This window comes from Klebsiella terrigena, from assembly GCF_012029655.1.
GTDB lineage: Bacteria > Pseudomonadota > Gammaproteobacteria > Enterobacterales > Enterobacteriaceae > Klebsiella > Klebsiella terrigena.
In genome coordinates, this window is the sequence record NZ_CP050508.1 from 1,649,958 (window position 1) to 1,707,628 (window position 57,671).

46 protein-coding genes and 1 pseudogene (2 of these 47 cut by a window edge) are annotated in these 57,671 nt (G+C 56.5%); 26 read left to right on the forward strand and 21 right to left on the reverse strand.

Annotated features, from left to right (window positions below; all coding sequences use genetic code 11):
• The 7 genes from HCK03_RS07850 to HCK03_RS07880 form a co-directional block, all read right to left on the reverse strand.
• Positions 1-907, reverse strand: partial view of a microcin C ABC transporter permease YejB gene (locus HCK03_RS07850; RefSeq protein WP_167691364.1) — the 5' portion only. The gene continues 188 nt to the left of window position 1, outside the view; the window shows 907 of its 1,095 coding nt (coding positions 1-907); its start codon is at positions 905-907; the stop codon falls past the left edge of the window.
• Positions 908-916: 9 nt separating this feature from the next.
• A complete protein-coding gene (locus HCK03_RS07855; RefSeq protein WP_167692405.1) occupies positions 917-2,722 on the reverse strand; it encodes an extracellular solute-binding protein in 1,806 nt (601 codons plus the stop codon).
• 59 nt (positions 2,723-2,781) lie between these two features.
• The gene (locus HCK03_RS07860; protein ID WP_167691365.1) at positions 2,782-4,350 is read right to left on the reverse strand and encodes a cyclic di-GMP phosphodiesterase; all 1,569 of its coding nucleotides are present in this window, start codon (positions 4,348-4,350) and stop codon (positions 2,782-2,784) included.
• Between the two features lie 186 nt (positions 4,351-4,536).
• Positions 4,537-5,109 carry a bifunctional murein DD-endopeptidase/murein LD-carboxypeptidase gene (mepS, locus tag HCK03_RS07865; RefSeq protein WP_041146498.1) on the reverse strand — a complete coding sequence of 191 codons (573 nt, stop codon included), beginning with the start codon at positions 5,107-5,109 and terminating at the stop codon, positions 4,537-4,539.
• 424 nt (positions 5,110-5,533) lie between these two features.
• Positions 5,534-6,241, reverse strand: coding sequence for a phosphatase PAP2 family protein (locus HCK03_RS07870; RefSeq protein ID WP_135184213.1), 708 nt, complete (start codon positions 6,239-6,241; stop codon positions 5,534-5,536).
• Positions 6,242-6,283: 42 nt separating this feature from the next.
• Positions 6,284-7,261, reverse strand: a complete 978-nt coding sequence (locus HCK03_RS07875; protein ID WP_134527099.1) for a CobW family GTP-binding protein — start codon at positions 7,259-7,261, stop codon at positions 6,284-6,286.
• A gap of 122 nt (positions 7,262-7,383) precedes the next feature.
• Positions 7,384-8,850: a mannitol dehydrogenase family protein gene (locus tag HCK03_RS07880; RefSeq protein ID WP_167691366.1), complete on the reverse strand. Its 1,467-nt coding sequence runs from the start codon at positions 8,848-8,850 to the stop codon at positions 7,384-7,386.
• Between the two features lie 206 nt (positions 8,851-9,056).
• On the opposite strand from HCK03_RS07880, the gene uxuA reads away from it, so the two are divergent.
• Positions 9,057-10,247 (forward strand): mannonate dehydratase, encoded by a 1,191-nt coding sequence (gene uxuA / locus HCK03_RS07885; protein ID WP_041146494.1) that lies wholly within the window; start codon positions 9,057-9,059, stop codon positions 10,245-10,247.
• A gap of 91 nt (positions 10,248-10,338) precedes the next feature.
• Here the strand turns inward: uxuA and yeiP are convergent, their stop codons facing one another.
• Positions 10,339-10,911 carry an elongation factor P-like protein YeiP gene (gene yeiP / locus HCK03_RS07890; protein WP_041146493.1) on the reverse strand — a complete coding sequence of 191 codons (573 nt, stop codon included), beginning with the start codon at positions 10,909-10,911 and terminating at the stop codon, positions 10,339-10,341.
• 147 nt (positions 10,912-11,058) lie between these two features.
• Here yeiP and HCK03_RS07895 point away from each other — a divergent pair, with 147 nt between their 5' ends.
• A complete protein-coding gene (locus tag HCK03_RS07895) occupies positions 11,059-11,313 on the forward strand; it encodes a YkgJ family cysteine cluster protein (RefSeq protein WP_167691367.1) in 255 nt (84 codons plus the stop codon).
• 363 nt (positions 11,314-11,676) lie between these two features.
• Here the strand turns inward: HCK03_RS07895 and HCK03_RS07900 are convergent, their stop codons facing one another.
• Both HCK03_RS07900 and setB read right to left on the reverse strand, forming a co-directional pair.
• Positions 11,677-16,239: an NACHT domain-containing protein gene (locus tag HCK03_RS07900; protein WP_167691368.1), complete on the reverse strand. Its 4,563-nt coding sequence runs from the start codon at positions 16,237-16,239 to the stop codon at positions 11,677-11,679.
• Positions 16,240-16,498: 259 nt separating this feature from the next.
• On the reverse strand, positions 16,499-17,680 hold the full coding sequence (setB, locus tag HCK03_RS07905; RefSeq protein ID WP_041146491.1) for a sugar efflux transporter SetB: 1,182 nt from the start codon (positions 17,678-17,680) through the stop codon (positions 16,499-16,501).
• A gap of 332 nt (positions 17,681-18,012) precedes the next feature.
• On the opposite strand from setB, the gene fruB reads away from it, so the two are divergent.
• Genes fruB through fruA form a run of 3 tightly spaced genes read left to right on the forward strand, consistent with a single transcriptional unit; the run spans position 18,013 to position 21,790 of the window.
• Positions 18,013-19,143 (forward strand): fused PTS fructose transporter subunit IIA/HPr protein, encoded by a 1,131-nt coding sequence (gene fruB, locus HCK03_RS07910; protein ID WP_167691369.1) that lies wholly within the window; start codon positions 18,013-18,015, stop codon positions 19,141-19,143.
• Positions 19,144-20,082 (forward strand): 1-phosphofructokinase, encoded by a 939-nt coding sequence (gene fruK / locus HCK03_RS07915; protein WP_041146489.1) that lies wholly within the window; start codon positions 19,144-19,146, stop codon positions 20,080-20,082.
• 16 nt (positions 20,083-20,098) lie between these two features.
• On the forward strand, positions 20,099-21,790 hold the full coding sequence (gene fruA / locus HCK03_RS07920; RefSeq protein WP_041146488.1) for a PTS fructose transporter subunit IIBC: 1,692 nt from the start codon (positions 20,099-20,101) through the stop codon (positions 21,788-21,790).
• A 78-nt stretch (positions 21,791-21,868) separates the two neighbouring features.
• Here the strand turns inward: fruA and nfo are convergent, their stop codons facing one another.
• Positions 21,869-22,726 carry a deoxyribonuclease IV gene (gene nfo, locus HCK03_RS07925; protein ID WP_041146487.1) on the reverse strand — a complete coding sequence of 286 codons (858 nt, stop codon included), beginning with the start codon at positions 22,724-22,726 and terminating at the stop codon, positions 21,869-21,871.
• 93 nt (positions 22,727-22,819) lie between these two features.
• A complete protein-coding gene (locus tag HCK03_RS07930) occupies positions 22,820-23,869 on the reverse strand; it encodes a YeiH family protein (RefSeq protein ID WP_041146486.1) in 1,050 nt (349 codons plus the stop codon).
• A gap of 179 nt (positions 23,870-24,048) precedes the next feature.
• Here HCK03_RS07930 and yieE point away from each other — a divergent pair, with 179 nt between their 5' ends.
• Positions 24,049-24,915 (forward strand): DNA-binding transcriptional regulator YeiE, encoded by an 867-nt coding sequence (gene yieE / locus HCK03_RS07935; RefSeq protein ID WP_115192224.1) that lies wholly within the window; start codon positions 24,049-24,051, stop codon positions 24,913-24,915.
• Between the two features lie 189 nt (positions 24,916-25,104).
• Complete coding sequence (locus tag HCK03_RS07940; protein ID WP_041146484.1) at positions 25,105-26,574, forward strand: amino acid permease; 1,470 nt, start codon at positions 25,105-25,107, stop codon at positions 26,572-26,574.
• A gap of 71 nt (positions 26,575-26,645) precedes the next feature.
• Here HCK03_RS07940 and HCK03_RS07945 read toward each other — a convergent pair whose 3' ends face one another.
• Positions 26,646-26,834 (reverse strand): hypothetical protein, encoded by a 189-nt coding sequence (locus HCK03_RS07945; RefSeq protein ID WP_155397529.1) that lies wholly within the window; start codon positions 26,832-26,834, stop codon positions 26,646-26,648.
• A 39-nt stretch (positions 26,835-26,873) separates the two neighbouring features.
• Here HCK03_RS07945 and cirA point away from each other — a divergent pair, with 39 nt between their 5' ends.
• On the forward strand, positions 26,874-28,847 hold the full coding sequence (cirA, locus tag HCK03_RS07950; RefSeq protein ID WP_041146483.1) for a catecholate siderophore receptor CirA: 1,974 nt from the start codon (positions 26,874-26,876) through the stop codon (positions 28,845-28,847).
• An 86-nt stretch (positions 28,848-28,933) separates the two neighbouring features.
• Here cirA and fghA read toward each other — a convergent pair whose 3' ends face one another.
• Positions 28,934-29,773 (reverse strand): S-formylglutathione hydrolase, encoded by an 840-nt coding sequence (gene fghA, locus HCK03_RS07955; RefSeq protein WP_134527090.1) that lies wholly within the window; start codon positions 29,771-29,773, stop codon positions 28,934-28,936.
• Positions 29,774-30,218: 445 nt separating this feature from the next.
• On the opposite strand from fghA, the gene folE reads away from it, so the two are divergent.
• From folE to HCK03_RS07990, 7 genes are all read left to right on the forward strand, one after another.
• Positions 30,219-30,887 (forward strand): GTP cyclohydrolase I FolE, encoded by a 669-nt coding sequence (gene folE, locus HCK03_RS07960; protein WP_041146481.1) that lies wholly within the window; start codon positions 30,219-30,221, stop codon positions 30,885-30,887.
• Positions 30,888-30,903: 16 nt separating this feature from the next.
• Positions 30,904-32,061, forward strand: coding sequence for a DUF418 domain-containing protein YeiB (gene yeiB, locus HCK03_RS07965; RefSeq protein ID WP_041146480.1), 1,158 nt, complete (start codon positions 30,904-30,906; stop codon positions 32,059-32,061).
• 155 nt (positions 32,062-32,216) lie between these two features.
• Positions 32,217-33,239 (forward strand): HTH-type transcriptional regulator GalS, encoded by a 1,023-nt coding sequence (gene galS / locus HCK03_RS07970; protein WP_041147704.1) that lies wholly within the window; start codon positions 32,217-32,219, stop codon positions 33,237-33,239.
• A 294-nt stretch (positions 33,240-33,533) separates the two neighbouring features.
• Positions 33,534-34,532 carry a galactose/glucose ABC transporter substrate-binding protein MglB gene (mglB, locus tag HCK03_RS07975; protein ID WP_041146479.1) on the forward strand — a complete coding sequence of 333 codons (999 nt, stop codon included), beginning with the start codon at positions 33,534-33,536 and terminating at the stop codon, positions 34,530-34,532.
• Between the two features lie 248 nt (positions 34,533-34,780).
• Positions 34,781-36,301, forward strand: coding sequence for a galactose/methyl galactoside ABC transporter ATP-binding protein MglA (mglA, locus tag HCK03_RS07980; protein ID WP_041146478.1), 1,521 nt, complete (start codon positions 34,781-34,783; stop codon positions 36,299-36,301).
• A gap of 15 nt (positions 36,302-36,316) precedes the next feature.
• The gene (gene mglC / locus HCK03_RS07985; RefSeq protein WP_041146477.1) at positions 36,317-37,327 is read left to right on the forward strand and encodes a galactose/methyl galactoside ABC transporter permease MglC; all 1,011 of its coding nucleotides are present in this window, start codon (positions 36,317-36,319) and stop codon (positions 37,325-37,327) included.
• Positions 37,328-37,589: 262 nt separating this feature from the next.
• Positions 37,590-38,957, forward strand: coding sequence for a GGDEF domain-containing protein (locus tag HCK03_RS07990; protein ID WP_167691370.1), 1,368 nt, complete (start codon positions 37,590-37,592; stop codon positions 38,955-38,957).
• A 40-nt stretch (positions 38,958-38,997) separates the two neighbouring features.
• Here HCK03_RS07990 and sanA read toward each other — a convergent pair whose 3' ends face one another.
• From sanA to HCK03_RS08015, 5 genes are all read right to left on the reverse strand, one after another.
• A complete protein-coding gene (sanA, locus tag HCK03_RS07995) occupies positions 38,998-39,708 on the reverse strand; it encodes an outer membrane permeability protein SanA (protein WP_167691371.1) in 711 nt (236 codons plus the stop codon).
• 127 nt (positions 39,709-39,835) lie between these two features.
• Entirely contained in the window at positions 39,836-40,720 is an 885-nt protein-coding gene (gene cdd, locus HCK03_RS08000) for a cytidine deaminase (protein ID WP_041146474.1), read from the reverse strand.
• 128 nt (positions 40,721-40,848) lie between these two features.
• On the reverse strand, positions 40,849-41,544 hold the full coding sequence (locus HCK03_RS08005; protein WP_045855868.1) for a CidB/LrgB family autolysis modulator: 696 nt from the start codon (positions 41,542-41,544) through the stop codon (positions 40,849-40,851).
• Positions 41,534-41,938: a CidA/LrgA family protein gene (locus HCK03_RS08010; RefSeq protein WP_041146472.1), complete on the reverse strand. Its 405-nt coding sequence runs from the start codon at positions 41,936-41,938 to the stop codon at positions 41,534-41,536. Before HCK03_RS08010 ends, HCK03_RS08005 begins: the two co-directional genes overlap by 11 nt.
• Positions 41,939-42,063: 125 nt before the next feature.
• Positions 42,064-42,975: a LysR substrate-binding domain-containing protein gene (locus HCK03_RS08015; RefSeq protein ID WP_041146471.1), complete on the reverse strand. Its 912-nt coding sequence runs from the start codon at positions 42,973-42,975 to the stop codon at positions 42,064-42,066.
• Positions 42,976-43,101: 126 nt separating this feature from the next.
• Here HCK03_RS08015 and mhbT point away from each other — a divergent pair, with 126 nt between their 5' ends.
• The 10 genes and pseudogenes from mhbT (at position 43,102) to HCK03_RS08065 (ending at position 55,271) form a co-directional block, all read left to right on the forward strand.
• On the forward strand, positions 43,102-44,460 hold the full coding sequence (gene mhbT / locus HCK03_RS08020; protein ID WP_076945734.1) for a 3-hydroxybenzoate transporter MhbT: 1,359 nt from the start codon (positions 43,102-43,104) through the stop codon (positions 44,458-44,460).
• Between the two features lie 11 nt (positions 44,461-44,471).
• On the forward strand, positions 44,472-45,509 hold the full coding sequence (gtdA, locus tag HCK03_RS08025) for a gentisate 1,2-dioxygenase (protein WP_167691372.1): 1,038 nt from the start codon (positions 44,472-44,474) through the stop codon (positions 45,507-45,509).
• 16 nt (positions 45,510-45,525) lie between these two features.
• Entirely contained in the window at positions 45,526-46,224 is a 699-nt protein-coding gene (locus tag HCK03_RS08030; RefSeq protein ID WP_167691373.1) for a fumarylacetoacetate hydrolase family protein, read from the forward strand.
• 8 nt (positions 46,225-46,232) lie between these two features.
• Positions 46,233-46,877 (forward strand): maleylacetoacetate isomerase, encoded by a 645-nt coding sequence (maiA, locus tag HCK03_RS08035; protein ID WP_115192232.1) that lies wholly within the window; start codon positions 46,233-46,235, stop codon positions 46,875-46,877.
• A gap of 11 nt (positions 46,878-46,888) precedes the next feature.
• The gene (locus tag HCK03_RS08040; RefSeq protein ID WP_167691374.1) at positions 46,889-48,082 is read left to right on the forward strand and encodes a 3-hydroxybenzoate 6-monooxygenase; all 1,194 of its coding nucleotides are present in this window, start codon (positions 46,889-46,891) and stop codon (positions 48,080-48,082) included.
• A gap of 109 nt (positions 48,083-48,191) precedes the next feature.
• The gene (gene dusC / locus HCK03_RS08045; RefSeq protein WP_167691375.1) at positions 48,192-49,124 is read left to right on the forward strand and encodes a tRNA dihydrouridine(16) synthase DusC; all 933 of its coding nucleotides are present in this window, start codon (positions 48,192-48,194) and stop codon (positions 49,122-49,124) included.
• Positions 49,125-49,481: 357 nt separating this feature from the next.
• Positions 49,482-50,846: a carbohydrate porin gene (locus HCK03_RS08050; RefSeq protein ID WP_167691376.1), complete on the forward strand. Its 1,365-nt coding sequence runs from the start codon at positions 49,482-49,484 to the stop codon at positions 50,844-50,846.
• Between the two features lie 177 nt (positions 50,847-51,023).
• The gene (bglG, locus tag HCK03_RS08055) at positions 51,024-51,857 is read left to right on the forward strand and encodes a transcriptional antiterminator BglG (RefSeq protein WP_041146464.1); all 834 of its coding nucleotides are present in this window, start codon (positions 51,024-51,026) and stop codon (positions 51,855-51,857) included.
• A 32-nt stretch (positions 51,858-51,889) separates the two neighbouring features.
• Positions 51,890-53,861, forward strand: a pseudogene (bglF, locus tag HCK03_RS08060) (PTS beta-glucoside transporter subunit IIABC).
• A 15-nt stretch (positions 53,862-53,876) separates the two neighbouring features.
• Complete coding sequence (locus HCK03_RS08065) at positions 53,877-55,271, forward strand: glycoside hydrolase family 1 protein (protein WP_167691377.1); 1,395 nt, start codon at positions 53,877-53,879, stop codon at positions 55,269-55,271.
• Between the two features lie 38 nt (positions 55,272-55,309).
• On the opposite strand, the gene HCK03_RS08070 is transcribed toward HCK03_RS08065, so the two are convergent.
• Positions 55,310-56,044, reverse strand: a complete 735-nt coding sequence (locus tag HCK03_RS08070) for a class I SAM-dependent methyltransferase (RefSeq protein ID WP_076945725.1) — start codon at positions 56,042-56,044, stop codon at positions 55,310-55,312.
• A gap of 125 nt (positions 56,045-56,169) precedes the next feature.
• Here HCK03_RS08070 and mdtQ point away from each other — a divergent pair, with 125 nt between their 5' ends.
• Positions 56,170-57,609, forward strand: coding sequence for a multidrug resistance outer membrane protein MdtQ (gene mdtQ, locus HCK03_RS08075; protein ID WP_076945724.1), 1,440 nt, complete (start codon positions 56,170-56,172; stop codon positions 57,607-57,609).
• Positions 57,610-57,652: 43 nt separating this feature from the next.
• Here mdtQ and HCK03_RS08080 read toward each other — a convergent pair whose 3' ends face one another.
• Positions 57,653-57,671, reverse strand: partial view of a DedA family protein gene (locus HCK03_RS08080; RefSeq protein WP_041146459.1) — the 3' end only. It continues 551 nt past the right edge of the window; 19 of the gene's 570 nt are visible here — the last part of the coding sequence; its start codon lies off the right edge, out of view; its stop codon occupies positions 57,653-57,655.

The following is a 57,671-nucleotide window of genomic DNA, read 5'->3' on the forward strand; positions in this document are numbered from 1 at the left end:
GCGAACCGGTAAAGAACATGCTGATAAACATCGCCGGGAAACCGGCTATAACCAGCAGCATGGCGTTGCGGAACACGTGGCGCCACAAAATCTGCTTTTCACTTACCCCTTTGGCGCGGGCGGTGACCACGTACTGCTTGCGGATCTCATCCAGAAAGCTGTTTTTTGTCAGCATGGTGAGCGCCGCAAAGCCGCCGATCACCGTCGCCAGCACCGGCAGCGTAATGTGCCAGAGGTAGTCGAGGATCTTCTGATACCACGGCAGGCTGTCGAAATTAGCCGAGACCAGCCCGCGCAGCGGGAAGAGGTCAAAATAGCTGCCGCCGGCGAAAATAACGATCAGCAGAATCGCGAACAGGAATGCCGGGATCGCGTAGCCGATGATAATCAGCGTGCTGCTCCAGATATCAAAATGGCTGCCGTTGCTGACGGCTTTACGGATCCCCAGCGGGATCGACACCAGGTAGATAATCAGCGTACTCCACAGGCCGAGGCTAATGGAGACCGGCATACTGTTTTTGATCAGCTCTAGCACCGAGGCGCTGCGAAACAGGCTGTCGCCAAAATCAAAGCGCAGGTAGTCGCCGAGCATTTTCAGGTAGCGCTCGTGGATGGGCTTATCAAAGCCGTAGCGATGGGTTATCTCGGCGATGACCTCCGGGTCGAGGCCGCGCCCGCCGCGATAGTGGCCCTCGCCGACGTTGCTTACGCCGGTGCGCGCGTGGCTGGCGGCCATTCCGCTGTCGCCCGCGCCCGGCATCCCGCCATGATTGCCGAACTCAACGGCGGCAATGGCCTGATCGACCGGGCCGCCGGGGGCAATCTGGACGATAAAAAAGTTGATCGTAATGATCGCCCACAGGGTAGGGATAATCAGCAGCAGTCGGCGGATCAGGTATGCGCCCATCGTCGTTCCTCAGCGTCTGTCCGCAGGCAGTTTTGCCGCTTTGTTAACGTCATACCACCAGCTGTCAAAGCCGGAGGAGTATACCGGCCGCGTTGGCGGGAACGAGAACTTGTCCCAGCGGGCCGTTCTGTCCTGCGCCATATACCACATCGGCAGCATGTAGTAGTTCCAGGTGAGCACCCGGTCCAGCGCGCGGCCCAGGGGCAGCAGCTTCTGCTCGTTGCCCTGCCAGCGAATAATCTGCGCGATCAGGCTATCCACGACCGGGCTTTGGACCCCCGGCGCGTTGTAGCTGGAGTGAATATAGGCCGAGTCCCAGGAAACCTGCAGGTCGGTGGCGGGCCACGGCGTCGCCCGCCAGACCATCGGCATCATATCGTAATCCCGGCTGCGGCGGCGATTGCTGTACTGGGAATTATCAACCTGGCGAATATCCATGGTGATGCCGAGACGCCGCAGATTGTGCTGAAAGGGCAGCACCCAGCGATCGTTACCGCCGGCGGGGAGCAGTAGCTCAAAACGCAGCGGCTTGCCGGTTTTGCCGTTCACCCGGCGCTGGTTTTTCACCACCCATCCGGCCCGGTTGAGCAGGCTGTCCGCCTTCAGCAGATTTGCCCGATCGAAACCGCCGCCGTCGGATTGCGGCGGCTGATAGATCGCGGTGAAGACCTCGGGCGGCAAATCTTTTTTCATCGGCGTCAGCAGGGCAAGTTCATCGGCATCGGGCGCCGTGCGGGCCGCGTACTCGGTATTCTGGAAATAGCTGTTGGCGCGGCTGTAGGCGTTGTAAAACAGCGCCTTGTTCATCCATTCAAAATCGAAGGCGAGGGTAATGGCCTCGCGTACCTGACGATCGGCAAAAACCGGGCGCTGAATGTTGAAGGCCAGCCATTGGGTATCCTGCGCCGAGGTATTCTGATACTCATCCTTCACGATGTAGCCGCGCGTAAAGTTGCGCCCGACGTAGCGGGTGGCCCAGTTTTTGGCCATCGTCTCTTCCCGCCGGTCGACCGCCCCCGCCTTAAAGGCCTCAAAGGCGACGTTATCGTCGAGATAGTAGTCGTAGCGTAGCGTATCGAAGTTCCAGCGCCCGCGGTTGACTGCAAGATTGGCCGCCCAGTAGGTTTTAACGCGCGAGTAAACGATGTACTGACCCATCCGCCAGTCGGTAATGCGATAAGGGCCGCTGGCTAGCGGCGGCGTCGAGAGCGGGTCGCTGAGCTTGTGGTCTCGCCAGAACTTTTCCGGCATGACCGGCAGGGTGAACAGGCTGAGCATATTCTCTTTGCCCGCCTGGCCGAGCTCGATGCGCACGGTGAGCGGCGCGATGGCCTTAACGCGAGTGCCTTTGTAGAACAGACGAAACTGCGGGACGCCTTCGGTCATAAACTTCTGGAAGGTAAAGGCGACGTCGCTGGCGCGGATCGGCGTGCCGTCATGAAAGCGGGCCTGCGGATTGAGGGTAACCTCCACCCACGAAAAGTCATCGGCGTAGCGCGCCCCGTCGGCGATCAGCGGATAGTAGCTGCCCGCTTCGTCGTCGGAGGTGGTGAACAGCGTATCGTACAGGGCATCGGTACGCACGCCGGGGTTGCCGCGCAGCGCATAGCGGTTGAAGTTGTCGAAGGTGCCAATGGAGGCGAGCGTGATGCTGCCGCCTTTTGGCGCCGCCGGATTGGCATAGGCGAAATGACTAAAGCCGTCAGGGTATTTCGGCTCGCCAATAATGGCGAAGCTGTGGCTCTCTTTCACGGCCTGCGCCTGACCGTTAAGGCTCATAAAAATAATTAATATCAGGCAGATACGCGCAAACATGGCCAGGTTGTTATCCTCTGTCGGCGGGCCCAGAGCGGGCCCGTCCATAGATTAAATCATCAGCACTCGGCGGCGGCGAAGTATTTCGCCGGTTCGTCGTGCGCGGCAAGCAGCGTTTCCAGCGGCAGAGGCCGGCTTATCCAGTAGCCCTGCAGGTAGTGCACGCCGTGCTTGCGTAGCCACTCCGCCTGTTCAGGCGTTTCAACCCCTTCGGCAACGGTCAGGAGCTGCAGGCGGCGGCTCAGGGTCAGCACGGCATCAAGCACCGGCGAGGTGACGGTTTCGGTCCCGATAGCCTGCACGAAGCCGCGATCGATTTTCAAAAAGTCGAAGTTGTAGCGTTCAAGATAAATCAGCGCGCTGTGGCCGGTGCCAAAATCATCGATCGCAATTTCAAAGCCCTGCTCGTGCAGCCAGTCAAAGATAGCCAGGGATCGGTTCTTATCGATCATCGCGCGTTCGGTTATCTCCAGCACCACACTAAAGTGGTTGGCCGGCAGGGCGGCGGCAAACTGCCGTAAATCCGACTTAAAGCTGTCGGCGTGCAGGTGGGCCGGGGAGATATTCAGGCCGAGCTTGCTTCCCGCCGGGAGGATTTTTTGCAGCGTTGGCGCATCGCGCGCGATCAGCGCCAGCAGATGGTGGGTCAGCGGCACGATCATCTGCTGGGTTTCGGCCAGGTTGATAAAGACGTCCGGGGGAATCTCGCCGGCGACCGGATGGCGCCAGCGCATCAGTACCTCAACGCCGCTAATGTGCAGGGTATCGGCTTTGACGACCGGCTGATAGACGATGTAGAACTGATCGTTCTTTATTCCCATCAGGATCGCTTTTCGCGGATCGGACTTGATCGTTAGCACGTAATAGCCCAGCAGTCCCGCCAGCAGCCCGCATACCACGCCCAACAGCAGGGCGTACTGGGTGTTTTCAGCCAGCCAGCTGTTGGCGTAGAGGTAGACCTTGAGCGGCAGCCCCTTGATCTGCACTTCGCGAATCGGCTCGGAGAGCATCGCTTGCGGGCTAACCAGCCTGTTGCTGAAGGTTGAAATAGCGCTGTTGTTGACCACCAGCGCGATGCCGCTGAAGTCATTTTGCCGGGCAGAATAGAGAATATAGGGCGTCAGGTTGGTATTGATGGACACGAAGATACCGTCGTTACCGCCGTGCGGGCTGCGTACCCACATCGCCAGCGCCGAGCTTTTTGGCATCATCGGTGTACCCGGCAGAATGGTCATATCGACGGGTTTAGTGATATCGAGCTGCGGAATAAGCTGCTCCAGGGGCGTCTTCATGGGGCCGGTTGCCGAAGAGCAAAACGCCTGGCCATTTTTCACCAGCAGAAACGCCCGCACGTTTGGGCTGAATGCGGCATGGGCGGTCAGGCCCGATGCGACGTTCTCGCACTCCCGGTCGACCAGCGGCTGCAGCTCGGCGATGGTCTGATTAAGCTCGTGGAAGTACTCATTCAGGTAGACGTTGACGTTATTGATGATGGAGTCAAAGCGTTCAGAGCGGTTGTGGTAGATAACCATAAATTGAATGCTACCGGCCAGCAGGGCGACGATAACCCCAATCAGTGTGCTGGTCAGCCAGATTTTACGCCGGGGTGAGAAGTAGCGGGTAAGCATAGGCTATAGTCAGTCCGTGTTTATGAGGCGCGCCAATGGGGTGACAGAAAAACGATTTCACCGTTTCCATTTAAAGACATAGCTTATATTGCGGCTTTGCGAGGCTATGAGCAAAAAAAAACACTGCCTTGGCAGTGTTTTTTAATTTCCGTTCGTCAGCCAAGGGAAAACTGACGACGGAAGAGATTACGAACGGCTGAGTACACGGCGCGCTTCGTTATAGCGCTTTTTCCAGTACGGCTCGTTCATGCTGGAGATGGTCACACCGCTGCTTGTGGAAGCATGAACGAACTGGCTGTTGCCGATGTAGATACCCACATGGCGGCCAGTGGATCCCGCTCTGAACAGGACTAAATCACCCGTACGCAGCTGGGAACGTGAAATCGATTTGCCGGAATCCTGCTGCTCTGAAGTTGAGCGCGGCAGTTCCAGACCAAACTGCTCGCGGAAGGTGCGCTGCACGAATGCCGAACAGTCGATGCCTTTCCGGGTGCTGCCGCCAAGGCGGTAACGCACGCCTTTCCAGCTAGCATACTGGTCCATCAAACGGGACTTAACGTCCAGATTGCTAACCATTGTTTCAAATTCATCCTGAGAGGCTTGCAGTGATGATAAATCGCCACTACCCACACCAAGCGTCTCAGAATGCATATTCTTTGCGGTACTACTTGTCGAACTACAGGCAGAGAGCAAAACTGCCACTGCTATCGCGGGAACGACCCGCAGGATATATCTCAAAATCGGCTGAGATTTGACCATGTTGTGTGTTTTCCCTTGTTGTCCTTAACGACAATGTCGTTATAAAAAATGCCAAACGTGTTAGAGCCTAAATACCTGGCAGCAATGAGACAAATCCTTAAATCTAAATTTGTGCAGTAACGCACAATTTAATTCTGACGCCGGTTTTACGTTGCTGGAAAGGCAAAACGAGAATGAGATTACCCTATCAACACTGGGATGGCGAGCGGTTTTGCGAGATTTCTTATAAGAATTTTTGCGACAAAAAGTGAATCATCGGGAAAGGCCAAAATAGCGGCAGAGATGGGTAAAAAATACGCAATTACCTCATTTCTAAGACGATTAATGTGACGGAAAGATGATTGTGGGGATAAAAAAGGCGAAACATAAAAAAAGGGACCGAGAACGATCCCTTATGGATATTTAATAATATGCGACGGAAATGTTAATTTTGGTGCATTCCGGCGGGCAGAGTCCGGTCGAACCAGGCAATCATTTTGTCGCTCAACGGGGTCAGCAGAACCCAGGGAGCGCCGACCAGCAGCGCGGTTAATGAACCGACGGCAATATCGGTAAACCAGTGGGCGCCAATCATTACCCGCGGAAAGGCAAACACAACGAAAATGGCGAGGGAAATAGCAAACGCCCGACGGCCAAAATAGCGCCACATGAAGGTGGCGAAAATCAGCAGCATCATCCCGTGATCGCCCGGGAAGCTATCCTTCGAGGCATCTTTGGTCGGCAATGAGACCACGTCGCTGACCTTAACGATACCGCTAAACGAGAGCGACGGGCTGGCGCGCTTAACCGGCATCAGGTGCTGCGCCAGCTGGTTTATCACCACCGCCGACAGCAGCATGACCAGGCCTATGATGACGATTCGGCGGCGGCCGGCGCTTTGCTCCTTCAGCCAGAAGCTCATCATCACCGCTCCCATCGCCAGCAGAGAGCAGGCGTCGAAAGCGCGGTTGTTGATAATCGCCAGCAGCCAGGTATAGCCGCGGCTGACGCCGACGTTGTGGTTAAAGAAGTGGAAAATGGCAGAATCCAGCGGAAACCACAGCCCGTGGTTGGCGGGCAGATACCATGATAAAAAAAGCGCAATACCCGCCGCGTTAAGCAGCAGGATAAGGGGGATTCGGGTTTTATTCATAACGGTCGCATATCGTGTAAAACGGCGGCAAACATAGCCGCCTTAACTTAAACGTAGCCTCAACAGAGCGGCTTGTAGGGCATTCCAGTCCGCCTCGCCGTCGCAGATAAGCTCTATGCGGCTGTCCGGCGGGGCGACGTTCTGCGTTTCAATATTGAGGTCCAGCCCCTGGCGGTTAATCCGCACCAGGCCTTCGGCAATACGCATCACGCCCTTCACGCGGCCCACCGGGGCCAGCCGCGCCCACTCCAGCAGGCCAACGGTATCGAAGGTGGTATCGGCGTCAAAAATCCAGCCGCAGGCCTGGTAGCCCTGGCCTGCGTTCAGGCTGCGGCGCCAGCGCTGGTGGCCGGGGAGACTCAGCGCCGCGAGGCCCTTTTTCTGACCGTGGCCGTGGGCATGCTCCGCGCTCTCCGGCAGCGGACGAAGGTTCAGCCGCGGCAGGTCCAGCAGCGCCGGGTCAATACTTCCCTGGGTGGCGCTGACGTGCAGGCGCTTGCCGGCATACTCCTGCCACCAGACGCTGAAGGCGCGCTCGCTTTCAGCGGTCATCCGGTCGGTTTTATTGCTGATAATGACGTCGGCGGCGGCCAGCTGATCGCGGAAGTTTTCGTTGGCCACCACCTTCGGGTCCAGAAGCTGACGGGGATCGAGAACGCACAGCGTCGCGCGCAGGTCGATCCACGGCTCGTAGACCGCGGCGGTGAGAATATCGAGGATCTGTTTCGGATGACCGAGCCCGGTTGGCTCAATCAGCAGCCGGTCCGGCTTCCCCTGGCGCAGCAGGGTATTCAGCCCGACCTGCATTGGCAGGCCGTTGACGCAGCACATGCAGCCGCCGGGAATTTCTTTGAGTAATGCGCCGCTATCGGCCAGCAGAGCGCCGTCAATGCCCACTTCGCCAAACTCATTGACCAGTACGGCCCATTTTTCATCTGCAGGCTTGTGGGCCAGCAGATGAAGAATCGAGGTCGTTTTACCGCTGCCGAGAAACCCCGTGATCAAGTTTGTTTTGGTCACATTTTCTCCAGGATACAAATGTAATGTTGTAACAGTTGGCGACTATCCTGACGAAAAAATGGGGAAAAGAGAAGGCTTACGACGGACAGAAAAGAATTCTGTCCGTTAAACAGCAGAAATTGTTAAGAATCCAGCGCGGCGGCGATGGCTTCGCGTGCGCCCAGCGACGAGAGCTGGCGCCAGGCCGAGGTCACGTTGGCGACAAATTCGACGCTGTTAGGAAGGTCGTTGCCAAAAATCTCTTCGAGGGAGAGCAGGGCGCTGACCCGCTCTTGCTCGTTGCTGCCGGCGACCAGGGCGTGGATTTTCTCCGCCAGCGGGTCGCGAACGTCAATCGGCTGGCCGGCATCGTCCACGCCGCTGACGTAGCGCATCCAGCCGGCGACGCCAAGCGCCAGCAGCGGCCAGCGGCTGCCGCGAGCGAGATGCACCCGGATGCCGTCAAGCATGCGCTGCGGGAGCTTCTGGCTGCCGTCCATCGCGATCTGCCAGGTGCGATGCTTCAACGCCGAGTTGCTGAAGCGCTCGAGAAGACCGTCGGCGTAGCCCGTCAGATCGACGCCTTCGATAGAGAGCGTCGGCGCCTGTTCATCGAGCATCAGCCGGCGCGCGGCGGCGCGCAGCACCTCATCCTGCATGCAGTCGCTGATATGCGCATTGCCCGCAAGGTAGCCGAGCCACGCGAGGAAAGAGTGGCTGCCGTTGAGCATTCGCAGCTTCATCTGCTCCCAGGGCAGCACGTTGTCGGTCATCTGCACGCCGACGGTTTCCCACGCCGGGCGGCCGGCGACAAAGTTATCTTCAACCACCCACTGAATAAACGGCTCGCAGCTGATGGCGCAGGGATCTTCGACGCCCAGCGCGGCGCTGATTTCCGCCAGCGACTCGTCGGTGGCGGCGGGAACGATGCGGTCGACCATCGTGCCGGGGAAGCTGACTCGTTCAGCAATCCACTGCGCCAGCTCCGGACAGCGTTTCTGTGCCATTCCCAGCACGGCGTTTTTCACCACGTGGCCATTGTCGGGGATGTTATCGCAGGAGAGCACGGTAAACGGCGGCAGGTGGCGCTCACGACGGCGGGCGAGCGCCTCGACCAAAATGCCCGGCACCGACTGCGGCAGCGTCGGGTTATCCAGATCGTGCACGATGCGCGGCTGTTTAAGATCCAGCAACCCGCTTGCCGGGTCGATGCAGTAGCCTTTTTCAGTAATGGTCAGAGAGACGATGGCGACCTGCGGTTCGCAAAACTTCTCGATTATCGCCGGGAGCGAATCGAGTTTAGCGTTCAGGCACTCGTGCACCGCGCCGACCACGATAGCCTTATTGCCCTGCGCCCCTTTCTCCAGCACGGTAAACAGGTGATCCTGCTGGCGGAGCTGGCTCATCAGCCGATCGCCGCTGAACAGACTTATTTCGCAGATCCCCCAGTCGCCGCCGCTGGCGTTCAGCACCCGGTCGGTAAGCAGCGCCTGGTGCGCGCGATGAAAGGCGCCAAACCCAAAGTGCACAATACGCGAGCGCAGCTGGCTGCGATCGTAGCGGGGACGCTGCACGTCTTCCGGTAGCGTAGCTGTAGCAATATTCGTCATTCTTTACACACCTGATTAACCAATGATTAACACGGCCAGTGTAAAGTTATATGACAACAAATTAAATTGGTGAGCCGTATTTATACGCTTAGTGTGAGCTAGATCAATCAATTCAGCGGGATAAATTGACCCTTTGACGGAAGCCTGTATGGTAGTCGTCATTGATGTTCGCGTTATTGGTATAACAACTTTAAAGGGGTATAGCGATGGAGCAAACCTGGCGTTGGTACGGACCGAACGATCCGGTATCGCTTGATGATGTACGGCAGGCCGGTGCGACGGGCGTGGTTACCGCGTTGCACCATATTCCGAACGGGCAGGTATGGCCCGTTGAAGATATCAAGCAGCGTCAGGCGCTGCTGGCGGAAAAAGGGCTGACGTGGTCGGTGGTCGAAAGCATCCCGGTGCATGAAGAGATTAAAACCCATAGCGGGCAGTACGCAACCTGGATTGCCAACTACCAGCAGAGCATCCGCAACCTTGCGGCCTGCGGGATCGATACCGTCTGCTACAACTTTATGCCGATCCTCGACTGGACGCGTACCGATCTGGAGTATCAGCTAGCTGACGGCTCGAAGGCGCTGCGTTTTGATCACATCGCTTTTGCCGCCTTTGAGCTGCATATCCTGCAGCGCGCTGGCGCGGAGGCCGACTACAGCGAAGAGGAGCAGCGCCAGGCGCAGGCTTACTTTACGGCGATGAGCGCTGCGGAAGTTGAAAAGCTGACCCGCAATATTATTGCCGGCCTGCCGGGAGCCGAAGAGGGCTACACCCTCGATCAGTTCCGCGCGCGCCTGGCCGAATATGACCATATTAATAAAGCGCAGCTGCGTGAAAATATGGCCGTCTTCCTGCGCGCCATCGTGCCGGTATGTGAAGAGGTAGGCGTGCGCCTGGCCGTTCACCCGGACGATCCGCCGCGTCCAATCCTTGGCCTGCCGCGCATCGTGTCGACCATCGAGGATATGCAGTGGCTGAAAGAGGTTGTTGATAGCATTAACAACGGTTTTACCATGTGTACCGGCTCCTACGGCGTGCGCGCCGACAACGACCTGGTGAAGATGGTGGAAACCTTCGGCGATCGCATTCACTTCACCCATCTGCGATCGACCTGCCGCGAAGAGAACCCGAAAACCTTCCACGAGGCGGCGCACCTGAACGGCGACGTCAATATGGTGGCGGTGGTGAATGCGATCCTGAGCGAAGAGCTGCGCCGCAAGCGCGCCGGCGATCTGCGTCCGATCCCGTTCCGTCCGGATCACGGCCACCAGATGCTGGACGATCTGCGTAAGAAAACCAACCCGGGATATTCGGCGATCGGTCGCCTGAAGGGAATGGCGGAAGTGCGCGGCGTTGAGCTGGCGCTGAAGATGACGAAATACCCGGAACTGCTGTAGGTCACAGCGTTCGTCGGATAAAAAAATGCCCGTCAGCGGCGATGCTGACGGGCATTTTTGCGTTGATTATCGGAGATTAAGCCGCCGTCCGTTAGTCGGCACGGCCCATATAGCGGCTCTCTTCGATATGGATACGAATGCGTTCGCCCGAGCTCAGGTATTCAGGAACCTGCACCACGAGGCCGGTGCTCAGGGTTGCCGGTTTGTTGCGCGCGCTGGCGGATGCGCCCTTGATGCCCGGCGCGGTTTCAACAATCTCCAGATCGACGGTCTGCGGCAGTTCCAGCGCCAGCAGCTGGCCGTCCCAGGTTAGAACCTGCATGTCCGGCATGCCGCCTTCCGGAATAAACAGCAGCTCTTCTTCAATTTGCTCTTTGGTGAAGATATACGGGGTGTAATCTTCTTTATCCATAAACACGTATTCGTTGCCATCGACGTAGGAGAAGTCAACGTAGCGGCGGGTCAGGGTCACGGTATCGACAATGTCGTCGCCCTTAAAGCGTTCTTCAACCTTCAGACCGGTACGTACGTCAGCGAAACGCATTTTGTACAGCGTTGCTGCGCCACGGGCGCTCGGTGACTGAATATCAATGTTTTTAACAATCAGCAGCTTGCCGTTGTAATTCAGCACCATACCTTTTTTAATTTCATTCGCTCTTGGCATTGCGGTAATCCTGTAACTTAAAGGGTCAAAATATCGCGTAAAACTACTCGCGCCGGGCCTTTCAGGCAAGTGGAATTCGCGCGTTTTGCTATCTTCGGATAAAACGTTTAGGCTGCGTCTGAAAAAGCACCGTTAAGAGAACCATCTATGGAATGTCGTACTGACTGCGGTGCCTGCTGTATCGCCCCCTCAATCTCATCCCCGATCCCCGGCATGCCTGACGGGAAACCCGCAAATGTAAGGTGTGTTCAATTATCTAATGACAACTTATGTAACATTTTCGGTTCGGAACTACGACCAAAAGTGTGCGGTAATCTTCAACCTACGCTAGATATGTGTTCAACGGATCGTGACGCCGCTATGACTTATCTGCTTCACCTAGAGTCCAGTACAGCACCATAAGTATTTATAGTACATTGCTTGCTGATACCTAACCTCTGGTGATGTATATTTGTTTTTATATCAACAGGATAGGGGTCGTTCTCTTATAGGAGATCCATCACGCAGCCATTTAATCTTCAAAAATGTTTTCCAAGTCTTGCTGTTGAAATCTATCTGGACTGAGTTTATCTGTATCTACAGGATTGGGGCATGTTGATCGCCTCCAAAACCTCTGCTAACTTGCGGTATCGGCGAAAACAAGTAGCCATTCACAATGGCAAGTAAATGTTTCCCCATCAATATTTATCAGTTCCAGTCTTCTTCGACATTTTGGAAGTGTTAACAGGCATCGATCCTAATAATGTTTTTAATAACCTACAAAATTTAATGGTGAAAGGAGGCAAAGATTGGCTCAGGTGCCTCCTGTCCAAGAAGCTTTTTATTTCGTTCCTTGTTTCGTTCCTTGATGGCTGCTTTCCTAGCCCTGTGAAACACAGGCGCGTATTGACGCCATCGGCTGTTGGGCTGTGGTACTGCTTTCACTCGTGCATCCATGGTCGTTGTTGCAATTATAAGACAGCGCCAGAACTCCTCTGGAGTCGGAGCTGACCACATGCTTGTAATCCATGTCTGAGCCCATTGAGCCTTTTCATACTCTCTTAGAGAATATTTGGCAGCATCGCCACAAATGCCTTTTTTATCAATATATTTACTTATGATATTATTGAATTCAGTAGATTGGATTGAATAACCCGCAATTGATATGGCATATGCTTGGTCCAAACTATCGTCGCTCGAGATTAATTCGAAGACTAGTGATTTAATAAACGAAGAGGCTCCAAAACGTTCCGCTGCAAGTACTTCCTGAGCAAGGATTGCATTATTTTCTGAACCCAGGAGCCTCTGGCGCCAGAGAGTTTCTATCGGTTTAGATGCACAGCTTCCCCAAATAGCTTGATGTTCAAGTGTCAGGTCGTCATCTACAAATAATGTTAGAAAACCTTGCGTTCTTGAAGCCCGGTTTAGTAGTATCACTGCGAGTTCAGGTGACTTAGCTGAAATTATATTTGCCACAGTAAAAGTCAAGTTTTTTAGCCAAATAAATTGAGAACTCTCCGCCTGAACTAAAATATAGGTCAGCTCATCCAGCAACGTAGGCGCCTTAGCAACGAGGTTTTGGATAATATCGATAGTAATTTCTTGAACCAAAAGCCTTGCTTTACTCCCTTTTAGTTCTTGGAAAAAAGCGTCTGCGGCTGCGTTTAGTCTGCTTTGTTTATCATCGAAATTATCATTGATATCTAACACTTCCTCCAGGCTTTTAGCTCTAGGGATGTGAACGTTATCCCGCGTACTTTCTTCGACTGATATAAGAGGGAATGGGACCGGGTCAGTTCTCGAGAGATTCAAATCTGCGAGGGGAAGTTTTATCTTTCCTGTTGCTATGATTCCTTTACGAAGTTGTTTCACAAAGTTATCTACCAATACTTTGGTAAAATCAGTATTGAGTCTACTCAAAGTTGCAAACCAAGTTTTGTGGCTGATCCGACTTAGAAGGCAGTCAATTGACATTTCACCTTGAGCACACGCTTCAACCAACAGAATTGAACCATACCAAGCTTCGTATACATTTTCGTCTGTAGAGGGGGCGCGCCAATTGCTGTCACAATGTGCTTGTCGAACCTTGTTTAGATCTTTGTGTGTTGCCAATTCAAAAGCTATGGAGCGAAGCTTTGAAGATTCCCCGTAAGAACATTTTAAAATGAGTTCTTCGAGCTCATCATTTACCAGAGTATTCCCATAACGTGCAGCTACCAGCGCACCGTATGCTGCATCTTCATTATTGTTTCGCAAAGCTTCTTGTACTGCTGAAACTATTTCTATTGTCGGTTGATGTTTCAAACTGGGGATTACTGACAGTAAGTAGCTTGGCCCTGGAACCTTACTTGTCATATACTCAAGCTGTTTACCAGCAGAAATATGTACGGCGGCGTAGTAGAACACGAATTTCCTGCAAACTGTTATATCCTTTTCAGGTAATGTCCTAAAAGCATCGCTTTCCCTCGCTCTACTGAGAATATTCTCTGCAAGATCTGGATATATCAGTGGAATGTGTTGTTGGCAGTTTAATATGATCTGCCGAAGTGGTAGGCCTGATCTTGTAACCATTCCCTCAAGAATATTCCTAGTCTTCTGGATGGCAATATCTGGATAAAATCGACAGGCTACCGGAAGAAAATCGCTGAAGCATCGATCCTCACTTCCAAAATACATTGATTGCAACATTTTATCGGGATCAAGCTCGCTGAACTGCTGAATTCCTTCATCCATGTCTGTTGGTGCCGTTGAATTTGGATTGGCAGCTTCGACTTGGCGCCATTTATTTTTAGATGCTGGTTCGAAGTTATTCCAATTTTTTCGAAGCTCTTTAGCTAATCGATTAGCTGTCACTGCATCCTTTTCTTTCCCTGTTGCATAGAGCATTCGAACGATAGTCCACTGGCCTCTTTCGGAGGTATCTTCTGTGCGCAATGGCTCGATTGCTTTTAGGAAAGCATTTCTAGTTTCATTACGGTGTATTCGATTAAAAGTGGTTAGTTGCTGAAATGCTTTCCGTGCAGAATGAATATTTTTATCTAACGCAAATGCCAATCCCATTGCAACAAAGCTATCGGCAAAGCTTACAAGAGAATGGCCAGCTAGTAGCCGAAGTGCCATCGTAAAAAGCTCATCAGTTTCACCAGATACTTCAGTCATCCGAGCAAGTATTTGTTTTTCATAAGTAGATAGAGATGACAAGGTCTCTTTGATTTCTGCTTTCTTTTCCTCAACTTTATTTTCGTACTCAGGGGAATGCTGTCTGTGATAGTGATTGACCTGTACAATTGGATCCTTGTTGTAACAGCTAAGCCAATGATGGATAGTGGTTTCTGCTGTTTGCCATCCTTCTTTAGATTGTGTTACCTCTAATGCGGCGTGGGTAAACCAGTCTTTATTGAGCCGCTGCTCTTTTTCAAGACAGAATTCTTTTAGTACCTCGAAAAACGTTTGAGGCTGATGCTTAACAATTTCGACGAATTCCTCGAAACGACGATCAGGAACATTTTGCAGATCGGAAAACGCATGCAATAGAACCGAGTAGATTTCTGTATCGAACCGAACATCATCGAGAATGCAGATTAACAGAGAAGCAAAAAGGACATCAGAGGTTCGATCCATTGCATTGATAGGTTCGACAATCTGGAGTACACGTTCGTCTAAATCTCTTTTCATCGATAGTGTTTGCCAAAGTTGGTCAACTAACGTGAAGCCGAGTGCGAGAGTCAAACCTTCCCCGCGTAGTTCATATAGATCGCTTGGGCCTGGAAGTGATCGGAAAAATCTCGTTTCAATGACTGCCTTAGTATCAGTCTTAAAATTATGAGGTGCTATATTTGCAGATAATTGCACTCGTTCTAGCACCTTTGTTGCATGTTCGCTGAGACGTTTGGTCAAATCTGAGAAGCTTTCATCTTCGTATTTCTCGAGTTGTGAAGTGCGAAGGTGTTCCATCAGTAACCTATCAGTCGTCAATCCTTTCCATGCGATTGCCTCCTTATGCGGAAGAGTTGCGATGGCTACGCTAAGTAGTCTCGGGTTCTTGAGTGCTTGCAATGTTTGTTGGTCTAACCAAGAAAGAGAAATTCCATTGCACTTTAGAAGTTCATCACGTTCTAATGACGACCATTCAGGAACTTCAACGGTTGTCGGCTCGAACGCTAAACCACGGAGGATTTCTTTTCTCCAGAATTGTGGTCTAACGGTCACTATCATGTGGCCGCCAATTTCGGCTAATCTGGATTGAATACCGTTAAGTATTCGATCCCAGCGAAAGTTTTGACGTTGGTTTAGGCCATCAACAATAACTAACAACGAAGCAAGAGGTGGTGTTATTTTCCAGGACTTAAGACGATGCCTCCACCTATGTTTAAGTGCTTCGTTAGCTACTTCGCTAGTTTGCTTAATTAGAAGATGTATCAAAAAATCATCAAGATCTTCTATAGATACACCGTCAAGTTGCTCTGCGCTGATGAAGAGCGATAAACCTTCTGCATTTGAGCATATTTGTGCTGCAAGCCATGATTTTCCATGCCCCTCATCACCTAATAAGATGACTTCTTTGCCCGTTTGAATCTCACTTAGGATATGGTTCCTTAGCTCGTAGCGCTTTGAATGGTGGAACGGCTCCTTTAAAACTTCCAAACCTTGTCCAAGACGTTCTCTGGCCCTATTCTTGGAACTAAATGTTTCTTTTCGCCACTCAATGTTCAAATCGATCGCACGCTTTAACGCCAGTTTCGAAATATTTAGGTTTGATTTGAGTCTTTGAAGTAGATTTTCGAATTCTGGGTGATGTTTAATGAACGTAAAAGCTAGCGCAAGGTCAACTTTGGTTAGCTTTTGCTGATTTGTTCTTCCATGGTAATTCTTGCAGATGAAATCAATGGCTATATCACCTGCGGCGACCACTGTGATGGCAAGAAGCGGCAGTGGAGCGGCTGTCCAATCCAAAATGAAGGTAGATACAGCATTTTGATCGCCATCTTCCTGTATGGTAGATGCAAGCTGTGTATTGATCTCAATCGTCGCACCCAGAATCCACAACCGGTCAGCTGCATCCTTGTTGCGTGCTAGATCCACTATCTTCGCCAAGACATCATTTCTATTAATGTCTCCTGAGTATCGTTTGGCTTCGAAACAAACGGGATCACCTGGCATTACAGAATCTCCGTCTACCCCTCCTTGTAACCCACTGGCTGCTAACCTGAATGGTATCCCTGTCAAATTTGTTAGAGCAATGCGAAGGAGCCCTTCAAATCCATCCCCCCCCGTGGCTTTGAGAGATAAAATTCCGGTTTTAATGATGTCAAGGTTCTCTTTGTATTTACAAATAACAGCTTTTCTCATGTGCGCTCTCTTTCTTACTCCGCGAGGTGTCGTACCCCATTGAGAAGTCTATTTGTCATTACAATTTAACTGACTGTGACCGTAACAAGAAGCAGGTGTATCGCATTATGCATGCACACCATCTGCTTCTTGATCGTGAAAGCTGTAGAATCATGCAGGAAGTATGGACTGACCCCACCCGGCGCGATGAGGCGATGGCGTACCTTATTCATCTCGAACGGCTCACCGCCGGCTAGCGGCGCCGTTTTATCCCTGCGGCTTAAATATCCCTGATGCGCCATAGGCACAGCTGGGCGATCGCCCCCATGCCGAGCGCGATCCAGAATACCGCGTGATAGCTCCAAATCTCGGCGACTACGCCGGCCAGCGACCCGGCAATAATCCAGCCGACGCGGATGGTATTCGCATACAGCGTGGTCGCTGCACCCGCCTGACCCGGCATCAAATCCTGAAAATAGAGCATGCCAATTCCCGCGAGGATGCCAATGAAAATGGCGTTCAGCAGCTGTAAAGCCAGCAGCAGGCCGGGCGTGTGAACCAGCAGCATGCCGACGTAAAACAGCAGCCCGGCGACGGCGGCCACGCGCATCAAAAAACGCTTGCCGAAACGGCGGGCGTAATAGCCGGCGATCAGCATCGTCGGAATTTCAAGGCCGGCCGCGGCACCCATCATTAATCCCGCCAGCTTCTCCGGCAGGTGCAGCTCATTAATGATATAGAGCGGCATATTAATGATGTAGAGGCTGTTGATCCCCCACATCAGCGTGCAGACGCTGAACAGCAGCAGCGCATCGCGACGATGGGTGCGCGGCGCCTCCAGCTGGCCCGACGCCGCCCTCGGCTCTTTGCGCATGCTGGGCAGAAAGAACCACACTATTGCCCCGCAGAATACGAAGGCGACGGCGGCGCTGAGGTACATCACGGTAAAGCCGAAGCCCATCGCCAGCGCGTAGGCCAGCGGCGGGCCGATCACCCACGCCAGCGACACCTGGGCGCGCAGAATCGAGCTGAACATCACCGCCTCGCGGCCGGTTTTATCCGCATGCTCGCGGGCAAGGGCGAACATCTGCGGGTTGGCGGTGGAGCCGAAGCTGCTGAGGAATACCCCGACGAAAAGCAGAACAAAGTAGCTGCGGTTCCATGCAAACAGCAGGCAGGCCAGCACGCCCAGCAGGCAGCAGAAGACGATCAGCTGCTTACGATCCCCGCGGCGGTCCGAGCGCCCGGCGAGAAACTGGCTCACCAGAATGCCGATGACCGCGCTGCCGGTAAAAAAGAAGCCGACCATCGCCGGGCGCACGTGCACTTCGTTAGTCAAAAACAGGCTCAAGGTGGGCGTTTGCAACGCGCCGGCAATCCCGGTCAGAAAGGCGACTATCAGGAAGGCGGAAGAGGTTAAATCGAACCCGCGTCGGGGAAGGGCGGCGCTGCTGTTTTGCATGTGCGGTTATCTGTGGTTTCAGGAGTCGCGAAGTTTACGCCGCCCGTCAGAGAATGAACAGTAGTATGGCACGAATAAATCAAAAAGGCGTTTCAAAATATGACGTTCAGCAAAATGCTGAAGCTGAGGCCGTTCTTGCGGTACGGCTTCAGCAAAAATGTGCGTCATCTCTAACTTCTGTTATCAGGTTGCTAACTTATCTTGCGCGGTGATTAAGAAAGGTACAGACTCATTGAAACGTTTCAGCGTCATCAGGGTTTTCTTCAGCAGCACGGTGACGCATTTTTTCACCAAACAGCTGAAACGATTCAACTCAGCAGGAGAGGAGATCCATGTTCCAGTTATCTGTGCAGGATATTCATCCCGGCCAGCAGGCCGGTAATAAAGAAGAGGCAATTCGTCAGGTTGCTTCTGCGCTGGTAAGCGCAGGCAACGTGGCGGAAGGCTACGTTAACGGGATGCTGGCGCGCGAGCAGCAGACCTCTACTTTCCTTGGTAACGGGATTGCAATTCCGCACGGTACCACCGACACGCGCGATCAGGTGCTGAAAACCGGCGTTCAGGTCTATCAGTTCCCGCAGGGCGTGACCTGGGGGGAAGGGCAGACCGCCTATGTTGCCATTGGTATCGCCGCCAGTTCTGATGAACATCTCGGGCTACTGCGTCAGCTGACGCACGTGCTCAGCGATGATTCTGTCGCCGAGCAGCTCAGGTCTGCCACCACGGCGGAAGAGCTGCGCGTCCTGCTGATGGGTGAAAAGCAGAGCGAGATGCTGAAGCTGGATAACGACACGCTGAGCCTTGATATCGCAGCCAGCGATCTGCTGACCCTGCAGGCGCTGAACGCCGCGCGGCTGAAAGAAGCCGGCGCCGTTGACGCCGCGTTTGTCAGCCGCACCATTAACGATAAGCCGCTGAACCTGGGTCAGGGCATCTGGCTGAACGACAGCGCGGAAGGCAACCTGCGCAGCGCCGTTGCCGTGAGCCGCGCCGCCAGCGCATTTACCGCCGATGACCAGCCGGTCTCGCTGCTGATTACCGTCGCGATGGCCGACGAGCAGCCGACCGCGGTGCTCAGTCGCCTGAGCAATCTGCTGATTGATAAAAAAGCTGACCGTCTGCTGAAGGCCGACAGCGCCACGCTGCTGGCGCTGCTGACCAGCGATGATGCGATTGCCGAGGACGTGCTGAGCGCTGAATTTGTCGTGCGCAACGAGCACGGGCTGCACGCGCGTCCGGGCACTATGCTGGTTAATACCATCAAACAATTTTCCAGCGACATTACCGTCACCAACCTCGACGGTTCCGGCAAGCCGGCCAACGGCCGCAGCCTGATGAAGGTCGTGGCGCTGGGTGTGAAAAAAGGTCACCGTCTGCGCTTTACCGCGCAGGGTGAAGATGCGCAACAGGCGCTGGACGCGATTGGCGAAGCTATCGCCGCAGGCCTTGGGGAGGGCGCATAAATGAGCAGACGTGTAGCAACGATTACTTTAAACCCGGCATACGATCTGGTGGGTTTCACTCCGGAAGTTGAGCGCGGCGAAGTCAACCTCGTCCGCACCACCGGCCTGCACGCGGCCGGAAAAGGCATCAACGTCGCCAAGGTCCTGAAAGACCTCGGTATTGACGTCACCGTCGGCGGCTTCCTCGGGAAAGATAACCAGGACGGTTTTCAGCAGCTGTTTAGCGAGCTGGGAATTGCCAACCGTTTTCAGGTAGTGCAGGGCCGTACCCGCATTAACGTCAAGCTGACGGAAAAAGACGGCGAAGTCACCGACTTTAACTTCTCCGGCTTCGAGGTGACTCAGGGTGACTGGGAGCGCTTCGTCAATGATTCTCTGAGCTGGCTGGGTCAGTTCGACATGGTTTGCGTCAGCGGCAGCCTGCCGTCAGGCGTTAGCCCTGAGGCCTTCACCGAATGGATGATTCGCCTGCGCAGCCAGTGCCCGTGCATTATTTTCGATAGCAGCCGCGAAGCGCTGGTTGCCGGCCTGAAGGCGGCACCGTGGTTAGTGAAGCCAAACCGCCGCGAGCTGGAGATTTGGGCCGGCCGCAAGCTGCCTGAAATGAAAGACGTGATTGACGCCGCCCACGCGCTGCGCGAGCAGGGGATTGCCCACGTGGTTATCTCGCTGGGTGAAGAGGGCGCGCTGTGGGTTAACGCCTCCGGCGAATGGATTGCCAAGCCGCCTTCAGTCGAAGTGGTCAGCACCGTTGGCGCTGGCGATTCTATGGTTGGCGGCCTGATTTACGGCCTGCTGATGCGTGAATCCAGCGAGCATACTCTGCGCCTGGCCACGGCCGTTGCGGCCCTGGCAGTGAGCCAGAGCAATGTTGGTATTACCGATCGTACCCAGTTGGCCGCAATGATGGCGCGCGTCGACTTACAACCGTTTAACTGACAGCAGGAGAGGCATAATGAAAACGCTGCTGATTATTGATGCCGGACTCGGACAGGCTCGCGCCTATATGGCGAAAACCCTGCTGGGCACCGCGGCGCAAAAAGCGCAACTCGAACTGATTGATAACCCGAACGATGCAGAGCTGGCTATCGTCCTCGGCTCAACGCTGCCTGCTGACAGCGCGCTGAACGGTAAAAAGGTGTACCTCGGTGATATTAACCGCGCCGTAGCCCACCCGGAGCTGTTCCTCGGCGAGGCGAAAAGCCATGCCACGCCTTACGTTGCGCCAGCTGCGGCACCCGCAGCCGCTGCGGCTAGCGGCCCGAAACGTATTGTTGCTATTACCGCCTGCCCAACCGGCGTGGCGCATACCTTCATGGCCGCAGAGGCTATCGAAACCGAAGCGAAAAAACGCGGCTGGTGGGTGAAGGTTGAAACGCGCGGCTCCGTCGGCGCGGGCAATGAGATCACGCCAGAAGAGGTAGCGCAGGCCGATCTGGTTATCGTTGCTGCGGATATTGAAGTTGACCTGGCGAAGTTTGCCGGTAAGCCAATGTATCGCACTACGACCGGCCTGGCGCTGAAGAAAACCGCCCAGGAGTTTGAAAAGGCGCAGCTGGAAGCCAAACCGTATCAGCCTTCCGGGCAGAGCGGACAGCAGGCGGATAGCGCGAAGAAAGAGGGCGGCGGCGCCTATCGTCACCTGCTGACCGGCGTCTCCTACATGCTGCCGATGGTGGTGGCGGGCGGCCTGTGTATCGCGCTTTCCTTCGCCTTCGGGATTAAAGCATTTGAAGTGAAGGATACGCTGGCGGCGGCGCTGATGCAGATCGGCGGCGGTTCAGCCTTTGCGCTGATGGTTCCGGTGCTGGCGGGCTTTATTGCCTTCTCCATCGCCGACCGTCCGGGCCTGACGCCGGGTCTTATCGGCGGTATGCTGGCGGTGAGCGGCGGTTCCGGCTTTATCGGCGGGATCATTGCGGGCTTCCTCGCCGGCTACGTGGCTAAGCTTATCAGCAAGAAGCTGAAGCTGCCGCCGAGCATGGAAGCGCTGAAACCGATTCTGATCATTCCGCTGGTTTCCAGCCTGATTGTCGGTCTGGCGATGATCTACCTGATCGGCAAGCCGGTTGCCGGTATCCTGGCGGGCCTGACCCACTGGCTGCAAACTATGGGGACGGCTAACGCGGTCCTGCTGGGCGCCATCCTCGGGGCAATGATGTGTACCGATATGGGCGGTCCGGTGAACAAAGCGGCGTACGCCTTTGGCGTCGGACTGCTGAGTACCCAGACCTACGCGCCGATGGCGGCGATTATGGCGGCGGGTATGGTTCCACCGCTGGCGATGGGTATCGCCACGCTGGTTGCGCGCAACAAGTTTGACAAAGGCCAGCGCGAAGGCGGTAAAGCGGCCCTGGTTCTCGGACTGTGCTTCATCTCCGAAGGGGCGATTCCGTTCGCCGCCCGTGACCCGATGCGCGTTCTGCCATGCTGTATCGTCGGCGGGGCGGTAACCGGTGCCATCTCCATGGCGATTGGTGCCAAACTGATGGCGCCGCACGGCGGTCTGTTTGTTCTGCTGATCCCTGGCGCCATTACGCCGGTGCTCGGCTACCTGCTGGCGATTATTGCCGGTACGCTGGTTGCCGGTCTCTCCTACGCGGTGCTGAAGCGTCCGGAAGTGCAGGCGGTTGAAAAAGCGGCCTGAGTAAAACCTTGATAAGCAAAAGGGCCGATAATTCGGCCCTTTCTTTTTTTAGCTGTTGGGATTCTCCCGGCATCGACCTCAGGCCGACGCTTCCGCCGTTTGCTGCGCCCGCAGCCAGGCAATCTCTTCCGCCCAGATATCGGGATTAACGGTCTCGAGGATCAGCGGAATACCGTCAAAGCGGCTGTCCTGCATGATCCAGCGGAAAGCGTCGTGGCCGATATTGCCTTCGCCGAGGCTATGGTGGCGGTCGACGCGGCTGCCGAAGGTGCTTTTGGCATCGTTGAGGTGCATCCCGCGCAGGTATTTGAAGCCGACGATGCGCTCGAAATCGGCAAAGGTTTTCTCACACTCTTCGGCGCTGCGCAGATCGTATCCGGCGGCAAAGGCGTGACAGGTGTCAATACATACGCCGACGCGGGATTTATCCTCCACGCCGTCGATAATGGCGGCCAGATGTTCGAACTTAAACCCAAGATTGCTGCCCTGACCGGCGGTGTTTTCGATAACCGCGGTCACGCCTGCGGTTTTTTCCAGCGCGATATTAATCGAGCGGGAAATGCGCGCCAGGCACTCCTCTTCCGGTATCTGCTGCAGATGGCTGCCGGGATGGAAGTTCAGCAGCGTCAGCCCCAGCTGCTGGCAGCGGGTCAGCTCATCAATAAAGGCTTCACGGGATTTTTCCAGCGCCTCTTCGACCGGGTGGCCGAGGTTGATCAGATAGCTATCGTGCGGCAGGATTTGCCCGGGAGCGAAACGGTATTTTTCGCAGGCGGCTTTGAATTCGGCAATGGTTTCGTCGCTCAGCGGCGCGGCGCGCCACTGGCGCTGGTTCTTGGTGAAGAGGGCGAAGGCGGTCGCACCGATTTCGGCTGCGCGAATGGCGGCATTGGCCACTCCGCCGGAGGCGCTGACGTGCGCTCCAATATATTTCATAAAAAACTCCAGTTAAGCCGCTGCGGGGTGGGTAATGATAGCGGCTTAACCGAAGAGTTACATCAACGAATAATCTGGTCTGGCTGCTTACGCTCAGGCCATCAGGGCGTGAACCGCCAGGTTAATCGCGCCGCCGCCGACAATCAGCCAGACGAACAGTATTAATGCCATCAGCAGCGGTTTGGCGCCGGCTTTTTTCAGCGCGCTAACGTGCGTGGTCAACCCAAGCGCGGCCATCGCCATCGCCAGCAGCACGGTATCGAGCGTCACCAGCGCGTCGACAGCCGCTTTTGGCAGCAGGTGGAAGGAGTTAAATACCGCCACCAGGATAAACATAATGGCAAACCACGGGATGGTGATTTTGCTTTTCTCACCGCTGCCGGCCGGGGCCAGCTGCTTAACGCGGGCGGCGAGGAACAGCAGGAACGGTGCCAGCATCATGACGCGCAGCATTTTGGCAATCACCGCCGCGTTCTCAGCGTCCGGGCTCACCGCATGGCCTGCGGCAACCACCTGCGCCACCTCATGCATGGTCGAGCCCATATAGATGCCGTAGGCTTCCGGCGTAAACCAGTGCGCCAGCAGCGGATACATCGCCGGATAGAGGAAGATAGCCAGGGTGCCGAAAATCACCACCGTGGCCACGGCGACGGTCACCTTGCTGGCCTCGGCCTTCACCACCGGTTCCGTTGCCAGAATCGCCGCCGCGCCGCAGATGCTGCTGCCGGCGCCAATCAGCCAGCTGGTGTGCTTATCCAGGCCGAAGATTTTCTGCCCGAGGATGCAGGCAATAAAAAAGGTGCTGGTCAGCGTCAGAACGTCAATGGCAATGCCGCTCACCCCAACGTCGGCAATCTGCGCGAACGTCAGGCGAAAGCCGTATAAAATAATACCGAGACGCAGCAGATGCTGTTTGGCAAAGATCACGCCGCCGTCGCAGGGTTGCCATATCTTGGGGTAGAGCGTATTGCCGACGACCATGCCGAACAGGATGGCCAGCGTCAGGGCGCTGAAGCCGGCGCCGGCGATAGCGGGAAAGCTGCCTGCCCAGAGCGCTGCGCCGGTCACCACGGCGGTAAGCGCCAGTCCGGGGACAAAATGCCACAGTGTGCGATGTTTTGTCGGTAAAGTGAGTGCTGTCATAACCTTCTCCTTTGTCTGCGTAAAGATTACGACGCGCTGGTTTAAATATAAAATTGATTATATATTTATAATCAATCGTAATAAGTGGTAAACAAGCCTCTTCGCGGCTCGGGACGGCGCTACGCGCCGATGGCCGGGACGGCGAAGAGTGATGTCGGATAGACGAGCAAGGAAGGGTTATGCATATCACGCTACGACAGCTGGAAGTTTTTGCTGAAGTTCTCAAGAGCGGTTCAACCACCCAGGCGTCGCAAATGCTGGCGCTTTCGCAGTCAGCGGTCAGCGCGGCGTTGACCGATCTGGAAGGGCAGCTGGGCGTGCAGCTTTTCGATCGCGTCGGCAAGCGGCTGGTGGTCAACGAGCACGGCAGGCTGCTCTACCCGCGCGCGCTGGCGCTGCTGGAACGTGCGGTTGAAATCGAGCAGCTGTTTCGCGGCGACAACGGCGCGATCCGCGTTTATGCCAGCAGCACTATCGGCAACTATATATTGCCGGAAATCATTGCCCGCTACCGCCGCGATTTTCCCGACCTGCCGCTGGAGCTGAGCGTCGGCAACAGCCAGGACGTGATTAACGCCGTGGCCGATCTGCGGGTGGATATCGGGCTGATTGAGGGGCCGTGCCACGCGGCGGATATCATCGCCGAACCCTGGCTGGCGGACGAGCTGGTGGTATTTGCCGCTCCCGGATCGCCGCTGCTGGAGGGCGAAGTGACGCTGCAGCGGCTGGCGGAGGCGCCGTGGATCCTGCGCGAGCACGGCTCGGGCACCCGGGAAATCGTCGACTATTTACTGCTATCGCATCTGCCGGCGTTTCATCTCGGGATGGAGCTTGGCAACTCTGAGGCTATCAAGCATGCGGTACGTCATGGCCTCGGGATCAGCTGCCTTTCGCGGCGGGTTATCGCCGAACAGCTGGAGGTGGGATCGCTTGTTGAGCTGAGCGTGCCGCTGCCGCCGTTAACCCGCACCCTGTGGCGGATCCATCATCGCCAGAAGCATATTTCCAAAGCGTTACTGCGCTTTCTGCGCTACTGCGAGGTGTGAAAACGCGGGATCCAGCTAGCTAGCCTGAAGAGAGGCGGGGGATTATTGCTGGCAATTCCGCGATTTAGTGCTTTACTAATAATCCATGTTCGATCATGAACCTCTCTTATAACTTTGTATTTGTACCGGATGGATCGCCGATCGTCTGCTACAATCTCGCCTCGTTTTTTTGATGGATAGCATTTTCACATGGTTTCGGATACTAAAACCACAGAAGCGCCCGGCCTACGCCGTGAACTGAAGGCGCGTCACTTGACCATGATCGCTATTGGCGGTTCCATCGGTACAGGTCTTTTCGTTGCATCCGGTGCAACTATTTCCCAGGCAGGCCCCGGCGGCGCGCTGCTTTCTTATATTCTGATCGGTCTGATGGTCTATTTCCTGATGACCAGCCTTGGCGAGCTGGCGGCGTACATGCCGGTGTCCGGCTCCTTTGCCACCTACGGTCAGAACTATGTTGAAGAGGGCTTCGGCTTCGCGCTGGGCTGGAACTACTGGTATAACTGGGCGGTGACCATCGCCGTTGACCTCGTTGCCTCGCAGCTGGTCATGACCTACTGGTTCCCTGACGCCCCGGGCTGGATCTGGAGCGCGCTGTTCCTCGGCATTATGTTCCTGCTGAACTGGATCTCGGTCAAAGGCTTCGGTGAAGCAGAGTACTGGTTTTCGCTGATCAAGGTCGCCACCGTCATTATCTTTATTATTGTTGGCGTGATGATGATCGTCGGCATCTTTGAAGGCGCACAGCCGGCGGGCTGGAGCAACTGGGGTATCGATGATGCGCCGTTTGCCGGCGGCTTTGCGGCGATGATTGGCGTGGCGATGATCGTCGGCTTCTCGTTCCAGGGCACCGAGCTTATCGGCATCGCTGCGGGTGAATCAGAAAACCCGGAGAAGAACATTCCGCGCGCCGTGCGCCAGGTGTTCTGGCGTATTCTGCTGTTCTACGTGTTCGCGATTTTAATCATCAGCCTGATTATCCCTTATACCGATCCGAGCCTGCTGCGTAACGACGTGAAGGATATTTCCGTCAGTCCGTTTACCCTGGTGTTCCAGCATGCGGGTCTGCTGTCTGCGGCGGCGATCATGAACGCGGTGATCCTGACGGCGGTGCTGTCGGCGGGCAACTCCGGCATGTACGCCTCCACGCGTATGCTCTACACCCTGGCCTGCGATGGCAAAGCGCCGCGTATCTTCTCTAAGCTTTCGCGCGGCGGCGTGCCGCGTAACGCGCTGTATGCCACTACTGTCGTGGCGGCGCTGTGCTTCCTGAGCTCAATGTTTGGCAACCAGACCGTTTACCTGTGGCTGCTGAATACCTCGGGGATGACCGGCTTTATCGCCTGGCTGGGCATCGCCATCAGCCACTATCGTTTCCGCCGCGGCTACGTGCTGCAGGGCAACGATATCAACGATCTGCCGTATCGTTCCGGGTTCTTCCCGCTTGGGCCGATCTTCGCCTTTGTCCTGTGCCTGATTATCACCCTCGGCCAGAACTACGAAGCGTTCCTGAAAGACACCATTGACTGGGGCGGCGTGGCGGCAACCTATATCGGTATTCCGCTGTTCCTGGTTATCTGGTTTGGCTATAAGCTTGCCAAAGGCACCCGTTTTGTCCGCTATAGCGAAATGAAGTTCCCGCAGCGTTTCAAAGGTTAATAGCCGCCGAATCGCAGTAGATAAAGCCCTCTTTTAGAGGGCTTTTTTACGTCTGAAAACCTTACAAATTGTCACAATTCTTCATAATTGTATTGATAATCAATATCATTATCTTTATCATCCTTGCCAAATTCAGGATGAAGCCAATCCCCATATCTTGCAGGTCTCAGCATCTGACAAGGGGTGACCAGCCACGTCTGCTGTAAAAATACGCGCGTACCGCCAATGAGCGGTGCGCCGACAGTACGTGTGAGCAGCACCTTTTGTTTGATTTGTTAGTGACCTCATGGAGATATGAAATGTTCAGGCTAAACCCTTTTGTCCGGGCGGGATTGTGCGCATCCGTCGTCTCGCTGGCGCTTCCGGCTGCGGCCGAGGTCAATGAAGAAACGCTGGTTGTCACCGCCGCGGCAACTGAACAGAGCGTAAAGGATGCTCCTGCCAGTATTAGCGTTATCACTCAGCAGGACTTACAGCGCCGTCCGGTGCAAAACCTGAAGGATGTTCTGCGCGACGTGCCGGGCGTGCAGCTCACCAACGAAGGGGATAACCGCAAGGGCGTCAGCATCCGCGGTCTCGATAGCAGCTATACGCTCATTCTCGTGGATGGCAAACGCGTCAACTCACGCAACGCCGTTTTCCGCCACAACGACTTCGATCTTAACTGGATCCCGGTAGACGCCATCGAGCGTATCGAAGTGGTGCGCGGGCCGATGTCATCCCTTTACGGTTCCGACGCCCTTGGCGGCGTGGTCAACATTATCACTAAAAAAGTGGGCCAAAAATGGACCGGCTCCCTGAGTGCGGATACCACTATTCAGGAGCATCGTGACCGTGGCGATACCTATAACGGACAGTTCTTTACCAGCGGGCCGCTGATTGATGGCGTGCTGGGCATGAAAGCCTACGGCAGCCTGGCAAAACGCGCGAAGGACGATCAGCAGGCGTCCAGCAACGCCGCGGGCGAGACGCCGCGCATTGAAGGATTTACCAGCCGCGATGGCAACGTTGAGTTTGCCTGGACACCGACCGATAGCCAGGATATTACCGCCGGCTACGGGTTTGACCGCCAGGACAGGGATTCAGACTCCCTCGATCGCAACCGCCTTGAGCGCCAGAACTACTCGCTTAGCCACAACGGCCGCTGGGACTTGGGTAACAGCGAGCTGAAGTTCTACGGCGAAAAAGTGGATAACAAAAATCCGGGTCAGGCCGGGACGATCACCTCCGAAAGCAACTCCGTGGACGGCAAATACGTCCTGCCGCTGGGAATGATCAATCAGCTGGTAACCGTCGGTGGCGAATGGCGACACGATAAGCTGAAAGACCCGGTCAATTTGAGCAGCGGAGGCAAATCTACCTCCGCCAGCCAGTATGCGCTGTTTGTTGAAGATGAATGGCGTATTTTCGAACCGCTGGCGCTGACCACCGGTATTCGCATGGATGACCACGAAACCTACGGCGATCACTGGAGCCCGCGCGCCTATCTCGTCTATAACGCGACCGATACGGTGACGGTGAAAGGCGGCTGGGCGACGGCCTTCAAAGCGCCGTCTCTGCTGCAGCTGAACCCTGACTGGACCACCAACTCCTGCCGCGGCTCGTGCAGCATTATCGGTAACCCTGACCTTAAGCCGGAAACCAGCGAAAGCTTCGAGATCGGACTTTACTATCGGGGTGAAGAGGGATTACTGGATGGTGTGGAAGGGAGCGTGACCACCTTCCAGAACAACGTGGACGATATGATTGATATCCTGCGTACCTCCAGCGCCAGCGAGGCGCCGGGCTATCCTAACTTTGTGGGCTGGAAAACCGTTAACGGCAAACGCGTGCCGGTATTCCGCTACTTTAACGTCAACAAGGCCCGCATCAAGGGTGTCGAAACCGAAGTGAAGGTGCCGTTTGGCGACGAGTGGAAGCTGACGGTGAACTATACCTATAACGACGGCCGCGACCTCAGCAACGGCGGCGATAAGCCGCTGCAAACGCTGCCGTTCCATACGGCCAACGGCACGCTGGACTGGAAACCGCTGGACGACTGGTCCTTCTACGTTTCGGCGAACTACACCGGCGAGCAGCGCGCGGTCAGCGCCACGGCTAAAACGCCGGGCGGTTACACCATGTTTGATATTGGCGCCGCGTGGCAGGTTACCCAGAACGTTAAGCTGCGTTCAGGCGTGCTGAACGTCGGGGATAAAGATCTGAGCCGCGACGATTACAGCTATACCGAAGAGGGCCGCCGCTACTTTATGGCCGTCGACTACCGCTTCTAAGCGCATTCAGGTTAGCTGATAAATAAAAGAGGGCTGGCAGGTTTACCTGTCAGCCCTCTAAGCGCTGGCGGCTAAAATGCGCGTTATCAGCGCGTCAGCAGATATTGCGCGTGAAAACGCAGATGGTCTTCGATAAAGGAAGCAATAAAGTAGTAGCTATGATCGTAGCCGGGCTGAATTCTCAGGGTCAGCGGCCACGCCTTTTGACGCGCAACTTCGGCCAGCACCGCCGGCTGCAGCTGCTCGGCGAGGAATGAGTCGCTGTCGCCCTGATCGATAAGCGTGGGGATCGCGTCGCTGGCCTGGCTGGCCTGCATCAATGCGCAGCTGTCCCACGCCTGCCAGCTGGCTTCGTCGGCGCCCAAATAGGCGCTAAACGCTTTTTGCCCCCACGGCACCCGTGCAGGGTTGACGATCGGTGCAAAGGCCGACACGCTGGCGAAACGGCCAGGGTTCTTCAGTGCTATAATAAGCGCACCGTGACCGCCCATTGAGTGGCCGCTGATTGCGCAGCGATCGCTGACGTTAAACTGCGCGCCAATCAGCTGTGGCAGCTCGTCGCGAAGATAATCGTACATGCGAAAATGCGCGGACCACGGCGCTTCGGTGGCGTTGAGATAAAATCCCGCGCCTTTGCCCAGATCGTAGGCGCTATCGTCGGCGACGCTCTCGCCGCGCGGGCTGGTATCCGGCATGACCAGGACCAGGCCTAGCTCGGCCGCAATGCGCTGAGCGCCGGCTTTGGTGGTAAAGTTCTCATCGTTGCAGGTCAGGCCGGAGAGCCAGTACACAACCGGCGGCGGCGCGGTATCGCGCTGCGGGGGTAAGAAGATGCTGAACGTCATTGAACAGTTCAGCGTGGTGGAGTCATGCCGCCAGCGTTGCTGCCGACCTTCATAACAGCGATGCTCTTCAAGCAATTCCATGCCGGGCTCCTCTGAAAAGGGGATACGCGAGTCTGCAGACCCTACTTTACGGATATAAGTGGTAACGGCCGCTGAGTGATTCTGCGTATGTGGACGTAATTTTTCATCATACAGATATTTCATACACTCGTGAGCAACTTTCACTTTCTCCTTTCGGGAACATATTGCATCATTAATGCAACTTTTAGCCAACATGCTCCGGCGGCTGTGCTATTGAGAATGACGCGAAGTCGTTCTTTTATTCGGGAAGTGGCAACTGGCGGGCGTTAGACGATTGACAGGCGCGACGTGGAAGAGGTGAGACCGGAAGCGCACTATCAATAGGTAACGCAAATTTCAATAATTATCGTTTCGGCTACTAGATTATGTGCGCTACCTCACGCACAATGCATGCAAACTTTGCCCTCAGAAGAGCAAAGAGCGCCACACCTGCAGGAGAACATAAATGTCATCACTGAGCAAAGAAGCCATACTCGTTCATGAAGCGCTGGTCGCTCGTGGGCTGGAGACGCCGTTGCGTCCGCCAGTACAAGAAATAGATAATGAAACTCGCAAGCGTCTGATTGCCGGACACATGACTGAGATTATGCAGCTGCTGAATCTTGATCTTAGTGATGACAGTCTGATGGAAACCCCGCATCGCATCGCTAAAATGTATGTCGATGAGATCTTTTCCGGACTGGACTACGCCAGGTTCCCCAAAATCACCGTCATCGAGAACAAGATGCAGGTTGATGAAATGGTTACCGTGCGCGATATCACCCTGACCAGCACCTGCGAACACCACTTCGTGACGATTGATGGTAAAGCAACGGTTGCCTATATTCCGAAAGATTCGGTCATTGGCCTGTCGAAAATCAACCGCATCGTGCAGTTCTTCTCCCAGCGCCCGCAGGTGCAGGAGCGCCTGACGCAGCAGATTTTAACCGCGCTGCAGACCCTGCTGGGCACCAGCAACGTGGCGGTATCGATTGATGCGGTGCACTACTGCGTGAAGGCGCGCGGTATTCGCGATGCAACCAGCGCCACCACAACCACCTCGTTGGGCGGTCTGTTTAAATCCAGCCAGAATACCCGCCAGGAGTTCCTGCGCGCCGTACGTCACCACAGCTAAAATCGGAGCAGGGTACATGGAAAGAAACGTCACGCTGGACTTCGTTCGTGGCGTCGCCATCCTGGGTATTCTGCTGCTGAATATTAACGCCTTCGGCCTGCCGAAGGCGGCCTATCTCAACCCGGCGTGGTCCGGGAGCCTCTCCGTTAGCGACGCCTGGACCTGGGCGATTCTCGACCTGCTGGCGCAGGTGAAATTCTTGACCCTCTTTGCTCTGCTGTTTGGCGCCGGGCTTCAGATGCTGCTGCCTCGCGGCAAGCGCTGGATCCAGTCGCGTCTGACGCTGCTGGCGCTGCTGGGGTTTATCCACGGACTCTTTTTCTGGGATGGCGATATCCTGCTGGCCTATGCGCTGGTGGGGCTGGTGGCCTGGAGAATGATTCGCGACGCGCATCACCTCAAATCCCTGTTTAATACCGGCGTGATGCTGTACGTCATCGGCGTTGCGGTGCTGGTGCTGCTTGGCGTCATTTCCGGCAATGCGCCGAATCGCTCCTGGGTGCCCGACGCGGCAAATTTACAGTATGAGCAGTACTGGAAGCTGAACGGCGGCTTCGAAGCGATAAGCAACCGCGCGGATATGCTGTCGGATAACCTGCTGGCGCTCGGCGCGCAGTACGGCTGGCAGCTGGCGGGAATGATGCTGATGGGCGCGGCCCTGATGCGCAGCGGCTGGCTAAAAGGGCAGTTCAGCCTCAGCCACTACCGGCGCACCGGCGTTCTGCTGGTCATCGCCGGAATGGCGGTGAACATCCCGGCGATTTTCGCCCAGTGGTATCTCGACTGGGATCCCCGCTGGTGCGCGTTCCTGCTGCAGGCGCCGCGCGAGCTCGGCGCGCCGCTGCAAACCATTGGCTACGCTTCCCTGGCGTGGGGCTTCTGGCCCTGGCTGTGTAAGCTGCGGCTGGTGACCGCCATTGCCTGCGTCGGGCGCATGGCGCTGACCAACTATCTGCTACAAACCCTCATCTGCACCACGCTCTTTTACCACCTTGGCCTGTTTATGAAGTTCGACCGCCTGCAGCTGCTGGCCTTCGTCGTTCCGGTTTGGGCGGTCAACCTCATCTTCTCACTCTTCTGGCTGCGTCATTTCCGCCAGGGCCCGGTTGAATGGCTGTGGCGTCAGCTCACCCTGCGGGCCTCAGGGACATCATTAAAGAACACATCCAGATAACGATCTCGATCACAATCGTTAACAAAATGAATGTAAGCGTTTTCAGGCGTGTGACCTCACTCACGTAGCGCGCCGCGCGTCGCTGCCAGAATAGCCACCTTGCTGAACACAGGAGGTGGGTGTGACGTATTGCAATTCTCTACAGGTCGGTGAGCATGATCACCATTCGTGATGTCGCCCGTCAGGCGGGTGTTTCCGTCGCGACGGTCTCGCGCGTGCTGAATAATAGCGCGCTGGTGAGCCCGGATACGCGCGAAAGCGTAATGAAAGCGGTAACGCAGCTGGGCTACCGGCCCAACGCCAACGCGCAGGCGCTGGCGACGCAGGTCAGCGATACCATCGGCGTGGTGGTGATGGACGTGTCGGATGCCTTTTTCGGTGCGCTGGTGAAGGCGGTGGATACCGTGGCCCAGCAGCATCAGAAATACGTGCTGATCGGCAACAGCTACCACGAGGCGGAAAAAGAGCGTAACGCCATCGAAGTGCTGATCCGCCAGCGCTGTTTGGCGCTGATCGTGCACTCCAAGGCGCTGAGCGACGAGGAGCTCGGCGATTTCATGCAGCATATTCCGGGGATGGTGCTGATCAACCGCATTGTGCCCGGCTACGCGCACCGCTGCGTCGGTCTGGATAACGTCAGCGGGGCGCTGATGGCGACGCGGATGCTGCTCAACCACGGCCACCAGCGGATCGGCTATCTCTCCTCAAATCACGGCATTGAGGATGACGCTCTGCGCCGGGAAGGGTGGTTCAGGGCGTTACAGGAACAAAGCATTATTGCCCCCGACAGCTGGGTAGGCTCCGGCTCGCCGGATATGCAGGGCGGCGAGGCGGCAATGGTCGAGCTGCTGGGGCGTAATTTAGGCCTCACCGCCGTTTTCGCCTACAACGACAGCATGGCGGCCGGTGCGCTGACCACGCTGAAAGATAACGGCATTGTCGTGCCGCAGCATCTGTCGCTGATTGGCTTTGATGATATCCCTATTTCTCGTTACACCGACCCACAGCTGACGACGGTGCGCTATCCTATTATGTCGATGGCAAAACTGGCCACCGAGCTGGCGCTGCTGGGGGCTGCGGGGAAACTCGACCATGACGCTCGCCACTGCTTTATGCCGACTCTGGTACGTCGCCATTCGGTGACTCAGCGGCAAATTGTGGGGCCGATCACTAACTGAAAAGGGCAATGATGTAACCGCTTTCAATCTGTGAGTAAATTCACAGTATATTAACATTCAACTGATTATGATGGCCGCGTTTACCAGTCCTGACCATTTTGTCACGGTGATTAATCACTTTTGCAACGGGAACAAGGCGCTAAACTGCGAGTAAAGCCGTACCTTTGGAGCGTTACCCTACACGGAAGACAGAATTTACAGTCGTGAACCTTGTTGTGCGGTAACGTTAATGTAACAACTTCCCGCCAGCCGTTTTCACACCAATGACCCTGCATAAAAAAAACCGGAGATTCCATGAATAAGAAGGTGTTAACCCTGTCTGCAGTTATGGCGAGTATGTTATTTGGCGCCGCGGCACACGCAGCTGATACCCGCATCGGCGTAACCATTTATAAATATGACGACAACTTTATGTCGGTGGTGCGTAAGGCCATTGAGAAAGACGGCAAAACAGCGCCGGACGTTCAGCTGCTGATGAATGACTCGCAAAACGACCAGTCCAAACAGAACGATCAGATTGACGTCCTGCTGGCAAAAGGCGTCAAGGCGCTGGCAATTAACCTGGTGGATCCGGCTGCTGCAGGCACCGTTATCGATAAAGCGCGCGGACAGAACGTCCCGGTCGTGTTCTTTAACAAAGAGCCTTCCCGCAAAGCGCTGGACAGCTATGACAAGGCGTTTTACGTCGGTACCGACTCTAAAGAGTCCGGTATTATCCAGGGCGACCTGATTGCTAAACACTGGAAAGCCAACGCCGGCTGGGATCTGAACAAAGACGGTCAGATTCAGTATGTGCTGCTGAAAGGCGAGCCGGGCCATCCGGATGCTGAAGCGCGTACCACCTACGTCATTAAAGAGCTGAATGATAAAGGTCTGAAAACTCAGCAGCTGCAGATGGACACCGCGATGTGGGATACCGCTCAGGCGAAAGATAAGATGGACGCCTGGCTCTCCGGCCCTAACGCTAACAAAATTGAAGTGGTTATCGCCAACAACGATGCGATGGCAATGGGTGCGGTAGAAGCGCTGAAAGCGCATAACAAGAGCAGCATTCCGGTCTTCGGCGTCGATGCCTTACCAGAAGCGCTGGCGCTGGTTAAATCCGGTGCGATGGCCGGTACCGTGCTGAACGATGCTAATAACCAGGCAAAAGCCACGTTCGATCTGGCGAGAAACCTGGCAGCCGGTAAAGAACCTGCTGCAGGCACCAGCTGGAAGATTGAAAATAAAATCGTTCGCGTTCCTTACGTTGGCGTAGATAAAGACAATCTGAGCCAGTTTATTGGAAAATAATATTTAGTACTCGGTTTCGAGCTGCGGGTGAATACCATTTCGCAGCTCGATATTCATCGAGTAGATGTACGGGCGTATCAGCGATAAATAAAATCACTCGGGAAGCGTTGAGATCAACGTCGCCGGTAAAATGGCAGCCTGAAGGATCGCGAGCCGCTACGCCCGATTATTCCTGATACAGAACCAGACCCTTATTTTGGCGCTAATTCGTCAGCTGAGGGTGTGCATGAACGCAGCCAGGTATAACTATGGTCAGTAATAATAGCGAACGGTCGGGCGAATTTTTGTTGGAAATGAGCAACATCAACAAATCATTTCCTGGCGTCAAGGCACTCGATAATGTCAACCTGAAGGTCCGTCCTCACTCTATTCATGCATTAATGGGCGAGAACGGGGCGGGGAAATCGACATTATTAAAATGCCTTTTTGGGATCTATCAAAAGGATTCCGGCAGCATTCTTTTTCAGGGAAAAGAGATCGACTTCCATTCGGCTAAAGAAGCCCTGGAAAACGGCATCTCAATGGTTCACCAGGAATTAAACTTAGTATTACAACGTTCGGTAATGGACAACATGTGGCTGGGGCGTTATCCCACCAAGGGCATGTTTGTCGATCAGGACAAAATGTATCGCGATACCAAAGCGATATTTGATGAACTGGATATTGATATTGACCCGCGCGCGCGCGTGGGGACGCTATCGGTATCGCAAATGCAGATGATTGAAATTGCGAAGGCATTTTCCTATGACGCCAAAATCGTCATTATGGACGAGCCGACGTCGTCACTGACCGAAAAAGAGGTCAACCATCTGTTTAAGATTATCCGTAAGCTGAAAGAACGCGGCTGCGGTATCGTCTATATCTCCCACAAAATGGAAGAGATTTTCCAGCTGTGCGATGAGATAACCATCCTGCGCGACGGTCAGTGGATTGCCACCCAGCCGCTGGAAGGACTGGACATGGATAAGATCATCGCCATGATGGTCGGCCGCTCTCTGAACCAGCGTTTCCCGAACCGTGAAAATACGCCGGGCGAGGTGATTCTTGAGGTGCGCAACCTGACGTCTCTGCGTCAGCCGTCAATCCGCGACGTCTCCTTTGACCTGCACAAGGGCGAAATCCTCGGCGTGGCCGGGCTGGTGGGGGCCAAGCGTACCGATATCGTTGAGACGCTATTTGGCATTCGCGAAAAGGCCAGCGGGACGATCAAGCTCCACGGTAAGAAAATTAATAACCATAGCGCCAACGAAGCCATTAACCACGGCTTTGCGCTGGTGACCGAAGAGCGCCGCTCTACCGGGATTTACGCTTATCTGGATATCGGCTTTAACTCCCTGATCTCCAATATTAAGAAATATAAGAACAGGATCGGATTGCTGGATAACTCACGCATGAAAAGCGATACCCAGTGGGTTATTGACTCCATGCGCGTGAAGACCCCAGGACAGCATACGCAAATTGGTTCGCTGTCCGGCGGTAACCAGCAGAAGGTTATTATCGGCCGCTGGCTGTTAACCCAGCCGGAGATTTTGATGCTTGATGAACCGACGCGCGGGATTGACGTCGGAGCTAAGTTTGAAATCTATCAGCTGATTGCCGAGCTGGCCAAAAGAGAGAAAGGGATCATTATTATTTCCTCCGAGATGCCGGAGCTGCTGGGTATTACTGACCGTATTCTGGTAATGAGCAACGGTCTCGTTGCCGGAATTGTTGAGACAAAAACCACTACGCAAAACGAAATTTTACGTCTTGCGTCGTTGCATCTTTAAGATCAGGGGCTTGCGATGAGCGCATTAAATAAAAAGAGTTTTCTCACCTACCTGAAGGATGGTGGGATTTACGTTGTTCTTTTGGTCCTGCTGGCCATTATTATTTTCCAGGATCCCACCTTCTTAAGTTTACTCAACTTAAGTAACATTCTGACCCAGTCCTCGGTGCGTATTATTATCGCGCTGGGCGTCGCGGGGCTCATCGTGACTCAGGGCACCGACCTGTCAGCCGGACGTCAGGTTGGCCTGGCGGCGGTTATCGCCGCAACGATGCTGCAGGCGGTGGATAACGCCAACAAGGTCTTCCCGGATATGGCAACCATGCCAATTCCGCTGGTGATCCTGCTGGTGTGCGCGATTGGTGCGGTGATTGGCCTGATTAACGGTATTATCATCGCCTACCTGAACGTGACGCCGTTTATCACCACCCTGGGCACCATGATCATCGTTTATGGGATCAACTCCCTGTACTACGATTTTGTTGGCGCCTCGCCGGTTTCCGGATTCGACAGCCACTTCTCGCACTTCGCTCAAGGGTTTATTGCGCTGGGGACGTTCCGCCTGTCGTATATTACCTTCTACGCGCTGATTGCCGTCTTCTTCGTCTGGATCCTGTGGAACAAAACCCGCTTCGGCAAAAACATCTTTGCTATCGGCGGCAACCCGGAAGCGGCGAAGGTTTCAGGGGTTAACGTGGCCCTTAACCTGCTGATGATTTATGCCCTGTCCGGCGTGTTTTACGCCTTCGGCGGGCTGCTGGAGGCCGGGCGAATTGGCTCCGCTACCAACAACCTCGGCTTTATGTACGAGCTGGATGCGATTGCGGCCTGCGTGGTCGGCGGCGTCTCCTTCAGCGGCGGCGTGGGTACCGTGTTCGGCGTGGTTACCGGCGTTATCATCTTTACGGTGATTAACTACGGGCTGACCTATATCGGCGTGAACCCGTACTGGCAGTATATTATCAAGGGCGCCATTATTATCTTCGCCGTTGCGCTGGATTCGCTGAAATACGCGCGTAAAAAATAACGTTCTATGTTTATCAGGCCCGCGCAGTGCGCGGGCTTTTTTTTGTTTGCGCCGCACGGGTTTATTGTTAAACCGCTTCAGGGTTTAAGGATTAAAGTCCAAAAATAGACAAATAAGCCCCCGCGCAGCAATTCTCTTTCCACGATATCTGGAGGAAGATAGTGCGGAATGGGTCTTTCTGGTAAAGATAATAATTTCTGCATAATTAATGGATAGTTTATTCAGGATAATTTAAGCACATGAGTAAGTCATTGAGTGATTGATGAAATATAGTGAACAAATTGTAAAAGAATGGGTTGAGTTTTCGCTGCTGATTTCCGAACCGGTCTCCGCTAAGCTGCGGCATATTGCTGATGATAAGGCGGCCGATCTGGCGGATAAATTTTATGACATTATGCTGGCGGATCCGCACGCGGAAAAATTCCTCTGTTCGGAAATGGTTCATACGCGGTTGCGGCATTCGATGCGTAAATGGATTATTCATGCTCTGACCCTGAAAGGCGAAGGGCTGCTGGAGTTTGCCGGGCAGCAATATCATATCGGTAATATCCATTCGCGGGTTGGCATTCCGGCGAGTCTGGTACTCAAAGGCATGCGCATCATTACTCAGTCGATGCTTAACTATATTCAGTCATTAGCGCTCGACAGTAAATTAAGTATTCTGATGCAGCAGTACGTTTCGGTATCGATACAAATTGCCAGCGAGCTGATGACCTACGCTTATGAAAAATATCAGCTAAATGAAGCGAAGAACGAAGAGTCCTACCGCCTGCACAATCTTATTGCCAACCTTGAGCTGGAAAAAGGCAAGCAGCAGGCCGCGCTGTTTAACTGGGAAAATGCGCTGATCTATGCGCTGGTCTCGCGTACCGCCAATATTCACTCCTATCTGCTAAGCGATTCAGAGTTTGGCCTGTGGTTCCGCCACAAGTGCAGTCAGCACTTCGGCAGGCAGCCGGAAATAGAACAAATTAATCTGCTGATTGAAGCCATTGACGACATGTTAAACAAAGGGGCGGATACCGGCGGAAACGAGCTGGACTCTATTCAGTCCCTGCTGAGCGATATTCGCTCAAAGACCATGATCATTAATAACCTGTTCACCTCGCTGTTTGAAGAGGCCAATCGCCTGGAAAGCGGTAAAGACGTGCTGACCAACCTGCTAAACCGGCGCTTTATGTCAACGGTGCTCAAGCACGAGGTGAAACTGGCGATGGAGAGCGGCAAAAATCTGGCGGTGGCGATGCTGGACGTCGACCACTTCAAGCAGATCAACGATACCTGGGGCCACTCGACCGGGGATGAGGTATTACGCCATATCGCGGCGATCCTGACGGAGAGCACGCGCGCCAGCGACTACGTGTTCCGCTACGGCGGCGAGGAGTTCATGATTGTTTATCTGGAGTTTACCCGCCACCAGACGCTGAGCTTTGTCGACGCTATCCGCCACAAAATTGCCAGCTCGCCTTACGTGACCGCGGAGGGGGAAAAGGTCGCGCTCAGCGCCTCGTTCGGGGTCAGCCACTATCGCGGCCATCCTGATTATCAAAAAATGGTCGATGAGGCCGATAAGGCGCTGTATGACGCCAAAAACGGCGGCCGTAACCGGGTGGTTGAATTTAGCGATTAAACGGCGGATTTAGCGCTGCGCGACCCCGGTCGGTCGCGCGCTATTTACTCTGCAGCTCCAGCAGCTGCTCAGGCGTCACCGCCGGATAGGACTGCACTCCCTGCGGAACTTCCTGCTGTGCCGGAATAGGGATCAGCGGGCCGAGAAAACGCGGCTCGCGTTTGAACACGTAGAGGTCCGCGAGGGCGCCAAAGCGCGCGCCGAACTCGCGCATCCGCACGTTCCACATATCTTTTGGCGACGGGACCGCATAGCACTGCGCCTGAATGCCCATATGCAGGGCGATAAACAGCGCGCGCTCGCAGTGGAAGCGCTGGGTGATGATAATAAAATCGTTGGTGTCGAACACCTTGCGGGTCCGCACGATAGAGTCGAGGGTGCGGAAGCCGGCATAGTCCAGCACGATATCCGCCGGATCGACGCCTGCTTTAATCAGGTCCCGGCGCATTGTCATCGGCTCATTATAGCTCTGCAGCGCGTTATCACCGCTGAGCAGCAGGTAGTTCACCTTGCCGCTGTTGTAAGCGTTGAGCGCACCCTGGATGCGGTAGCGGTAGTATTGATTGATGACCCCGGTGCGGTAGTACTTGGCGGTGCCGAGCACCACCCCAACCTGGCGGTAGGGCAGATCCTGCAGTTCATCGTAGATATAGGGCGCGGTTTTCCAGCTCATCCAGCGGTCAAGACCCAGCACGGTCAACAGCAGCAGGCCGAACAGGACTAACAGGCTGTATAACGCACGCTTTAACATTAACCTGGGCTCAACGGTAGACAATGGAGTGTTCAGGCTACTTTACCCGCCGGGCAAGAGCAAGAAACCATCGTTTGATTGCGGGGATTTTCAACAAAACGGGCCAGAGGCCCGTTTTATGGGGGATTTAACCGAGCAGCACGCGGTCAATACTGTGACAGCCGAGGGCCTTCAACGTGGCGGCGGTGGCATCCCACTGGATCAGCGCCGCATCGGCTTTTTCGGCGAGAATGGCCCGCTGGATATCGGCATAATCATAGCCGTTCAGGCTGAGCAGGTTAAGGGCGCCCTGCAGCGGCGGCAGCGTCGGGTTAAAGGCGGCATTTTCGGCATAGCTGCCGGAGAAGATCGTGCCGTCCTTCAGCTCAAGCGCGACGCCTGACGGCGACTGGCTGTAGGGCATGTGGCAGCGATTTGCCGCCCGGATCGCCGCCTGCGCCAGCGCGTCGCCGCTCAGCGGGAAGCCGTGATCCTGCTCGTCCATCAGCAGCGTTTTGATCTCCAGATCCTTCGGACCAAACGCATCCGGCAGATAGTGCTGCAGCGAATGCGCCTCGCGGCCCGGCAGGTGGATGCGCAGCACCTGGCTACTGTTGAGCTCGTTCATAAACTGGCGGCAGTGGCCGCAGGGCGTGTAGTTAACGGTGATTGCCAGCAGGGATTTTTCGCCGCGCAGCCACGCATGGCTGATGGCGCTCTGCTCCGCATGGACGGTTTGCTGCATGGTCGCACCGAGGAATTCCATGTTGCCGCCGAAATACCAGCGCCCGCTGACGCCGCGCGCGATAGCGCCAACGTTAAAATGCGAGAGGTCGGCGCGCGCGCAGGCTGCGGCCAGCGGCAGCAGGGCAAAGGCCAGCGCGTCTTCGTCGAGGCCGGTTGCGCTTTGCAGCGCGGCGACCTGGTCTGCATCGAGCATGGCCGGGAAATGCGGGTCGGTCAGCATCGGGGCGATTGCCGTCTGCAGGTCTGCCGTCAGTTGAGGGAGAGCAGCTTGAAAACGTGGGTGCATGGCGTTGCCTCATAACAATGTAATGGAAATCTAGTGTACGGGCGGTGATGGCCTGTATATGTGATTAATATCTCATTGTTTGTGCAACTCTATTATGTTGCATTAATAAATGTGACTTAAATCACAAATTATCCCACCACGGCTAAAATCACCGGGAACAAAAACGGCGCAACCAGGGAGGTAATAATCCCGCACAGCACCAGCGCCAGCGAGCTGAAGGCCCCCTCCTGGTAATCCAGCTCCGCACAGCGCGCGGTGCCCAGCGCGTGCGAGGCGGTACCCATCGACAGGCCGCGTGAGGCTTTGGTGCGGATGCGCATCAGGTTGAGCAGCGTATGGCCGAAAACCGCGCCGAGGATGCCGACGAAGATAACGCATACCGCGCTGATTGCCGGAATACCGCCAATGCTGCCGCTGACCGCCATCGCAATCGGCGTGGTGACCGATTTCGGCATGATCGACGCGGCGATTTGCGGCGTCGCGCCCATTAACAGCGCCACGGTGGTCCCGGTGACCATCGCCACCACGCTGCCGATAAAGCAGATGGTAATAATCGATTTCCAGCGGGCGCGAATCTGGTGGAGCTGCTCGTATAAAGGAAAGGCCAGCGCCACCACCGCAGGCTGCAGCAGATCGTTGAGGATCTTACTGCCCTGAAAATAGCGATCGTAAGAGATGCCGGTCAGCAGCAGAAAAGGGATGATGACCACCATCGCCACCAGCAGCGGGTTGAGCAGCGGAAATTTAAAGCGCGCTGCCAGCCTGCGGGCGAGGAAAAACACGATCAGCGTCAGCGGCAGTGACCACCAGATTTCATGCATCATTTTTGCTTCCTTTTTGGCCGACCACTTTGCGTTCGCCGTGCACCAGATGAGAGCTCCAGCTGACAACCAGAAAAACGACCAGCGTGCTGATGGTGCAGGAGACGGCGACCGGGCCGAGCTGAGCGCGGAGCAAATCCCAGTACTGCATTACGCCCACGCCGATGGGCACGAACAGCAGCGCCATATAGCGAATCAGCACGTTACAGCCGGGATTAACCCACTTCGGCGGCATAATCTGCAGCGCCAGCAGGACAAACAAAATCAGCATCCCGATAATGCTGCCTGGGATGGTGATGGGCAGCAGGGAGGCGATAAAAATCCCGGCGTACAGGCAGGCGTAAATCAGCACAAAAGCCCGCAGATACTGCCAGATAATAATCAGTGATTGACTCATGGTAATAACCCTTGATGAACCGCATTCATCATACAATTAAACCCAAAAATGTGCTACCGATCACATCATGAATAATACGCATAGCGGGGATAGAGAAATGGAACCCCGCGCGGGCAGCGCCACGGCTACGATGCCTGCGATAGATAATCCAGAAACCGGCTGAGGGCAAGCGATGGCGTTTCACTTTTTCGCCAGAATACCCCGACGCTACCTTTTTGTTCGATGCGCGGCAAATTAAGAATTGCCAGCTGCTGCTGTTCGGCAAAGCGCTGTGCCAGGCGTAAAGAAAGAATAGAGATCATGTCGCTGCTTTGCAGCAGGTTGCTGGTGACGTTCATCGACGCCGACTCGATGGTATTTTCCGGCAGCATCACGCCGTTATCGACCAGGGCGTTGTCAATGCTCAGGCGGATCGGCGTGCCGGTTGGCCAGACTATCCAGCGCCAGTGGGCGAGGTCGGCCCAGCCGAGGCTCGGCATCTGCGCCAGCGGGTGATCGGGGCGGGCGACGAAGCACACCGGCTCGGTATACAGCACCCGATAGTTAAGCGGCAGCTCCAGCGCCCGTCCGCCCACCCGGCCTACCACCACGTCCACCACCCCGGAGAGCAGGTCGTGAAGCAGGGGGGTCATCACCTTTTCCTCGATGTTCAGATGCAGGCTCGGCATCTCCTTGAGCAGCGAGAGAATGGCCAGCGCAACGCAGTCGGTGGCCACAGGCGAACAGCCGATCATCAGGCTACCCACCAGCCCGCCCTGTTTGAAGCGCTCAATCTCATACTGCGAGCGGGACATATCGTTGATTAGGCGCTGGGCGTGCTGCAGCAGCAGCTTGCCGCCTTCGGAAGGGCGTAGGCCTTTGCTATGGCGTTCGAACAGCAGCATGCCGACCTCTTCTTCAAACTGAGTCAGCCATTTAGAGAGCGCGGGCTGAGTAATATTCATCATTTTCGCCACCTGCGTCAGGTTGCCCTGCTCGCCGAGCGCCACCAGCATTTGCAGATGATGCAGCTTCAGTTTTTGCGTCCAGTTTGCCATTAGCAATAACCTCCAGGTTATGTCTATGCCCGAGATACCATTGTACATTTCATCGCCTGAGTTACAAAATCGCAACATAAAAGAAATAAATACAACATCTCCTCCTCCCTGCACTGAGGCATAACGATGACTCAACGACGTGAATTGCAAACGCTGCTGGACGCCGCTCCGGTAGGTGCCCGGCAGTGGCGCGTGATTATCTGCTGTTTTCTGGTGGTCATGCTCGACGGTTTTGATACCGCCGCCATTGGCTTTATCGCTCCCGATATTCGCGCCCACTGGCAGCTCGGCGCCAGCGAGCTCGCGCCGCTGTTTGGCGCAGGCCTGCTGGGCTTAACCGCCGGCGCTCTGCTGTGCGGCCCGCTTTCCGACCGCTTCGGTCGCAAGCGGGTGATTGAGTTCTGCGTGGCGTTATTTGGCCTCTTTAGCCTGCTTTCGGCCTTTTCCCCCGACCTCGAGACGCTGGTTATCCTGCGCTTCCTGACCGGGCTCGGCCTCGGCGGGGCGATGCCGAACACCATTACCATGACCTCTGAGTATCTGCCCGCCCGGCGGCGCGGTGCGCTGGTGACCCTGATGTTTTGCGGCTTTACCCTCGGTTCGGCGCTGGGCGGCGTGGTCAGCGCCCAGCTGGTAGCGCAGATTGGCTGGCACGGCATCCTGGCGCTTGGCGGCGTTCTGCCGCTGCTACTGGCCGCGGCGCTGCTGGCGGTGCTGCCGGAATCCCCGCGCTGGCAGATCCGCCGCCGGCTGCCGCAGCCGGTGATTGCGAAAACCGTCGGCGCTATTACCGGCGAGCGCTATGAGCAGACCCATTTTTGGCTGGATGAGCCAACCACCGGCGCTAAAGGCAGCATCGGCCAGCTGTTCGTTGGCCGCCAGCTGCCCATTACCCTGATGCTATGGGTGGTGTTCTTTATGAGCCTGCTGATTATCTACCTGCTTTCCAGCTGGATGCCGACGCTGCTCAACCATCGCGGCATCGACCTGCAGCACGCCTCATGGGTCACCGCCGCTTTCCAGATTGGCGGCACCTTCGGCGCGCTGCTGCTGGGCGTGCTGATGGATCGCTTTAATCCGTATCGGGTGCTGGCGCTGAGCTACTGCCTGGGCGCGGTCTGCATCGTGATGATTGGCCTTAGCGAGAACGGCCTGTGGCTAATGGCGCTGGCGATTTTCGGCACCGGGATTGGCGTCAGCGGTTCGCAGGTGGGCCTTAACGCGCTAACGGCCACGCTCTATCCGACCCAGAGCCGCGCCACCGGCGTCAGCTGGTCAAACGCCGTCGGCCGCTGCGGAGCCATCGTCGGCTCTCTCTCCGGCGGCATGATGATGGCGATGAATTTCTCATTCGATACCCTGTTTTTCGTCATCGCCGTTCCGGCCGCGATTAGCGCAGGAATGCTGATTTTGCTGACCCTGGTTGTCCGCAATCCGATTACCGTACCCGACGCGCTGCCCTCCGCGGGCATCGTGAATAAATAAGGAGAACAATCATGTCTCAGCACGCAACGGAAGTTACCGGCGGTCGCCAGCAGTTTTACGAGCATATCTCGGGCCAGAACCTGACGCCTTTGTGGGAGTCGCTGCATCATCTGGTGCCGAAAACGCCGAACGCCAACTGCGCGCCGGCCTACTGGAATTATCAGGAAATTCGCCCGCTGCTGCTGGAAAGCGGCCGGCTGATTGGCGCCAAAGAAGCGGTGCGTCGGGTGCTGGTGCTGGAGAACCCGGCCCTGCGCGGCCACTCCTCCATTACCTCCTCGCTGTATGCGGGTTTACAGCTGATCATGCCCGGCGAGGTGGCGCCGAGCCATCGGCATAATCAGTCGGCGCTGCGCTTTGTCGTGGAGGGCGAAGGGGCCTTTACCGCCGTCGACGGCGAGCGCACGGCGATGCGTCCCGGCGACTTTATTCTCACCCCGCAGTGGCGCTGGCACGACCACGGCAACCCCAGCGATGAGCCGGTTATCTGGCTCGACGGCCTCGACCTGCCGCTGGTGAACTATCTGGGCTGCGGCTTTGCCGAAGATTATCCTGAGGATCAGCAGCCGGTCACCCGCAAGGAGGGCGACTATCTGCCGCGCTACGCCGCCAACATGCTGCCGCTGCGCCACCAGGTGGGCAACTCCTCGCCGATCTTTAACTACCGCTATGACCGCAGCCGCGACGCGCTGCATGAATTGACCAAAATGGGCGCCGCCGACGAGTGGGACGGCTACAAAATGCGCTACGTCAATCCACTCACCGGCGGCTACCCGATGCCATCAATGGGCGCTTTCCTGCAGCTACTGCCCAAAGGCTTTAGCTCGCGGACCGCGAAAACCACCGACAGCACTATCTACCACGTCGTCGAAGGGAGCGGGCAGGTTACCGTCGGCGAGCAAACCTTTACCTTCCAGGCGAAAGACATCTTCGTGGTGCCGACCTGGCACGGCGTCTCTTTCACCGCAGCGCAGGAGACGGTGTTATTCAGCTTCTCGGACCGCCCGGTCCAGGAAACCCTCGGCCTGTTCCGCGAAGCGCGTTACTAATAATAAGGACTCGATCATGACTCAATACGTTTTTGCTCCCCAGGCCCCGGTTACCGTTCCCGTTATCGGCAGCGAGGAGCAGTTTCCCGTGCGCCGCGTCTACTGCGTGGGGCGTAACTATGCCGCTCATGCCCGTGAAATGGGCTTTGACCCGGACCGCGAGCCGCCGTTTTTCTTCTGTAAACCGGCCGATGCGGTGGTGGCGGTAGCCGCAGGCGAAACCCTCGATTTGCCCTATCCGGCGCAGACGGACAACTACCACTACGAAATCGAGCTGGTGGTGGCGATCGGCAAGCGCGGCAGCGATATTCCGCTGGAGCAGGCTCACGACTATATCTGGGGCTACGCGACCGGCCTCGATATGACCCGCCGCGACCGCCAGATGGAGATGCGCCAGATGGGGCGTCCGTGGGAAATCGGCAAGGCGTTCGATCTCTCCGCGCCGATTGCGCCGCTGCACAGAGCGGATAGCGTGGCGGTTAATGAGGCGGCGATCTGGCTGCAGGTGAACGGTGAAGACCATCAGCGCAGCGATATTCGCCATCTGATCTGGTCGGTTAACGAAACCATCAGCTACCTCTCCGGCTTCTTCGAGCTGCAGCCCGGCGACCTGATTTTCACCGGCACCCCGGAAGGCGTTGGCGCGGTGGTGAAAGGGGATGTGATTAACGGCGGCGTGGATGGACTGACGCCCATCGCCGTGCGCGTGGTGTGAGGTGAGCGATGAAGCTGTACAGTTTTTTCAATAGCTCCGCTTCATACCGGGTGCGTATCGCCCTGGCGCTGAAGGGGATCGACTACCAGAGCGTGGGCGTCAATATTCGTATCGGCCAGCAAAACGCCCTCGAGTATCGGCGGCTGAATCCGGTCGGGCTGGTGCCTGCGCTGATGACCGACGAGGGCGAATCCCTGGGCCAGTCGCTGGCGATCGCCGACTGGCTCGACCGGCACTATCCGCAGACGCCGCTGTTGCCCCAGCAGGATCCGGCGCGGATGCGGGTGCTGGAGATCGTCTACGCCATCGCCTGCGATATTCATCCGATTAATAACATGCGCGTTTTGCGCTACCTTAGCGATGAGCTGAAGGTGAGCGAAGAGGACAAGCAGCGCTGGTATGCGCACTGGGTCCAGCAGGGGCTCAGCGCGGTGGAGCAGCTGCTGCGCCACGCCCGGTCCGGCGCGTTTTGCGTCGGCGAGACGCCGACGCTGGCCGACTGCTGCCTGGTGCCGCAGTGGGCCAACGCTCAGCGCATGGGCTGCGACCTGAGCCACTATCCGCGCTGCCAGGCGGTCTATGACGCCTGTACCCGGCTTCCGGCGTTTATCGCCGCCGCGCCGGAAAATCAACAAGACAAAATTCCGGCTTAGGGGGACAGAGCATGGCGAAAGTGACGCGAGCAACGATTGTCGGCGGGGGAATTGGCGGCGCGGCGACGGCGCTCTCCCTGGCGCGCCAGGGCATCAAGGTGATGCTGCTGGAGAAGGCCCATGAGATCGGCGAAATTGGCGCCGGGATCCAGCTTGGCCCCAACGCCTTTTCGGCGCTGGATAGCCTGGGCGTGGGCGAAATTGCCCGCCAGCGTGCCGTCTTCACCGATCACATCACCATGATGGATGCGGTGAACGGCGAAGAGGTGGTGCAGATTAAAACCGGGCAGGCCTTCCGCGACCATTTTGGCGGCCCCTACGCGGTTATCCACCGGGCGGATATTCACGCCACCGTCTGGGAAGCGGCGTTAACCCATCCCGACGTCGAGTACCGCACCTCAACCCAGGTGGTGGATATCCGCCAGAGCGCCGACGAGGTAACGGTCTATGACGATCGCGGCAACGTCTGGACCGCGGATATCCTGATCGGCTGCGACGGCGTGAAGTCGGTGGTTCGCCGGAGCCTGCTGGACGACACGCCGCGGGTCACCGGCCACGTGGTGTACCGGGCGGTGGTGGAAGCGGCGGATATGCCGGAGGATTTACGCATCAACGCGCCGGTGCTGTGGGCCGGGCCGCACTGCCATCTGGTGCACTATCCGCCGCGCGGCGGCAAGCAGTACAACCTGGTGGTGACGTTCCACAGCCGCCAGCAGGAGGAGTGGGGCGTACGCGACGGCAGCAAAGAGGAGGTGCTCTCCTACTTCCAGGGGATCCATCCGCGCCCGAGGCAGATGCTGGATAAACCCACCTCGTGGCGGCGCTGGTCCACCGCCGATCGCGAACCGGTCGAGAAGTGGGGCAATGAACGTATCACTCTGGTCGGCGACGCGGCCCATCCGGTGGCGCAGTATATGGCCCAGGGCGCCTGCATGGCGCTGGAAGATGCGGTCACCCTTGGCAAGGCGCTGGCGCACTGCGACGGCGATGCCGCCCGCGCGTTCGCGCTGTATGAATCAGTGCGAATTCCGCGCACCGCGCGCATCGTCTGGTCAACTCGTGAAATGGGGCGGATCTACCATGCCGCAGGCGTTGAGCGCCAGGTGCGCAACCTGCTGTGGAAGGGCAAAACTCAGGCCGAGTTCTATCGCGGCATCGAGTGGCTGTACGGCTGGAAGGAAGATAACTGCCTGCAGCCGCGCTAGCGCAGGCTGCCGCGGCGCCGGCGGCGGGAAAACCCGCACGGAGCCCTTTCAACCGGCACGGAGAGGCGCTAACATAGCGCCTCTTTTTTTCCGGGCAATGAATAACAATATGCGGGTATTACTGGCGCCGATGGAAGGCGTGCTCGATTCGCTGGTGCGCGAGCTGCTGACCGAAGTCAACGATTACGATCTGTGCATCACCGAATTTTTGCGCGTGGTGGACCAGCTGCTGCCGGCGAAATCGTTCTACCGACTCTGCCCGGAGCTGCATCACCACAGCCGGACGCCTTCCGGAACCCGCGTGCGCGTGCAGCTGCTCGGGCAGTATCCGCAGTGGCTGGCGGAGAACGCCGCCCGGGCGGTGGAGCTCGGCTCGTGGGGCGTTGACCTGAACTGCGGCTGCCCGTCTAAGCTGGTTAACGGCAGCGGCGGTGGCGCGACGCTGCTGAAGGATCCGGAGCTGATTTATCGCGGCGCGAAGGCCATGCGTGAAGCGGTGCCAGACCACCTGCCGGTGACGGTAAAAGTGCGCCTCGGCTGGGACAGCGGCGAGCGGCGGTTTGAAATTGCCGACGCCGTACAGCAGGCGGGCGCCAGCGAGCTGGTGGTTCACGGACGCACCAAAGAAGAGGGCTACAGGGCGGAGAGCATCAACTGGCAGGCGATCGGCGAGATCCGCCGCCGTCTGACGATCCCGGTGGTGGCCAACGGCGAAATCTGGGACTGGCAGAGCGCGCAGGCGTGCCTGGCGGCCACCGGCTGCGACTCGGTGATGATCGGTCGGGGAGCGCTGAACGTGCCGAACTTAAGCCGGGTGATAAAATACAACGAACCGCGCACGCCGTGGCCGCAGGTCGTGCTGCTGCTGCAAAAATATACCCGTCTGGAAAAGCAGGGCGATACCGGCCTCTATCACGTGGCCCGCATCAAGCAGTGGCTCAGCTATTTACGTAAAGAATATACCGAAGCGCTGGGGGTATTTAATGAGATCCGTACCCTAAAAACCTCTGCCGAAATTGCCGCGGCTATCGCCCGTTATTAATCTCAGGAGTGTTAATTGGCTCACAGATTATTACTTAGGAAGTTCCTGTTGATGGGAATTTCATTAAGGGAGTGATATTGTGCCGTTCTAATATTCAGGGTTGCTACTGATTACAGGCAAAACCTAAGCACTTCCGCCAGTCGTGGTGGGGAGTGCTTAGGTTTTTTTTTGCCTTCAATTTATGGAGATTTTAGTTATTAAATAAAACAATGAGTTGTAAATAAAGGTGCGATGCGGCTAAGCGGTTTAATGATCGACAACGCCCTTTTCTCCAAAAATAAAAAAATAAAATAAAAACGGGCAACTTTATTGCCTGCGGACAGCTATTACCTTTACTCAGTCAGGTTGGATATATCTATGAACGACAAAAAAATAAATCGCCTGTTCTCACTGCTGGCATTTTCACTATTGACGCCGGCGGCGTTGGCTGCCGAAACGCCGGCGTGGAACGGTAGCGTATTAGGTTTTGAAAACCCGCACAAAGGGCTGCTGGGCGATATGGCAGGCATTCGCCCAATACTTACCGATCTGGGATTTAATTATAACCTCGGCTATCTCAATGAAATGGGCTATAACGCCGGCGGCGGCTATAACCATGATAAGCATCTGGCCTATATCGACCAGCTGGCGCTGACCTTTAACCAGGATCTTGAGCGCTGGACCGGGATCCCCGATGCGCGCATCGAAGGGAATATCGTCAACCGTAATCACGACGACAATCTGACCACCAGGCGGCTGCAGGATCCGCGGGTTAACTTTAACGATCTCTCCCAGGAGAGCTGGGGCGGGCAGTCCATCACCCGCCTCGGCTGGCTCACCTTCGCCCGCAGCTTTGACGACCGGCGCCTGACCTGGCGAATCGGCATGATGAACAAAGTGCAGACGTTCGATCAGATCATTCCCTGCGACTTCCAGCTGCTCTCGCAGTGCGGCGGTAAATCCGCCAACTCGCTGACGTGGAATAACTGGAACGTGCATACCTGGGGGACCACCTTCGAATATAAGCTGATGCCGACGCTCACCCTGAAGGGCGGAGTGATGGAGCAGAACCCGCAGGCCGCTTCCCGCAGCCACGCGTGGAGCTGGTCGACGAAGGGCAGTAAAGGCGTGCTGCTGCCGCTGGAAATTGAGGCTCGTCCGATGATTAACGACCTGCCTGGCGCCTATAACCTCGGCGTGCTGTTCACCAACGCGCCGCAGAGCGATCTCTATTACGGCAAATCCGGCGGCCCCGGCGCGACGGACCCCGACGGCTATGCTCAGCATAACCGGACCTGGTTCCTGTACGGCGGGCTCAACCAGCAGGTCACCCGGCACGCCGACGATCCTGAGCGCGGCATGAGCCTGTCGCTGAGCGGCAGCTACAGCGACCAGCGCAGCAACTATATCCATACCGCCGTGGCCGCCTCGATGCGCTATCGCGGCCTGTTTGACGCCCGACCGGCGGACTGGATCGGCTTTGGCCTGACCTGGATGGATATGAGCGACAGCTATGCCCGCAATCAGCGCTATATGAACCAAATCAGCGGGGCCACGAACGACTACGATGCCAGCTATCAGCCGGTGGCCGGGCATTCGCTGAACGCTGAACTCTACTATCGCTTCCGCCCGATTTCCTGGCTTGAGCTGCAGCCAGGCCTGCAGTACTGGCACCGTCCCGGCGGCGTCGCCGAGACCCAGGATGCGTGGGTTGTGGAGTGGAAGACGGTGGTCACTTTCTAAAAAACGCCGCGGCGATACGCTGTTAGCCGCGATCTGTATCACGTTTTTTTGCCTGGGTAGTTGAGACAAAGAAAGAAGTTGCTACAGTGCTGGAGTTGGATTGCTACTGCTTAGGCAGGCAAAACCTGATTTCCTGGCATTTGTCGGGGGTCAGGTTTTTTTGTTTCCGGGGTTCATATGCAAATCGCCAAAGTTCTTAATAACAATGTGGTGGTTATTCTCGACGAGCAGCAGCGCGAGCAGGTCGTAATGGGGCGAGGGCTCGCCTTTCAGAAACGCGTCGGCGACTCGCTGGACGAAAGTAAAATTGAAAAGGTCTTCGCGCTGCAGAGCGATGAGCTGGTTGGCCGTCTGGGGGAGTTACTCAGCCAGATACCGCTGGAAGTGATGACCACCTGCGACCGAATTATTGAGCTGGCGCGCGGGCGGCTGGGCAAACTGCAGGAGAGTTTGTACATCACCCTGACCGACCACTGCCACTTCGCTATTGAGCGGCAGAAAAACGGCGTGACCATCCGCAACGTCCTGCTGTGGGAAATTAAGCGGCTGTATCCGAAAGAGTTTGAGCTGGGGCAGGAGGCGCGGGCGATTATTGCCCGGCGGCTCGGCGTTGAGCTTGCCGAAGACGAGGCCGGGTTTATTGCCCTGCATCTGGTCACCGCCCAGCTCAACAGCGAAATGCCGGAAGTGATGCACGTCACCCGGGTGATGCAGGAAATTCTGCAACTGGTGAAGTATCAGCTGCAGCTGAACTATGACGAAGAGTCGTTAAGCTACCAGCGCTTTGTCACCCACCTGAAGTTTTTCGCCCAGCGGATGCTGACCCGCACGGTGGTGGAAGATGATGACGTGACGCTGCACAGCGCGGTGAAGGACAACTACCCCAGAGCGTGGAAGTGTGCGGAAACCGTGGCTCGACATCTGCAAAAAAGCTATCAGCGGCAGCTGACGACGGAAGAGATTATGTTTCTTGCCATTCATATTGAACGGGTAAGAAAAGAGGGGCGTTAGCCTCCAGCGACCTAAAATTGGATTGTTACTGCATAACGCAGGCAAAACCTGAGCGCGACGCCATCCGGCGTTGTTCTCGGGTTTTTTTTATTTTAACACTCAGTCACTGGCCGCCCGTGGGCGGCTGAAGTCAAGGAAAACAGCATGGAATATAAAGCACTCGCGCAGGATATTCTTAGCCGGGTTGGTGGCAAAGAGAATATTGTGAGTCTGGTTCACTGCGCTACACGGCTGCGCTTTAAGCTTAAAGAGAATAAAAAGGCGGACGCGGAAGGGCTGAAGAGGAATCCGGGCGTCATTATGGTGGTCGAAAGCGGCGGCCAGTTTCAGGTGGTGATCGGCAACCACGTTCACGACGTCTGGCAGGCGGTGCGCAGCGAAGCCGGGCTGACCGACGACAGCGAGCCGGTGGCGGAAACGGGTGAAAAAACCTCGGTTCTCGGCCAGATTATCGACGTGGTGTCCGGCATCTTTACCCCGTTTATCGGCGTCCTGGCGGCGTCGGGGATCCTTAAGGGCATGTTGGCGCTGGCGGTGGTGTGCGGCTGGCTGGCTCCGCAGCAGGCGACGTATCAGATCTGGTTTGCCGCCAGCGACGCGCTGTTCTTCTTCTTCCCGCTCTTTTTAGGCTATACCGCCGGCAAAAAGTTTGGCGGCAATCCGTTTATCACCATGGTTATCGGCGGGGCGTTAACCCACCCGCTGATGATTCAGGCCTTTGAGGCCAGCCAGGTGTCGGGAGCCGGGGCGACGCATTTCCTCGGCATCCCGGTGACCTTTATCAACTACAGCTCGTCGGTTATCCCGATCATTCTCGCCTCGTGGGCCAGCTGCTGGCTGGAGCGGCGCAGCAACGCCGTGCTGCCGCCAGCGATGAAAAACTTCTTCACTCCGGCCATTTGCCTGGCGGTGGTGGTGCCGCTGACCTTCCTGGCTATCGGCCCGGTTGCCACCTGGCTGAGCCAGCTGCTGGCCCACGGTTACCAGATTATCTACGCGGTTGCGCCGTGGCTGGCAGGGGCCGCAATGGGCGCCCTGTGGCAGGTGTGCGTGATCTTTGGTCTCCACTGGGGGCTGGTGCCGCTGATGATCAATAACCTGGCGGTGCTGGGTCAGGATTCGATGCTGCCGATGCTGCTGCCGGCGGTGATGGGGCAGGTGGGGGCCGCGCTGGGGATTTTCCTGCGCAGCCGCGACGCGCGGCAGAAGGTGCTGGCCGGGTCGGCTATCTCTGCCGGGATTTTTGGCGTCACCGAACCGGCTATCTACGGCCTGAACCTGCCGCTGCGTCGGCCGTTTATCTTCGGCTGCGTGGCCGGGGCGATCGGCGGGGCGATTGTCGGTTTTAGCAACAGCCACGTTTACTCCTTCGGCTTTGCCAACATTTTCACCCTTGCGCAGATGATCCCGCCGCAGGGCATTGACGCCACCCTGTGGGGCGGCGCGATCGGTATCGTTGCCGCGCTGGTTATCTCCTGCGTGCTGACCTTTGTCGCCGGGATGCCGAAGAGCAGCGCCGGGGAGGCCGCCGTCGTCACCGCTCCGGCAGGCGAAAACGATATTCTGGCCCCGATGTCCGGCAGCGTCCTGGCGCTCGATCAGGTTCCCGACGGCACCTTCGCCAGCGGCCTGCTGGGGCAGGGCGTGGCGATTATTCCCGCCATCGGCAAGGTCATCGCCCCGTTCTCTGGCGAAGTGGCCTCCTTATTCCAGACCAAACACGCGATTGGCCTGCTCAGCGACAGCGGCATTGAGCTGCTGATCCATGTCGGTATCGACACCGTTAAGCTCAACGGCGAGCCCTTTACCGCCCACGTGAAGGAAGGGGACAGGGTGCAGGCCGGTGACCTGCTGCTGGAGTTCGATCGCCAGGCGATTCTGGATGCCGGCTATGACCTGGCAACCCCGATTATTATCAGTAACAGCGACGGCTATCGCAGCGTTGATATTGTATCTGGCAGCGTGGTTGACGCCGGCCAGCCGCTGCTGTCCGTCAGCCATTAATTACAGGAGAGAGAGATGAAGACATTCCCAAAAACGTTTTTATGGGGCGGCGCGACCGCGGCAAACCAGGTGGAAGGGGCGTATCTGGACGACGGGAAGGGGCTGTCGACGTCAGACGTTCAGCCGCACGGCGTATTTGGCGACGTGGTTGAGCGCGTGGCAGGCGACAGCGGCATCAAGGATATCGCCATCGACTTCTACCACCGCTATCCGGAAGATATCAGCCTGTTCGCGGAGATGGGCTTTAACTGCCTGCGGGTGTCGATTGCCTGGACGCGCATTTTCCCCAACGGCGACGATAGCGAAGCGAACGAAGCCGGGCTGGCCTTTTATGACCGGCTGTTTGATGAGCTGGCGCAGCACAACATCACCCCGCTGGTGACGCTGTCGCATTACGAAATGCCGTGGGCGCTGGTAAAAAACTACGGCGGCTGGGGCGGGCGGGAGGTCATCGGCTTCTTTGAGCGCTATGCGCGCACGGTGTTTGCCCGCTATCAGCATAAGGTCAAGCTGTGGCTCACCTTTAACGAAATCAACATGTCCCTGCATGCGCCGATGACCGGCGTTGGCCTGCCGGAGGGCAGCAGCAAGGCGGCGGTCTACCAGGCGATACATCATCAGCTGGTGGCAAGCGCGCTGGCGGTTAAGGCCTGCCACGAGATAGTCGAAGACGGGAAAATCGGCAATATGCTGCTCGGCGGCCTGATGTATCCGCTCAGCTGCCGTCCTGAGGATATCTTTGAGACCCTGCAGCAGAACCGCAGCTGGCAGTTCTTCGGCGACGTGCAGTGCCGCGGCGCCTTTCCGGGCTATATGCTGCGCTATTTCCGCGAGCAGGGTATCAGCCTTGAGATAACCGACGCCGACCGCGCGGCGCTGAAGGAGACCGTCGATTTTATCTCCTTTAGCTACTATATGACCGGCTGCGTGACCGCCGACGAGGAGCTGAATAAAAAAGCGCGCGGCAACATTCTCAGCATGGTGCCCAACCCGCACCTTGCGAGCTCGGAGTGGGGCTGGCAAATCGACCCGCTGGGCCTGCGCACGCTGCTTAACGTCCTGTGGGATCGCTATCAAAAGCCGCTGTTTATCGTTGAAAACGGCCTCGGCGCGAAGGACAAGGTCGAAGCGGACGGCAGCATCAATGATGACTACCGCATCGCCTACCTGAACGATCATCTGCTGCAGGTGCGGGAGGCTATCGACGACGGCGTTGAGCTGATGGGCTATACCAGCTGGGGGCCCATCGACCTGGTGAGCGCCTCGAAGGCCGAGCTCTCCAAGCGCTACGGTTTTATTTACGTCGATCGTGACGACGAGGGTAAAGGTACGCTGGCGCGCAGCAGGAAGAAGAGCTTTAGCTGGTATAAAGAGGTTATTGCCAGCAACGGCGCCAGCCTGAAAGAGTAAGCCGCTCGGCGGCCCGCAGGTTCCGGGCCGCCAGCCGGTTACGCCGGCTTACGCGCGCGCAGTAAAAAGATCATCGGCCGCTCTTTTTCTTCATCGAGGCCCGGCTGGGCGGCAATTTGCGCCGCCGTCGGGCCCCACTCATCAAGATGTTCAATCACGAAGCCAGCGGCAACCAGCAGGTTTATCCAGCTGGCGAGCTTGCGGTGCTGTTTTTTTACCCCATCGGCAAACCAGTTGCTGATGCGCTCACCCTCCTGCTGATAGTGGCTGACCGGCCAGCTTTTCTGCCCCTCGGCATCTTCCTGCCAGCCCTGACGCAGCGGCGCGGTGTAGACCGGATGTTCGGCGGAAAAGAGCAGCGTGCCGCCGGGGGTCAACGCCTGATAAACGGTGGCGAACAGCGGGGCCACGTCCGGCAGATAGTGCAGGGCCAGCGAGCTGTAGACCAGCTCGCAGCCGTTGGCGGGCAGCGTCAGGGTTTGCAGATCGGCGCAGCGGTAGTCAATATCCTGACCCTCGCTCATTTCGCGCGCGCGTTCGAGCATGCGGCTGGAGATATCCAGCCCGCTCACCTGCGCCGCGCCCTGGTCGCGAGCCCAGCGGCAGAACCAGCCGTAGCCGCAGCCGAGATCAACCACCCGCAGGCCGGATAGCGGCGGCAGCATCTGCTGAATGGCGGGCCACTCCGGCGCGCCGTCAAGGCCCTTCACCGAACGGTCGAGGGTCGCGTAGCCGGCGAAAAAGCTCGGATCATCGTAAATATTCTGGCTCATGTTCACTCCGTGAATTCATTTATTTATTTTTAACCATATGATTTGGCTAGCCACACGCTTTACTTAACGGCGCGAAGGCAATTAATTTATTATACCCGACCTTATTAAGTAATCTGACCTATCTCATGAACCTGAATCTGAGCAAACGCGTTATCGCCGGGCTGCCCCTGGTCATTGCGCTGGCCGGCTGCGCGCCGTCACACGATACCGGCACTGCGCCGCAGCAGCAGACACCTGCCTCCCATGTGGCAACGGAGCTGCCTGCCAGCGTGAAAAACGGCTGGCCGCACGACAGCTGGTGGCAAGAGTACCGCGATCCGCAGCTGAACAGCCTGATTCAGCGCGCCTTAGCCAACGCGCCGGATATGCAGATTGCCGACCAGCGGATAAAGCTGGCGGAAGCCCAGGCGCGGATGTCGCAGGCCAACCTTGGCCCGGAGATGGACTTTTCCGCCAACGTTGAGCGGCAGAAAATGTCCTCAGAGGGGCTGATGGGGCCTTTCGCGACCGATACCGATGGCAACACCGGGCCGTGGTACACCAACGGCACCTTCGGCCTGACGGCGGGCTGGGATCTGGATCTGTGGGGGAAAAATCGCGCGCTGGTGAAGGCCCGCATCGGTGAAGTGAAGGCACAGATAGCCGAGCAGGCGCAAACCCGGGAGCTGCTGGCCAGCAGCGTGGCACGCCTCTACTGGCAGTGGCAGACCGAGGCGGCGGTGAAAAACGTGCTGCAGCAGCTGAAGGATGAGCAGAACAATATCGTCAGCGTCGATCGCGCGCTGTACCAGCGTGGGATCACCAACTCGGTTGAGGGGGCGGAGAACGATATCAACGTCAGCAAAACCGATCAGCATCTGGCCGATGTCACCGGCAGCATGAAGGAGATTGAGGCGCGTCTGATGGCCTTAACCAACAGCCAGAGCCGGGCGCTGAACCTCCGTCCGGCGCCTCTGCCCGCCGTCAGCACGCAGATGCCGACCGAGCTGGGCTACGAGCTGCTGGCGCGCCGCCCGGATCTGCAGGAGGCGCACTGGTATATCGAAGCCTCTTTAAGCGAGGTGGATGCGGCGAAAGCGGCGTTCTATCCGGATATTAACCTGATGGGCTTCCTGCAGCAGGATGCCCTGCACTTAAGCGATCTGTTCCGCCACTCGGCGCAGCAGATGGGGCTTTCAGCGGGCCTGACGCTGCCTATTTTTGATAGCGGCCGCCTGAACGCCAACCTGGATATCGTCAGCGCGCAGAACAATCTGTCGGTGGCAAAGTATAACAAAGCGGTCGTTGACGCGGTGAATCAGGTAGCGAAGGCGGCGAGCCAGGTAGAGACCCTGATGGAGAAAAATCAGCAGCAGCAGCAGGTCGAAAAAGACGCCCGGCGGATGGTGGATCTGGCGCAGGCGCGGATGAACGCCGGGATCCTGCCGGGTTCGAAAGTGAGTATGGCGAAGCTGCCGGCGCTCGAAGAGCGGATTTCCGCGCTGCGCCTGCACGGTCAGTGGCTGGACGCCAACATTCAGCTGACCTCTGCACTGGGCGGCGGCTACCGCCAGGCCGCGAAGTAATGCCCTTTTCCCCGGCGGCGAAGACACCGGCCGGGGCGCCCGTCTACTCTTTCCTTTGCGCC

Excerpts from the sequence above, each read along its gene's own strand:
- folE (WP_041146481.1), top strand. The coding sequence starts at position 30,219 with ATGTCATCACTGAGCAAAGAAGCCATACTCGTTCATGAAGCGCTGGTC.
- mdtQ (WP_076945724.1), top strand. The coding sequence starts at position 56,170 with ATGAACCTGAATCTGAGCAAACGCGTTATCGCCGGGCTGCCCCTGGTC.
- cirA (WP_041146483.1), top strand. The coding sequence starts at position 26,874 with ATGTTCAGGCTAAACCCTTTTGTCCGGGCGGGATTGTGCGCATCCGTC.
- uxuA (WP_041146494.1), top strand. The coding sequence starts at position 9,057 with ATGGAGCAAACCTGGCGTTGGTACGGACCGAACGATCCGGTATCGCTT.
- HCK03_RS07855 (WP_167692405.1), bottom strand. The coding sequence starts at position 2,722 with ATGTTTGCGCGTATCTGCCTGATATTAATTATTTTTATGAGCCTTAAC.
- mepS (WP_041146498.1), bottom strand. The coding sequence starts at position 5,109 with ATGGTCAAATCTCAGCCGATTTTGAGATATATCCTGCGGGTCGTTCCC.
- fruA (WP_041146488.1), top strand. The coding sequence starts at position 20,099 with ATGAAAACGCTGCTGATTATTGATGCCGGACTCGGACAGGCTCGCGCC.
- HCK03_RS07940 (WP_041146484.1), top strand. The coding sequence starts at position 25,105 with ATGGTTTCGGATACTAAAACCACAGAAGCGCCCGGCCTACGCCGTGAA.
- HCK03_RS08005 (WP_045855868.1), bottom strand. The coding sequence starts at position 41,544 with ATGATGCATGAAATCTGGTGGTCACTGCCGCTGACGCTGATCGTGTTT.
- HCK03_RS08070 (WP_076945725.1), bottom strand. The coding sequence starts at position 56,044 with ATGAGCCAGAATATTTACGATGATCCGAGCTTTTTCGCCGGCTACGCG.
- setB (WP_041146491.1), bottom strand. The coding sequence starts at position 17,680 with ATGCAAAACAGCAGCGCCGCCCTTCCCCGACGCGGGTTCGATTTAACC.
- HCK03_RS07990 (WP_167691370.1), top strand. The coding sequence starts at position 37,590 with ATGAAATATAGTGAACAAATTGTAAAAGAATGGGTTGAGTTTTCGCTG.
- galS (WP_041147704.1), top strand. The coding sequence starts at position 32,217 with ATGATCACCATTCGTGATGTCGCCCGTCAGGCGGGTGTTTCCGTCGCG.
- bglG (WP_041146464.1), top strand. The coding sequence starts at position 51,024 with ATGCAAATCGCCAAAGTTCTTAATAACAATGTGGTGGTTATTCTCGAC.
- HCK03_RS08015 (WP_041146471.1), bottom strand. The coding sequence starts at position 42,975 with ATGGCAAACTGGACGCAAAAACTGAAGCTGCATCATCTGCAAATGCTG.
- yieE (WP_115192224.1), top strand. The coding sequence starts at position 24,049 with ATGCATATCACGCTACGACAGCTGGAAGTTTTTGCTGAAGTTCTCAAG.
- HCK03_RS08040 (WP_167691374.1), top strand. The coding sequence starts at position 46,889 with ATGGCGAAAGTGACGCGAGCAACGATTGTCGGCGGGGGAATTGGCGGC.
- yeiP (WP_041146493.1), bottom strand. The coding sequence starts at position 10,911 with ATGCCAAGAGCGAATGAAATTAAAAAAGGTATGGTGCTGAATTACAAC.
- maiA (WP_115192232.1), top strand. The coding sequence starts at position 46,233 with ATGAAGCTGTACAGTTTTTTCAATAGCTCCGCTTCATACCGGGTGCGT.
- mglA (WP_041146478.1), top strand. The coding sequence starts at position 34,781 with ATGGTCAGTAATAATAGCGAACGGTCGGGCGAATTTTTGTTGGAAATG.
- fghA (WP_134527090.1), bottom strand. The coding sequence starts at position 29,773 with ATGGAATTGCTTGAAGAGCATCGCTGTTATGAAGGTCGGCAGCAACGC.
- HCK03_RS07900 (WP_167691368.1), bottom strand. The coding sequence starts at position 16,239 with ATGAGAAAAGCTGTTATTTGTAAATACAAAGAGAACCTTGACATCATT.
- fruK (WP_041146489.1), top strand. The coding sequence starts at position 19,144 with ATGAGCAGACGTGTAGCAACGATTACTTTAAACCCGGCATACGATCTG.
- yeiB (WP_041146480.1), top strand. The coding sequence starts at position 30,904 with ATGGAAAGAAACGTCACGCTGGACTTCGTTCGTGGCGTCGCCATCCTG.
- HCK03_RS08065 (WP_167691377.1), top strand. The coding sequence starts at position 53,877 with ATGAAGACATTCCCAAAAACGTTTTTATGGGGCGGCGCGACCGCGGCA.
- mhbT (WP_076945734.1), top strand. The coding sequence starts at position 43,102 with ATGACTCAACGACGTGAATTGCAAACGCTGCTGGACGCCGCTCCGGTA.
- HCK03_RS08050 (WP_167691376.1), top strand. The coding sequence starts at position 49,482 with ATGAACGACAAAAAAATAAATCGCCTGTTCTCACTGCTGGCATTTTCA.
- HCK03_RS07895 (WP_167691367.1), top strand. The coding sequence starts at position 11,059 with ATGGAATGTCGTACTGACTGCGGTGCCTGCTGTATCGCCCCCTCAATC.
- fruB (WP_167691369.1), top strand. The coding sequence starts at position 18,013 with ATGTTCCAGTTATCTGTGCAGGATATTCATCCCGGCCAGCAGGCCGGT.
- sanA (WP_167691371.1), bottom strand. The coding sequence starts at position 39,708 with ATGTTAAAGCGTGCGTTATACAGCCTGTTAGTCCTGTTCGGCCTGCTG.
- HCK03_RS07860 (WP_167691365.1), bottom strand. The coding sequence starts at position 4,350 with ATGCTTACCCGCTACTTCTCACCCCGGCGTAAAATCTGGCTGACCAGC.
- mglC (WP_041146477.1), top strand. The coding sequence starts at position 36,317 with ATGAGCGCATTAAATAAAAAGAGTTTTCTCACCTACCTGAAGGATGGT.
- mglB (WP_041146479.1), top strand. The coding sequence starts at position 33,534 with ATGAATAAGAAGGTGTTAACCCTGTCTGCAGTTATGGCGAGTATGTTA.
- HCK03_RS07870 (WP_135184213.1), bottom strand. The coding sequence starts at position 6,241 with ATGAATAAAACCCGAATCCCCCTTATCCTGCTGCTTAACGCGGCGGGT.
- HCK03_RS07930 (WP_041146486.1), bottom strand. The coding sequence starts at position 23,869 with ATGACAGCACTCACTTTACCGACAAAACATCGCACACTGTGGCATTTT.
- HCK03_RS07880 (WP_167691366.1), bottom strand. The coding sequence starts at position 8,850 with ATGACGAATATTGCTACAGCTACGCTACCGGAAGACGTGCAGCGTCCC.
- nfo (WP_041146487.1), bottom strand. The coding sequence starts at position 22,726 with ATGAAATATATTGGAGCGCACGTCAGCGCCTCCGGCGGAGTGGCCAAT.
- HCK03_RS08010 (WP_041146472.1), bottom strand. The coding sequence starts at position 41,938 with ATGAGTCAATCACTGATTATTATCTGGCAGTATCTGCGGGCTTTTGTG.
- HCK03_RS08030 (WP_167691373.1), top strand. The coding sequence starts at position 45,526 with ATGACTCAATACGTTTTTGCTCCCCAGGCCCCGGTTACCGTTCCCGTT.
- dusC (WP_167691375.1), top strand. The coding sequence starts at position 48,192 with ATGCGGGTATTACTGGCGCCGATGGAAGGCGTGCTCGATTCGCTGGTG.
- gtdA (WP_167691372.1), top strand. The coding sequence starts at position 44,472 with ATGTCTCAGCACGCAACGGAAGTTACCGGCGGTCGCCAGCAGTTTTAC.
- cdd (WP_041146474.1), bottom strand. The coding sequence starts at position 40,720 with ATGCACCCACGTTTTCAAGCTGCTCTCCCTCAACTGACGGCAGACCTG.